Annotated in this window: 61 protein-coding genes (2 of these 61 only partly in view); 31 read left to right on the top strand and 30 right to left on the bottom strand. The window is 40.4% G+C overall.

All coding sequences use genetic code 11. From position 1 onward, the window contains the following. Nucleotides 1-782, top strand: the 3' portion of a protein-coding gene (locus J4526_07855; protein WFO74976.1) for a methyltransferase domain-containing protein. Its footprint begins 157 nt before the window's first position; only the last 782 of its 939 coding nucleotides appear in the window; its start codon lies beyond the left edge, outside the window; the stop codon is at nt 780-782. Nucleotides 783-871: 89 nt separating this feature from the next. Here the strand turns inward: J4526_07855 and J4526_07850 are convergent, their stop codons facing one another. From J4526_07850 to J4526_07835, 4 genes are all read right to left on the bottom strand, one after another. Beyond that, nucleotides 872-1,216, bottom strand: coding sequence for a hypothetical protein (locus J4526_07850; GenBank protein ID WFO74975.1), 345 nt, complete (start codon nt 1,214-1,216; stop codon nt 872-874). A gap of 2 nt (nt 1,217-1,218) precedes the next feature. Continuing rightward, complete coding sequence (locus tag J4526_07845; GenBank protein ID WFO74974.1) at nt 1,219-2,616, bottom strand: AAA family ATPase; 1,398 nt, start codon at nt 2,614-2,616, stop codon at nt 1,219-1,221. Nucleotides 2,617-2,786: 170 nt separating this feature from the next. Continuing rightward, nucleotides 2,787-4,022: a DUF401 family protein gene (locus J4526_07840; protein ID WFO74973.1), complete on the bottom strand. Its 1,236-nt coding sequence runs from the start codon at nt 4,020-4,022 to the stop codon at nt 2,787-2,789. A gap of 109 nt (nt 4,023-4,131) precedes the next feature. Then, a complete protein-coding gene (locus J4526_07835) occupies nt 4,132-4,665 on the bottom strand; it encodes a nitroreductase family protein (protein ID WFO74972.1) in 534 nt (177 codons plus the stop codon). Nucleotides 4,666-5,033: 368 nt separating this feature from the next. On the opposite strand from J4526_07835, the gene J4526_07830 reads away from it, so the two are divergent. From J4526_07830 to J4526_07815, 4 genes are all read left to right on the top strand, one after another. Beyond that, a complete protein-coding gene (locus J4526_07830; GenBank protein ID WFO74971.1) occupies nt 5,034-6,320 on the top strand; it encodes a hypothetical protein in 1,287 nt (428 codons plus the stop codon). A gap of 220 nt (nt 6,321-6,540) precedes the next feature. After that, entirely contained in the window at nt 6,541-8,256 is a 1,716-nt protein-coding gene (locus J4526_07825; protein ID WFO74970.1) for a Na+/H+ antiporter NhaC family protein, read from the top strand. Nucleotides 8,257-8,606: 350 nt separating this feature from the next. After that, the gene (locus tag J4526_07820) at nt 8,607-9,401 is read left to right on the top strand and encodes a hypothetical protein (GenBank protein ID WFO74969.1); all 795 of its coding nucleotides are present in this window, start codon (nt 8,607-8,609) and stop codon (nt 9,399-9,401) included. A 139-nt stretch (nt 9,402-9,540) separates the two neighbouring features. After that, nucleotides 9,541-10,320: a hypothetical protein gene (locus J4526_07815; GenBank protein ID WFO74968.1), complete on the top strand. Its 780-nt coding sequence runs from the start codon at nt 9,541-9,543 to the stop codon at nt 10,318-10,320. Between the two features lie 27 nt (nt 10,321-10,347). Here the strand turns inward: J4526_07815 and J4526_07810 are convergent, their stop codons facing one another. After that, a complete protein-coding gene (locus tag J4526_07810) occupies nt 10,348-11,004 on the bottom strand; it encodes a biotin transporter BioY (GenBank protein WFO74967.1) in 657 nt (218 codons plus the stop codon). Nucleotides 11,005-11,179: 175 nt separating this feature from the next. On the opposite strand from J4526_07810, the gene J4526_07805 reads away from it, so the two are divergent. Both J4526_07805 and J4526_07800 read left to right on the top strand, forming a co-directional pair. Next, nucleotides 11,180-11,959 (top strand): hypothetical protein, encoded by a 780-nt coding sequence (locus J4526_07805; GenBank protein WFO74966.1) that lies wholly within the window; start codon nt 11,180-11,182, stop codon nt 11,957-11,959. 149 nt (nt 11,960-12,108) lie between these two features. Further along, complete coding sequence (locus J4526_07800) at nt 12,109-12,444, top strand: hypothetical protein (protein ID WFO74965.1); 336 nt, start codon at nt 12,109-12,111, stop codon at nt 12,442-12,444. A 108-nt stretch (nt 12,445-12,552) separates the two neighbouring features. On the opposite strand, the gene J4526_07795 is transcribed toward J4526_07800, so the two are convergent. From J4526_07795 to J4526_07780, 4 genes are all read right to left on the bottom strand, one after another. Next, nucleotides 12,553-13,911 (bottom strand): hypothetical protein, encoded by a 1,359-nt coding sequence (locus tag J4526_07795; protein ID WFO74964.1) that lies wholly within the window; start codon nt 13,909-13,911, stop codon nt 12,553-12,555. Between the two features lie 146 nt (nt 13,912-14,057). Next, nucleotides 14,058-15,278 (bottom strand): hypothetical protein, encoded by a 1,221-nt coding sequence (locus tag J4526_07790; protein WFO74963.1) that lies wholly within the window; start codon nt 15,276-15,278, stop codon nt 14,058-14,060. A gap of 263 nt (nt 15,279-15,541) precedes the next feature. Next, nucleotides 15,542-15,982 (bottom strand): PIN domain-containing protein, encoded by a 441-nt coding sequence (locus J4526_07785; GenBank protein ID WFO74962.1) that lies wholly within the window; start codon nt 15,980-15,982, stop codon nt 15,542-15,544. Beyond that, nucleotides 15,975-16,220: an AbrB/MazE/SpoVT family DNA-binding domain-containing protein gene (locus tag J4526_07780; GenBank protein ID WFO74961.1), complete on the bottom strand. Its 246-nt coding sequence runs from the start codon at nt 16,218-16,220 to the stop codon at nt 15,975-15,977. The genes J4526_07785 and J4526_07780 overlap by 8 nt, the downstream gene beginning before the upstream one ends. Before the next feature lie 175 nt (nt 16,221-16,395). Here J4526_07780 and J4526_07775 point away from each other — a divergent pair, with 175 nt between their 5' ends. The 7 genes from J4526_07775 to J4526_07745 all read left to right on the top strand — a co-directional run bounded on the left by J4526_07775 (nt 16,396) and on the right by J4526_07745 (nt 22,973). Beyond that, on the top strand, nt 16,396-16,638 hold the full coding sequence (locus J4526_07775) for a ferrous iron transport protein A (GenBank protein ID WFO74960.1): 243 nt from the start codon (nt 16,396-16,398) through the stop codon (nt 16,636-16,638). Beyond that, a complete protein-coding gene (locus tag J4526_07770) occupies nt 16,638-16,940 on the top strand; it encodes a FeoA domain-containing protein (GenBank protein WFO74959.1) in 303 nt (100 codons plus the stop codon). Before J4526_07775 ends, J4526_07770 begins: the two co-directional genes overlap by 1 nt. Then, a complete protein-coding gene (gene feoB / locus J4526_07765) occupies nt 16,930-18,987 on the top strand; it encodes a ferrous iron transport protein B (protein WFO74958.1) in 2,058 nt (685 codons plus the stop codon). Before J4526_07770 ends, feoB begins: the two co-directional genes overlap by 11 nt. A gap of 12 nt (nt 18,988-18,999) precedes the next feature. Then, nucleotides 19,000-19,476 (top strand): hypothetical protein, encoded by a 477-nt coding sequence (locus J4526_07760; protein WFO74957.1) that lies wholly within the window; start codon nt 19,000-19,002, stop codon nt 19,474-19,476. Nucleotides 19,477-19,832: 356 nt separating this feature from the next. Further along, nucleotides 19,833-20,540 carry a peroxiredoxin gene (locus J4526_07755; GenBank protein ID WFO74956.1) on the top strand — a complete coding sequence of 236 codons (708 nt, stop codon included), beginning with the start codon at nt 19,833-19,835 and terminating at the stop codon, nt 20,538-20,540. 94 nt (nt 20,541-20,634) lie between these two features. After that, on the top strand, nt 20,635-21,846 hold the full coding sequence (locus J4526_07750; GenBank protein WFO74955.1) for an FprA family A-type flavoprotein: 1,212 nt from the start codon (nt 20,635-20,637) through the stop codon (nt 21,844-21,846). A gap of 11 nt (nt 21,847-21,857) precedes the next feature. Then, nucleotides 21,858-22,973, top strand: a complete 1,116-nt coding sequence (locus tag J4526_07745) for a VIT1/CCC1 transporter family protein (protein WFO74954.1) — start codon at nt 21,858-21,860, stop codon at nt 22,971-22,973. 44 nt (nt 22,974-23,017) lie between these two features. On the opposite strand, the gene J4526_07740 is transcribed toward J4526_07745, so the two are convergent. Together J4526_07740 and J4526_07735 are read right to left on the bottom strand one after the other, a co-directional pair. Beyond that, nucleotides 23,018-23,452, bottom strand: a complete 435-nt coding sequence (locus tag J4526_07740; GenBank protein WFO74953.1) for an Lrp/AsnC family transcriptional regulator — start codon at nt 23,450-23,452, stop codon at nt 23,018-23,020. Next, nucleotides 23,436-23,783, bottom strand: coding sequence for a hypothetical protein (locus J4526_07735; protein WFO76380.1), 348 nt, complete (start codon nt 23,781-23,783; stop codon nt 23,436-23,438). Before J4526_07735 ends, J4526_07740 begins: the two co-directional genes overlap by 17 nt. Nucleotides 23,784-24,165: 382 nt before the next feature. Between J4526_07735 and J4526_07730 the strand changes: the two genes are divergently transcribed. After that, a complete protein-coding gene (locus tag J4526_07730; protein ID WFO74952.1) occupies nt 24,166-25,038 on the top strand; it encodes a methyltransferase domain-containing protein in 873 nt (290 codons plus the stop codon). Between the two features lie 241 nt (nt 25,039-25,279). Here the strand turns inward: J4526_07730 and J4526_07725 are convergent, their stop codons facing one another. Beyond that, nucleotides 25,280-26,188 (bottom strand): hypothetical protein, encoded by a 909-nt coding sequence (locus J4526_07725; protein WFO74951.1) that lies wholly within the window; start codon nt 26,186-26,188, stop codon nt 25,280-25,282. Between the two features lie 274 nt (nt 26,189-26,462). Between J4526_07725 and J4526_07720 the strand changes: the two genes are divergently transcribed. Further along, complete coding sequence (locus J4526_07720) at nt 26,463-27,161, top strand: hypothetical protein (GenBank protein ID WFO74950.1); 699 nt, start codon at nt 26,463-26,465, stop codon at nt 27,159-27,161. A gap of 351 nt (nt 27,162-27,512) precedes the next feature. On the opposite strand, the gene J4526_07715 is transcribed toward J4526_07720, so the two are convergent. Next, the gene (locus tag J4526_07715) at nt 27,513-28,241 is read right to left on the bottom strand and encodes a hypothetical protein (protein ID WFO74949.1); all 729 of its coding nucleotides are present in this window, start codon (nt 28,239-28,241) and stop codon (nt 27,513-27,515) included. Between the two features lie 260 nt (nt 28,242-28,501). On the opposite strand from J4526_07715, the gene J4526_07710 reads away from it, so the two are divergent. Both J4526_07710 and speD read left to right on the top strand, forming a co-directional pair. After that, nucleotides 28,502-29,497 (top strand): deoxyhypusine synthase, encoded by a 996-nt coding sequence (locus J4526_07710; protein ID WFO76379.1) that lies wholly within the window; start codon nt 28,502-28,504, stop codon nt 29,495-29,497. A 27-nt stretch (nt 29,498-29,524) separates the two neighbouring features. Continuing rightward, a complete protein-coding gene (gene speD, locus J4526_07705) occupies nt 29,525-29,932 on the top strand; it encodes an adenosylmethionine decarboxylase (protein ID WFO74948.1) in 408 nt (135 codons plus the stop codon). Between the two features lie 137 nt (nt 29,933-30,069). Here speD and J4526_07700 read toward each other — a convergent pair whose 3' ends face one another. Together J4526_07700 and J4526_07695 are read right to left on the bottom strand one after the other, a co-directional pair. Continuing rightward, nucleotides 30,070-30,324 (bottom strand): PIN domain-containing protein, encoded by a 255-nt coding sequence (locus tag J4526_07700; protein ID WFO74947.1) that lies wholly within the window; start codon nt 30,322-30,324, stop codon nt 30,070-30,072. 128 nt (nt 30,325-30,452) lie between these two features. Beyond that, the gene (locus J4526_07695) at nt 30,453-30,674 is read right to left on the bottom strand and encodes an AbrB/MazE/SpoVT family DNA-binding domain-containing protein (GenBank protein ID WFO74946.1); all 222 of its coding nucleotides are present in this window, start codon (nt 30,672-30,674) and stop codon (nt 30,453-30,455) included. A 509-nt stretch (nt 30,675-31,183) separates the two neighbouring features. Here J4526_07695 and J4526_07690 point away from each other — a divergent pair. After that, nucleotides 31,184-31,780: a hypothetical protein gene (locus J4526_07690; protein ID WFO74945.1), complete on the top strand. Its 597-nt coding sequence runs from the start codon at nt 31,184-31,186 to the stop codon at nt 31,778-31,780. A gap of 41 nt (nt 31,781-31,821) precedes the next feature. Here J4526_07690 and J4526_07685 read toward each other — a convergent pair whose 3' ends face one another. The 3 genes from J4526_07685 to J4526_07675 form a co-directional block, all read right to left on the bottom strand. Further along, nucleotides 31,822-32,610 (bottom strand): ZIP family metal transporter, encoded by a 789-nt coding sequence (locus tag J4526_07685; GenBank protein WFO76378.1) that lies wholly within the window; start codon nt 32,608-32,610, stop codon nt 31,822-31,824. 286 nt (nt 32,611-32,896) lie between these two features. Next, nucleotides 32,897-33,331 (bottom strand): winged helix-turn-helix transcriptional regulator, encoded by a 435-nt coding sequence (locus tag J4526_07680; GenBank protein WFO74944.1) that lies wholly within the window; start codon nt 33,329-33,331, stop codon nt 32,897-32,899. Between the two features lie 539 nt (nt 33,332-33,870). Then, nucleotides 33,871-35,361, bottom strand: a complete 1,491-nt coding sequence (locus J4526_07675) for a hypothetical protein (protein ID WFO74943.1) — start codon at nt 35,359-35,361, stop codon at nt 33,871-33,873. Nucleotides 35,362-35,745: 384 nt separating this feature from the next. Here J4526_07675 and J4526_07670 point away from each other — a divergent pair, with 384 nt between their 5' ends. The 3 genes from J4526_07670 (at nt 35,746) to J4526_07660 (ending at nt 37,753) form a co-directional block, all read left to right on the top strand. Continuing rightward, nucleotides 35,746-36,138: a hypothetical protein gene (locus J4526_07670; protein WFO74942.1), complete on the top strand. Its 393-nt coding sequence runs from the start codon at nt 35,746-35,748 to the stop codon at nt 36,136-36,138. A gap of 383 nt (nt 36,139-36,521) precedes the next feature. Then, complete coding sequence (locus J4526_07665; protein WFO74941.1) at nt 36,522-36,839, top strand: hypothetical protein; 318 nt, start codon at nt 36,522-36,524, stop codon at nt 36,837-36,839. 5 nt (nt 36,840-36,844) lie between these two features. Then, the gene (locus J4526_07660; protein WFO74940.1) at nt 36,845-37,753 is read left to right on the top strand and encodes a site-specific DNA-methyltransferase; all 909 of its coding nucleotides are present in this window, start codon (nt 36,845-36,847) and stop codon (nt 37,751-37,753) included. Nucleotide 37,754: 1 nt separating this feature from the next. Here the strand turns inward: J4526_07660 and J4526_07655 are convergent, their stop codons facing one another. The 5 genes from J4526_07655 to J4526_07635 all read right to left on the bottom strand — a co-directional run bounded on the left by J4526_07655 (nt 37,755) and on the right by J4526_07635 (nt 41,664). Next, nucleotides 37,755-38,771, bottom strand: a complete 1,017-nt coding sequence (locus tag J4526_07655) for a PhoI (GenBank protein ID WFO74939.1) — start codon at nt 38,769-38,771, stop codon at nt 37,755-37,757. A gap of 357 nt (nt 38,772-39,128) precedes the next feature. Next, nucleotides 39,129-39,311 (bottom strand): hypothetical protein, encoded by a 183-nt coding sequence (locus tag J4526_07650; protein WFO74938.1) that lies wholly within the window; start codon nt 39,309-39,311, stop codon nt 39,129-39,131. A 14-nt stretch (nt 39,312-39,325) separates the two neighbouring features. Then, nucleotides 39,326-39,559, bottom strand: a complete 234-nt coding sequence (locus tag J4526_07645) for a hypothetical protein (protein ID WFO74937.1) — start codon at nt 39,557-39,559, stop codon at nt 39,326-39,328. Between the two features lie 263 nt (nt 39,560-39,822). Next, on the bottom strand, nt 39,823-40,140 hold the full coding sequence (locus tag J4526_07640; protein WFO74936.1) for a hypothetical protein: 318 nt from the start codon (nt 40,138-40,140) through the stop codon (nt 39,823-39,825). A 6-nt stretch (nt 40,141-40,146) separates the two neighbouring features. Then, nucleotides 40,147-41,664: a type IV toxin-antitoxin system AbiEi family antitoxin domain-containing protein gene (locus J4526_07635; GenBank protein ID WFO74935.1), complete on the bottom strand. Its 1,518-nt coding sequence runs from the start codon at nt 41,662-41,664 to the stop codon at nt 40,147-40,149. A gap of 257 nt (nt 41,665-41,921) precedes the next feature. Between J4526_07635 and J4526_07630 the strand changes: the two genes are divergently transcribed. Continuing rightward, nucleotides 41,922-42,089, top strand: a complete 168-nt coding sequence (locus J4526_07630; protein WFO74934.1) for a helix-turn-helix domain-containing protein — start codon at nt 41,922-41,924, stop codon at nt 42,087-42,089. A 153-nt stretch (nt 42,090-42,242) separates the two neighbouring features. Beyond that, nucleotides 42,243-43,232, top strand: a complete 990-nt coding sequence (locus J4526_07625; protein ID WFO74933.1) for a hypothetical protein — start codon at nt 42,243-42,245, stop codon at nt 43,230-43,232. A 105-nt stretch (nt 43,233-43,337) separates the two neighbouring features. Here the strand turns inward: J4526_07625 and J4526_07620 are convergent, their stop codons facing one another. Both J4526_07620 and J4526_07615 read right to left on the bottom strand, forming a co-directional pair. Further along, complete coding sequence (locus J4526_07620; GenBank protein ID WFO74932.1) at nt 43,338-44,222, bottom strand: hypothetical protein; 885 nt, start codon at nt 44,220-44,222, stop codon at nt 43,338-43,340. Between the two features lie 21 nt (nt 44,223-44,243). Next, entirely contained in the window at nt 44,244-44,831 is a 588-nt protein-coding gene (locus J4526_07615) for a recombinase family protein (GenBank protein WFO74931.1), read from the bottom strand. Between the two features lie 545 nt (nt 44,832-45,376). Here J4526_07615 and J4526_07610 point away from each other — a divergent pair. Then, nucleotides 45,377-46,477: a hypothetical protein gene (locus J4526_07610; GenBank protein WFO74930.1), complete on the top strand. Its 1,101-nt coding sequence runs from the start codon at nt 45,377-45,379 to the stop codon at nt 46,475-46,477. A 609-nt stretch (nt 46,478-47,086) separates the two neighbouring features. Continuing rightward, nucleotides 47,087-48,634, top strand: coding sequence for an HD domain-containing protein (locus tag J4526_07605; GenBank protein WFO74929.1), 1,548 nt, complete (start codon nt 47,087-47,089; stop codon nt 48,632-48,634). Here J4526_07605 and J4526_07600 read toward each other — a convergent pair. Next, nucleotides 48,631-49,044, bottom strand: coding sequence for a hypothetical protein (locus J4526_07600; GenBank protein ID WFO74928.1), 414 nt, complete (start codon nt 49,042-49,044; stop codon nt 48,631-48,633). The genes J4526_07605 and J4526_07600 overlap by 4 nt on opposite strands. Nucleotides 49,045-49,309: 265 nt before the next feature. Here J4526_07600 and J4526_07595 point away from each other — a divergent pair, with 265 nt between their 5' ends. After that, on the top strand, nt 49,310-50,335 hold the full coding sequence (locus J4526_07595; GenBank protein WFO74927.1) for a hypothetical protein: 1,026 nt from the start codon (nt 49,310-49,312) through the stop codon (nt 50,333-50,335). 87 nt (nt 50,336-50,422) lie between these two features. On the opposite strand, the gene J4526_07590 is transcribed toward J4526_07595, so the two are convergent. From J4526_07590 to J4526_07580, 3 genes are all read right to left on the bottom strand, one after another. Then, nucleotides 50,423-51,121: a DUF1016 family protein gene (locus J4526_07590; protein ID WFO74926.1), complete on the bottom strand. Its 699-nt coding sequence runs from the start codon at nt 51,119-51,121 to the stop codon at nt 50,423-50,425. 328 nt (nt 51,122-51,449) lie between these two features. Further along, nucleotides 51,450-52,688 (bottom strand): hypothetical protein, encoded by a 1,239-nt coding sequence (locus J4526_07585; protein ID WFO74925.1) that lies wholly within the window; start codon nt 52,686-52,688, stop codon nt 51,450-51,452. A 416-nt stretch (nt 52,689-53,104) separates the two neighbouring features. Beyond that, nucleotides 53,105-53,785, bottom strand: a complete 681-nt coding sequence (locus tag J4526_07580) for a hypothetical protein (GenBank protein ID WFO74924.1) — start codon at nt 53,783-53,785, stop codon at nt 53,105-53,107. 119 nt (nt 53,786-53,904) lie between these two features. On the opposite strand from J4526_07580, the gene J4526_07575 reads away from it, so the two are divergent. Next, nucleotides 53,905-54,477, top strand: coding sequence for a hypothetical protein (locus tag J4526_07575; protein ID WFO74923.1), 573 nt, complete (start codon nt 53,905-53,907; stop codon nt 54,475-54,477). 101 nt (nt 54,478-54,578) lie between these two features. Here the strand turns inward: J4526_07575 and J4526_07570 are convergent, their stop codons facing one another. Next, on the bottom strand, nt 54,579-55,313 hold the full coding sequence (locus J4526_07570; GenBank protein ID WFO74922.1) for a hypothetical protein: 735 nt from the start codon (nt 55,311-55,313) through the stop codon (nt 54,579-54,581). Nucleotides 55,314-55,392: 79 nt separating this feature from the next. Here J4526_07570 and J4526_07565 point away from each other — a divergent pair, with 79 nt between their 5' ends. The 3 genes in view from J4526_07565 to J4526_07555 are tightly spaced (at most 16 nt apart) and all read left to right on the top strand, a layout consistent with a single transcriptional unit that may run on beyond the window. After that, nucleotides 55,393-55,734: an NERD domain-containing protein gene (locus J4526_07565; GenBank protein ID WFO74921.1), complete on the top strand. Its 342-nt coding sequence runs from the start codon at nt 55,393-55,395 to the stop codon at nt 55,732-55,734. Between the two features lie 16 nt (nt 55,735-55,750). Further along, the gene (locus J4526_07560; protein ID WFO74920.1) at nt 55,751-57,319 is read left to right on the top strand and encodes a hypothetical protein; all 1,569 of its coding nucleotides are present in this window, start codon (nt 55,751-55,753) and stop codon (nt 57,317-57,319) included. Between the two features lie 10 nt (nt 57,320-57,329). Beyond that, nucleotides 57,330-57,671, top strand: the 5' portion of a protein-coding gene (locus tag J4526_07555; GenBank protein ID WFO74919.1) for a hypothetical protein. The gene runs 894 nt beyond the window's last position; 342 of the gene's 1,236 nt are visible here — the first part of the coding sequence; the start codon lies at nt 57,330-57,332; the stop codon falls past the right edge of the window.

Genomic DNA, 57,671 nt, shown 5'->3' with positions numbered 1-57,671 from the left:
TCCCTAAGAGGGGCTCTTGGGCTACACACAAAGGAGACTATAGAGGCAACTGGGCTCCACAAATACCACGTGCACTAATACAAATGTATAGTAATCCCGGTGAAGTAGTTCTAGACCAGATGGTTGGAAGCGGGACAACATGTATTGAAGCACGTCTCCTCGGGCGAAACTGTATTGGCATCGATATAAACTATGCCGCCATAATGCTCTCTCACCATAGACTCTACTACCTCGAGGAATACGCCAAGAACAATCCCGACAACGAGTGGTCTAGAAACGTGTTGTCAACCTGGACGAAACTATATCACGGTGATGCACGTAACCTTGAAGAAATAGAGGATGAGTCAATAGATCTCATAGCAACCCACCCTCCTTATTTCAATATTATAAGGTATACTAAGAAAGTTGAAGGAGATCTCTCGAAGACCAGGAAACTAGAAGAATACCTATCGTGGATGAGTGATGTAGCAAGAGAAGCATACCGTGTTTTGAAGCCAGGAAGATACTGTGCCGTACTTATAGGTGATACGAGGATTCGCAGACACTATGTCCCAATATCCCATTATGTTCTAAGAGTGTTCTTGAAACAAGGCTTCATACTAAAAGAAGAGATCATAAAGATACAGCATAAAATGAAGACAACCAGGGAAGTTTGGAGGAAGCTTAAGAAAAGAGATTTCCTCCTGATCTACCATGAGAAGCTATATGTGTTCAAAAAACCTGGCAGCGAAGAAGACTTGAAGACACATAAGTACAGTGGGTTTCTTGAAGATATAAGCTAGGGAGAAAAAATATCTACGAGAAAACTACGTCTACAACACTTAATGTTTAATACTTCTAGTATTCAAGACATCTCATGTGATTACACGATCTAGTCTTTTATCTCAACCCCCAGAGACTTAAGCATCTCCTTGAACTTATTATCATCCTCGGTCGCGGCCTTGAGGAGAGCATCCTCAAGCTCCAGTTTCCCAAGCTTCAATACAAGCGGTCTTATAAACAAGTTAGCCATTGCGAATAAAGCAGCTTCAGGGCTCATATAGTGTTCTGAAAGTATCTTATATAGTGTCGTTGGACTTGAAAGAAATAATTCTAAAGCATTCTTTCCTGTCTTCGCTCTCGTTATGGTGTTTAGCATCTCAAGTAAACCAGGTGCTTTCATTGCTATGTATTCCTTCATGTAAATAATTAAATCTAATTGCTTTATTTTAACCAAGATCACCCACCCCATAGGGTGTTTAAACATTCTTTCATACAATTCCTGACCTCATCTGGCCCAAGGATTATTGGATCGTATCCTATTTTCCATAGGTAAAGCCATGGCTCAAGTCTTCCGTTTCTCTCGCGATACTCGAAACGTAATACTACATCGGCGATACTGCTCTCTCTCCTATAGATCTCTTCGTTTATTAGAGCTGAGATCCTGATGGTGAGTATCCCTAGATCCCTGAATCTCAATAGCTGGTTTCTCAAGTACATGAAGTACTTGTCTGGTTCCCTGAACCCGTGGATGAGACATGGTATTTCTGCTCCATCAAAGATCACTACTTCGGGTTGATACTTATCAATGAGTTGTAGTTCAAGTGAATTCAGTTCTTCAATGCTACAGCTTGCAGGGTTTATTGATTCAACAATGATCTTGTCTTCGCCAAACAGCTTCTTTATTTGTTCCTCGCGTATCTCCTTCTCATAAGTTGATATCGAGGTGAATACTGCAAAGGCTTCTCTGGGGGATCTTACGTAGCTTATCACTAGAGTCTTTAGGTTATTCATAGTTATTGTTGCGAGGAGTAGGGGCATTATGTAGGGGTTGTAGGCATCAGCCTGATACGCTACGTAAATGTATTGTCCAGGATGTAAGTGTTTGAGTTCGCGTGCAAGCTGTTTACACGGGATCTTTATTTCAACATCATATTTCGGGGGGACAATTCTACTAAGTATCGGAGGAGTCATTACTTGGAGTCCAACACCATCTATTATAGCGAAGGGTACCTCAGCTATTTTTACTGGTGCTCCACGCACTTTCCTGATCTCCATGAGTCTTACGAGGAGCCCTTTCTCAATCTTATGCTTAAGTATGATCGCTATGTCGCTTGTGAACTCTATGTCTCCTAGGGCAATAACCTCCTTGCCCAATGGTACCTCGGCTATCAATACAACGAGCCCGCCGATAATGTTCGCGAGGTTGTAGAAGTAGTTCTGTAGGAGAGCACGTGCTTCAATGTCTCGTTCAAAGATTTTCCCAAGCGGAGTTATACTGTCTATCACGATCACGCCGGGTCCTTTCTTCACGATCTCGTTTATTTCTTCTAGGAGGTCGCCGATCAAGTCAGGCGACGTCACTAACGGGAATCTATAGAAGCGGAATAGGCCTTTCTTCTCCAACTCTTCAAAATCCATATTGAAGCTTTTCATCTGGCTTATGAATCTGCTTTTGTTTTCATGAAATGTTATGTAGGCACAGGGAATACCTCTTAATGCGTTATTATAGCATATTGTGGCTGCAAGTGTAGTCTTCCCGGTACCAGGATTACCGGCAATGAGGATAGTAGCTCCTTTCATTAGTGCACGACCGATCGCTTCGTCAAGCTCCTTAACGCCTATAACAAACTGCATATGTAATCGTCACCAAAATGGCAATCTTATAGTCCTTACTGGTGGTTACATGAGACGAGTACTTGGAAGTAGATATAAAACTTATTGTATACAATGTCTGGTACAGGTAATACTATCTATTAGACAGTTTATTCTTAACAGTGTTATACTTTAATATAACACTCGGTTAACTATGGGTAGAAGGCGTTTAAGAAGAATGTAAATAACAGGGTTATCATGCAGGCTGGTGCCATGTATTTGTAGGTCTTCATTAACGGTGTGTTTAGATATTGTGCTGTGTATATATAGCATAAGTGTAGTGGTGAGCCGAGATATCCTATGAAGGCTGAGACATAGATCATTGATGCTATCCCTGGGGTGATACTGCATACTTCCTGTATAATTGGTATAGATAGTACTATACCGCTTGTCGGGACACCTGCTACTAGGGAGAAGAATAGTGGTAGCATTAGTGCCACAGCCAATGGGTTAATGTAGCCTGGTATATAGCTTGCCAAGTCCTCGACACTTATCGACAGGAAGACTCCGCGGAGAAGCATACTACCATAACCAACTAGTACCAGCTCTATTGTGCTCTTGGAGTAGAAGGTTCTCATGAATTTATGTCTAGGTATTCTCGACAACAAGTACAATAGTATTATCCCCATGCTAACGCCGAGAACCATGGAGACTCTGTTTATAGGTAACGGTAGTTTGTAGTCGAGGAACCTGGATGTGGAGACAGCTATGGTTATAGCCACTATTATCGGGGAGAATACTTTCAATAAAATCTTCTTGTTAGCACTGCCAACACTATAGCTTGTCCTGGTCTTACTCTTAGATCTCAGCATAGGGAAGCCTATAATGAAGCCTATGACGAACATAAATAATGCTATAGGTGCCTGTCTTGTTATGAGCACCCATATGCTTGTATTGGTGAGTGTCGCTGTTAGTATCAATAATGTACTCAACGGGTAGATCATGAATATTATGTGTCTATACCAGACATTCACAAACACTTTCCTCACATTGTCAAGCTCCATGTAGTCGCCAACCTTGTCGACAATAGGGGCAGACATCAATGCACCGCCGGGCACGGGGAGTAGACCAAGTATTGCTGGCACCAGTGTTGCCGACAAAACAGGTTTCTTGAAGAACGCTACTAGTTCCTCGCCGAGCTTGTCGATGAAACCAGTCTCCCTATAGTTCCCAACTAGCACTGCTATCAAGAACATTATTGTGACAAGATCTATTGTAGTCGGGTCTGTTGTGGTTGTCCAAATTATATTGGCGAGAAGACTTGGTCCACCAGCGATGAGAGCTGTAGTGAACGCTGTCACGAAGAATACTATCCATAGTGGAATACGTAGAACAAGCATCACGATAAGCATGGTTATGGCTAGTAGCAGGACAGCAACACTATCCATAGCACATGCCACCGCTACAGCATAGTTTCCCCGAGAAGTAGTTAATAGACTTGGGCTCGGATAAGAGGGGAAAAATGGTGTCTTAATGCATCTACTCTTGTTTAATAACCTATTGTTTTGATAACCTGTTTCCATACTTATTGATGTGGACTAGTTCCTCCAGAGGCTTTCTTGGCCTAGGACCTGGTTTCTCGGCTGGCCACCCGATAGCTATTATTGCCACGGGCACTTTGTTCTCGGGGAGTCCGAGTATCTTCTGGATCTCGCTGATGTTGCGTAGTGTTTGTATCCATACCGTCCCTAGGCCGTAGGCGTGGGCTGCAAGCAGTATATACATGGTTGCATTGGCTCCATCAACTAGGTAGGATACTGGCGACAACTCTTTATCGGCTACAACAACTATGGCGGCAGGGGCATTCTCTAGAGGCCTAGCGCCGACATGTATCCCAGAGAGCTTCTTCTTGACCTCGGGGTCATCGACTATAATGAATTCCCATGGCTGCAAGTTTTTCGCGCTAGGAGCATACCTTGCTACATCAATAACTTTAAGCAAGAGATCCCGTGGAACAGGCTTGTCTTCAAACCTCCTTATACTCCTACGTGTCAACAAGAACTCTATGTGCTGCCTAGAACCCGTATCCATGCAAGCCCACCTATCCCAGAGCTATGGTGGAACAGGAGTAGAGCAATTGTTTATCTCATAATGATTCAGCCAAGGCTGATCTAATCATCACTTCATCTCCGCCTGAGCTCATCATCTACAAGATAGGTTACTAGGAATACAATATTATTAATGTTAAGCCACACGAGAATCAGATGCTAGGAGAAACAATGTTGCTTACGTTTATAACCTCCATAGAATACAGTATTCTATCCTGGAGTGATGAAGCCCCTACTCGGGGAGGCCCGGTTGATCGGGCTCGTGAACGGGGTGGTCGGCCTCTTCTGACACTCTATGCTACGTGGTAACCCGTTTTACTCAGCAGTACAGTGGTCTATTCTAGTGGTAGTATGCTTCGTGTAGAGAAGAATATGGGATTGCTTCTCATCCTGGTCCTTGCTAGCTCTCTAGTAGTCATGTGTATTCCTATAAAGAGCTCGATTGGTGTGCCTACGACTACTGTTTATTGGGAGCTGCTTGCTGAACCTTATTTCGACTACTATAGGGACTTCATTATACGTGTTGGTTTCCTTGATTTAAGTGTTGACGTTGATAAGGATTTTATGCCTATAGACCCTGTTACATTGTATGAACATGGATGGAGAGTTTTAGTCAGCTACATCGATGACGGCAAGACAATGTATGGTGTTCCAGGGAGGGACTATAGGGTCTATGTTAGCAGGAGTAGTATCGAGGTACGGGACGGTGTTCCATGGACTAGATTTATCAGACTAGAAACCACTAGGAGCGGAGATAGGGCTAGAGCAGAATTCTATGTACATATAGGTGACGGTTTTATCACTAGGATTATTAGCCGTAGCAACTACACGATAGCTTTTGCATTAAGAGTAAACACTAGGGACCCGGTTAATGCATCTCTGAGTGTTGAAGTGAACGATTGTACTGTTGCAACGAGAGACTACGTAGTGAACCCGGGGAACTGGACTATACTGTTCATCAATGTACCTGGGAGGTCTAAGCAAACTAGAAACAGTACCATAGATGTTAAAGTAGTTGTTGACAGCAGGAAAGATGTAGTTGTTGATATTGGTTTCTACGACATCTATACAACATTTAGCATAGCTGTAGTGCCCCCGTTATCCGGAGACACAGGCAAGAATATGGCTAGTATAGACTACATGTTTACTCCACTCTACATAGTTAGAGTCAATAAGACACCATTTTTCGCAACAAAAATGGTTATAAGAATTGAAAACATGGACAAGTCTTGCTTGTGTAGAAGAATAAGTGGTGAAGTGCTGGTAGAACTTTCTCCGCTTAGAGAGGGCTGTTGCGTGGTGTCTAGAGTATTTGCGGGGGAGTATAATGAGCCGTTATTCATTGGTACAGGTAATTGTTCAACAACAGTATCCACTGCTGATAACATGTTAACGTATTCTTTTGAGACTAGTAGTGAGTGTATTTACACTGTATCATTATTGTTCCCTATAGCCTCGAACATGTCTCTTGTCGATATTTTTATGAAACTGGATATCGAGGAGCCTGCTGATTGTAGTAGTTGTAATGTTTTTATACTTGCTAGTAGTATTGAGTATCTTGCCAAAGTAGTGCTTGTCTGTAGGGAAAGCGTTCCGGCATGGTTTGCCGAATACCTTCATGAAATGTATGGTGGTTAGTATATCCTATTAGTAATAGTCATAAATTAGCTGTTTATTACTTGATTCTTTGAAACCAATGATCATTATATTATGTATTTATATTGTTTAAGTAGAATTTGGTTTATCTACTATCAAATTGTTTCGTTATCTCCAATGATAGGTTCGGAGTAATGTTTATATTTCGTAGTTATTGCTAATGTTTTGTGTATTGTGAAAAACTTAATTAGGTGTTATTCTCATGGGAGCCGCTGGTGGTGGGAGAGCATATAGAATAGTATCCAGCATCATTGTGCTAGCTATAGTACTTTACATTGGCTATAGAGCTCCTCCATTGCTCCCGCCATTGCTAGCTATTGCATTAGCCTTCATTACAAGACAAGTATTGGTAGCATTGTTCGCCGGTATATTCGTTGGCGGCCTCATGATTAACGACTGGAATGTATTCCTTGGCGCTAGGCAGAGCTTGTCATGGGTTATCGAGAATGTCACTGACTCCTGGAACGCCACGATCCTGATCTTCGACTTCATTATCGGTGCATTTGTTGGAGTGCTCTATGTCTCTGGTTCAATGCATGATGTTGCCGCGAAGCTACTGAGTAAGGTAAAGTCTTCTCGCGGAGCAAGCTTCCTCGCCTCAGTCCTTGGTGTACTGATATTCTTCGACGACTATTCAAACACTGTTATTGTAGGTAACACCACTAGGCCTGTAACAGACAAGCTTAGGGTGAGTCGTGAGCTACTGAGCTACATAGTCGACTCAACGGCTGCACCAGTTGCTGGACTAGCATTGATATCAACTTGGATAGGCTATGAGGTAGGCTTGATCAAGGAGTCATTCGAGAGCCTTGCTGAGAAGGCTGCTGCTGGAGAAATAGCGATGGCCCCTGAGATCGAGGCTATGGCAGCATGGATTCACAGCGTGCCCTTCAGATTCTACAGTATCTTCGCAATAATACTAGTATTCCTAGTGGTATTGTCTAGAAGACACTTCGGCCCAATGCTCAAGGCAGAACACCGTGTCGTCAAGGAGGGTAAGGTGCTTAGAGACGGTGCTGTACCACTAATGCCTACTGAGACGGTGCTAGGTGAGCCCAAGGCTAGGGGTCCATGGTGGAACTTCGTTGTCTCAGTAATAGTACTAGTAGTAGTAACGATCATAGGAATGTGGGTTACTGGTGCCGAGGTAGTAGGCTATGAGAAGTATTGGTGGGAAGTACCATTCACTGAAGCCTTGATGGATGCTGACGCGGCTACTGCACTACTATGGGGTAGCTTCGCAGGCTACGTAACAGCAGCATTCTTTGCCTTGGTAACCAGGAGCCTGGACTTCGAGAAACTCATGGACGCCACGATCAGGGGCATGTACCTCATGGTACTCGCCAACGCTATCCTAGTACTAGCATGGACAATCAAGTCAGCTGCAGACGCCGTAGGCACAGCACCATACGTGATCGACCTAGCCACCAAGGCCGGCGTACCAGCAATTCTCGTACCAGCTCTAATCTTCCTAGCAGCAGCCTTCATATCATTCACAACAGGTACAAGCTGGGGTACCTTCGCCCTCGTAATGCCCATAGCCATACCACTATCCTGGACACTAGCACTCCAGCAAGGCGTAGACCCATACCTACCACTATACGCTTCCATTGCCAGCGTCTTCGCCGGAGGTATCTTCGGAGACCACTGTAGCCCAATAAGCGATACAACCATCATGTCCTCAATGTTCAGCGGTGCAGACCACATCGACCACGTCTCAACACAGATACCCTACGCACTACTAGCCATGGCTATCTCGGCAGTACTATTCTTCCTAATGTACATCGGTATAACCCACCCAGCAATACTCCTACCAGTAGGACTAGTACTCCTCGTGATACTACACAGAGTACTCAACATAGCCTACGCGAAAGCAGTAAACTTACCACCAGTAGTACCAAACTACACAGCCGAGTAAACACATTCCAAATAAAACCAGCCCTTAACAAAATATTTTTTAACTAAACACTCTTCTACAGGAAAACACATAACTAGTCGAAGAATAAGAATGTATTCTCGTCTTATTTTGGAGAATAATCAGACACCGTGAGGTTCTACATCTCTATTATTCAGTAGAGAGGAGGTTTCATCACCATTACTACAATTATAAATGGAAGCAGCTTGATATACTTTACTTAATGGGTTAGGGCAAGGATATTGAGTTCGTTGATCGTTGTGTTCAAGGCTTCTTTAATACGTGGTTTCAGTGGATAACTGATACTATTTATTCCTCCACCATACAAATAGTGGATCTAGTAGGTGGTTTCTATGGATTTAAAGAAATTACTTGATAAAGAGTTTAGTCTTGGTGTCGAGATACTATGTATTGTTGCCGGCGGTGTTGTTGCTAGTATTGCTGGGCTTATTGTAGGCGGGCTTATACTGCCATTGATGCAGTTGTTTGTGATAGTTTATCTCTTTCTTGTCGAGGTCTACAAGAGGAGGTTATGGCGTGCAGCTGGCTTAGTGCTTCTCTGGAGTCTTGTCGTAACAATTGTTGTTGCAGCATACGCCTTCTATGCGGGATGTAGTGCTGGTGCTGTCGACAAGATCATTAAGGGGAGGAGTTACCTTGAGGAGATGATAGAGTGGCTTGAGACAGGTAAGGGGCCGGAGGGTGACCCGAGTCTCTTCCTTAAACCCAAGATAATAGAGATAGTGTTGTTCACGATAGTATCGTTTCTAACCATGGGTATCGGCGGCTTGTTCATGGGGGCCATACTTCTTAACTACATGAACTTCTACTACGGTACACTGATATGGATGGCTAATGGGAGTATCGTCGCCGTAGTCATGGGCTGGCCTATCTACGCCATAATACGTGTTATAGGCTATGTGTTCCTAGGCACTATACTAACGAGACTCATGATGAGTATCGTCGAGGAGAAAACACTTAGGATAAAAGTAGACTCCACAGTAAAGAAAATGTTGTTGATAGCGATAATCCTCATCATACTAGACTTCATACTAAAAGCAACAATAGCCAACACAATATACTACCCGGTACTCCATGACACATTGAACACGACTAGAGTAGAATCATGCAAAACAATACTAGGATAATAAGATAAAAAGTATTCAAGAGACAATAATAATCAATTATTTTTAGTGTTTTATCTAGTTTGCTGTCAAGTAAGTTAAGTAAGTAATGATAAACATTTATGTAATCCATGGTCAATAGTATCTTATTAGGAGAGTCACTATGTATAAAACAATGGTTATTATTGTTTCGATAATAATACTTTTAGCTATAATATTTGCCTTCACTGCAAACGTAGAAAATGAATGTTTATACTATAAACTTAACCCTGGTGGTATGGATATTATTTATAGCTGTGAAGTAGGCCTCTTGGTTAACGGCAATATTAGTTACAGTGAGTTCCTAGCCAAATACTATAATACTACAGTACGCCCAATATGGGCTAAAATACATGTACTTGGAGTATATAAGTGTGGTGAAGTTTTTGTTATAAATGGGCGGAATTGTGTTTTTGAAACCGATACTAGTAAGGCTGTTTTCCGTGTTATTGTAGAAGAAGTCATTGAAGGCAATACTAGTCTTGAAGGTAAACAGATTATTGTCTATGTAGATTTTGAGAGGATTACGGGAAATACCATAGCTTTTCCTGATTTCCTGAGGCCAGTGCTTCCCTGTAGAACATATATAGCTATGTTGCTTCCAGCAAAAATATGGGTCTCAGGACGCTTTAGGTGTAGTAATAAAGAAGTTATTTATGGTGGGCTTAATATCAAGGTCTATAAAGTTGTAGGATATACTGTGTTCCTTTATAAAGATGGTATGGTATATCACCTTAATTTTGCGAGAAACCTAGGTGAAGTTGATAATGTGTATTCTGGTCTTGATGGCGAAGAGTATAGAGGGAATGAACGTATATTATCGACACCACTACCTTACGATGAGTTCGTGGAGGAACTAAAAATCGTGATAGAGGAAGCCAAAGAGTTTTCCAGACAGCCATAATATTGTGTTAAAAACAAATAGTTCTCATTAAGTGTTTCCTAGTACGCTGAGGTATCTTGATATTATTGTTTTTGTCTTGTGTGTTCCTACTAGTAGCCCTACGGCCATTAGTGCTTTGAGTATATCCCATGCTATGAATGGGGCCACGCCTATGATGAAAGCTGTTGCTAGAGCAGTGTGTACTGGTATTAGTCTCGTCAGTGTAAGCCATCCGGCTAGCCATAGGAATCCCATGGTATAGACTATTCCTTGTATCAATGTGGCTGCTATGACTAGTTTCCTAGGGTAGAGCAGTGGTGGGTTCCCGATGTAGTACCCGGCTATGATTGCTGCGGCGAGGAAGCCTATTATGTAGCCGAACGTGGGGGATAACACGTAGTATAGTCCACCACCGTAAGCGAATACTGGTAACCCCATTAAGCCCATTGCTATGTATGTTGCTACAGGTCTCCACGAGCGATTACCCAGTAGTAGTATGAGGTATGTTAGGAATAGTGTTTGTAGCGTAAACGGGATCATGGTGAAGGGTAGTATGAACATTGTCTTGGCCCCGAGAGCGAGAAGCCCGGCGCCACCAACGGTCTCCACAGCACCCTTAGCGATCTCTTTTACATCTAGTCTTTGGGTAGTCTTGGTTTCCTGGACGAGTACTTCTCTAGCCAACACTGCTTGTTTCTGATCCACTTGCAGACCACCCATTGATACTAATCAGCATTATCAACAAGTAGTCTTAGATAATTAATGTTACTGTTTTTATTAAGAAGAAAACGTTGATACAGTGGTTTAACTTTATATAAGGAGTACATTTATTTTAAGTAGAAAACCACTAACTCGCCATGGACGGAGGGTTGGCGGCTCCTTGGAGATCCATGGTGTCACCAGTGTTGAAGGCCATGTAGCTGCTGCTCTCTATGACTTGGTTCACGTGCCACAGTGTCCTGTCCACAGGTACCCGTACGTATTCTATATTGGTGATTACTCTAGAGTACTCTATGCTGGATTTATTGCTGAGGAGAAGAAGTGTTGGGACAAGTTGTTCAAGTGCATTGTCTTCAAGGAAGACTGTAATGCAGATTGTGTATCCGAGGCGCTAGAAGCCATCAAGAGTATTAGTGTCTATAAATGGGATACCATAAAGGAGACTCTAGACAAGCTATCTTCCTCTGTAGAGAAACTCCATAGGAAGATAAGAGAGAAGTACATAGAGTACATGGACAGGATATTTGGGTTCAAGAAGTACTTCAAGGAAGTCCACGTGATCTATGGGTTCAACCCGCTCGGTGGGCTCATGGGCTCGATGCTTTACTGGGATGAAGAGAGAGTGGTTGTATCGAGTTTCACTAAACCAAGCATGGAGGCAGAACAGGTACTAGACCTTGTTTACCATGAAGTACTCCATGGTCTCTTCAGGCTCAACAAGATAAACGTGCCAAGCGATGTAGAAGAAACAATAATTGATACATTGATGCCCGAGGGCTTTTTATCGAAAATACTTGGTCTAGCTAAAGACGTTAAGAAGCCAAGTAAAGACAACATCACAGCAATGGTTAGAGCATACTTTGAGGAGAAACTATATGAGAAAAACATAAGGCTCATAGAATACTTGAACACGAGATCTAGAGTGAGCTATAGGTTTTAAGACTACTTATGGAAACCGGCCGGTTTCTACTGTTTCCCCTTCTACAGAGCAGTCTCTAAGACACTACATAAAACTCTTGGCTGGGTGATGCACAGTAAATATTATCTCGGTGGGCTAGATACTTCACAGCCTAGGGTGTTGTTTATACATTGGATGTGGATTTATGGCGTATTATCAATGCTAGTATTCGTGAATGCCTAGAAGAATACGATCCATCACATACTCTTGAGTGTCTTCATGGTCTACTCGAGAAGTATGGCGACGACGGTATGATACATTATGCTCTAGGACTAGAGTATGAAGCCAGGTTTGATTTTGAAAGAGCATTATATCACTATAACAGAGCCTATGAGTTATTCCCATTGAGGTTATGGAAGGAACGTGCTTTAGAAGCTATAAGAAGAGTTCAGTCAAAGATTATGGAAAGAAGTAGGATAGAGTTATCTGAAACACAAGCACTGGAGCATAGGAATACTAAACAGTAAACTAAATAATTATGTATCCCCCAGCTTTCTAGGAAACTAAGGTTTTAGTGATTAGTTAAGCTTTTTACTGCTTTCTCAATGTTTTATTGCGGCATAAGTTAATGGTATCTAGAGCATTGGGCATTCCTTGAATTCTCTGTCAAGTATTTCTGTACCGTGTGTTGCCTCTAGGTTCTTCAGCACCTTGATGGCTACTTCGCCATCCTCTTTAACATACATAGTGAGCACTATGTCGTGGAACTCGATAAGGTATCCTGGGATCTCGCTGTCATCTCTAACCATCATGTATCTTAGTGCTGAAACACCCATTTGTTTGAGCATCTGGATTATGTTTATTGTCATGTTCATTAATTCATCGGCACCATAGATGTAGAATAGTCTCTCAAGCCCTAGGGTTATGAGGATGTCTATGTTGGTAGCTATTTCCTCAGGCCTACTCTCGCTTACTATGTGATGTGGCGCCATAACGCATGGGTCTATTTCGCGTATTTTTAGTTTCCCTTCTACAGGTCCTTTCGCCTCAACTAAACTCTTTATTTCAGAGATAAGTATCTTTAGTAGCTCGGGGCTGAAGCTTGTTACATGAATGTTATAGCCTTCTTTCCGGAGCATATAGATCTTCTGAACAAGATACCTTAGTAGAGACGAGCCCCTAAGCCATCCCCTCTTGTCTACAAGTAGTATTTGTGTACCAGGCTCTATGATGTCTGTGCTTAATAGTTTTTGTAAAGGAGGACATGTTATTTTGACTGGTTTCTTCATTGGCCTTATTTTCTCTATGATGTCTTTACTAATGTAGTTAAATACTATGATGCCCATCTTGCTTGTTATAACAAATGGTATTGATGCTGTTTTTATTGGTTTTCCACGGTATTTTCTTACCTCAATAGCTCTCTCAATGAAGCCATTTCGGCGGAATTCAAAGCTCATCCGTAGAACTAGGTCTGCTACAAACTCAAGCATTCTCAAGTCAGTATCAGGATCGGTCATTATATCGGCTACGAGTACTAGTAATCCACTATTTAGTTTGCTTATGAAGTCGTAGAGGTTCTGTATCCATGCTCTTTTCGCCTTATAGGTATGGAGTATTTTGAGTATGGGTGTAACGCTATCTATAACAATTATATCATATTCTTTTGACTCCTCTGAGAGTACCTTTGTTATGTACTCCACAAGCATCGTATCAGCAATTATCGGTATTTTGACGAATTTGAGGAGTTCTTTCTTTGCAAGTTCTCTTATTTTCTCAAGCCCTAGTCTCTCACTGAAAGTCATTAGTTTCTCTGGTGTTTCACCAAAAACCATGTAGAGTACTTTACTGCCCTTATGTATTATGTTACGGTACGCTAGTGATAACGTGAATGTTGTTTTCCCTGCTCCCGGGAGCCCTTCAACAAGGATAACTGTGCCCGGCTCTACCTCTTCAAGAAGCTCATCTAGCTCCTTATTACCAAGAGAGTAACCCATGTATGCGCATTCACCTACGTGTATATATGGTTAGTTTGACCATTGTTTAAAAGTGTTTAGCCGCGGGATACAAGCTGTTTCACGAGAGTTTTTTACAGGATGCTCTATGACTGGCTCAGCAGCTGGATTTCCGGCTGATACCAGGTTCATCTTATTGGGAGTAGACCCAGTGTTTTCAGTATAAACGAGATGATATAGGCTGCTGGACCAGCTAGGCTTGCCAGCCTGACTCTTGGTATGGTGGTTTCTACCTCGTTTTCTATCTCTTTGAGCTCTGTTTCTAGTGCTTGGAGGTATGTTGTAGTCGTGTTCAACAGCATTATAATGGTTATTATATCGAGTTTATCTTCACTACATGTCTTGCATAGTAGTCTCTCTGTCACAAACTGGTTCACTTGTCCCCGCACATCTTCTTTCATATCGTGTATGAATCTAGTGAACGTATCTTTGATCAAGTGTGTCAGGAACGCAGGATACCTTACTAGTGTCAGCATGCTCGCTGTTGTTATCACGAAGACCACTATAGTCCATACCAGTGTCTGGTATGGTTGTACTAGACCCCCTGTGCCGATAGGTGTTGTCAGCCCGGATATCATCATGAATAGTAGTAGCGATAGTGCTACGCCTCCGAGTAATAGTGCCCTAGGCAGTGATCTAGATAGTATGCTTCTTACCTCATGGAGTCCACTATGGTGTACTGAGTAGAAGTCCTCGTAGAGGCCTTGGGCTAGTAGGAAGCCGACGTGAATACCATCAATACTCTTGTCCTGCATATATTGTGTTATAGCTATTTTTGCGCGGGACGCTATGAGCTCTATGAACTCTTCTATAAGTCTGAGAAACTCGTAGGCAACACTCTTGTAGGCAACATAATACACGGCAATCACATAGACCGCGATGATGTACACTATTAGTACGATATAGAGCACCATACTAGTACCAGCGAGTACTCCACGGGCAATACTCAATACAGGGGCAAGAGTTTGCGGGATAATGTTCTGAATAGGAGTCAACAAGATATACAGCAGAGTGTGTAGTAGAGCGAGAACTATTAGCACCATGAATGATACCCGGAAGACATACCCAATTCTACGAACGAGACCAGGGCGGAAAGCATATTTTCTCTCAAGACCACGGATCCCAGCCAGGTAATCCTCAATCTTCCTAATAACCGGGTGACCTGCGGCAGAGAAATCTTTCGTAAGGCTTTGCAGAGCACTTCTCCTAGATTCAATGATGTCTAGGGCGCGGATAACAGAATTCCTGAGACCACGGACAACATTAAACATTAGCTGCACAAGCCCATAGACAACAATGAGAGCAACAATAAGCACGAGGCTATTGATAAGCCAGCTGGGTAGCAGCATGACAACACCACGCGGCTATACAGCCCTAGAAACAATTAGGTTATCAATCACATAAATACGCTAATTTCTTTACGGCAATAGGCCGTGGCATTAGCTAGTTTGAAGCAGATATCTCTTATGGAAACTGGTGGACAGTGTAAGGATCTAGTTGTTAATGAGTATGTTTGTGTCTATCTCTTTTATGTATCATAGACAAATGCTATGGGACAGCTGTAACTCTTTTTTGCTACTATTACTTGGGTATTCTCCATTGAATAACATGGTTAAAACAAGTCTTTGAGGTTGCTTGGTGTGACTATGTTTTCTATAGGTTTACTCTTCTTCCTAAGGAAGTTTATGAACTCCTTATCTATCGTTAGTAGCTTAAGACCCAGTCTACGTGATGTAGCATAGAGGAGGTTGTCTATGTAGTCGTTATGTCCTTCCCAGTAGAGCCTACATGCGTCCATGTATGCTTCAGGTGGCGGTATTGCTTGCTTGTACGTCATTCTTATTGCTTTCAGTCCTTCAAGTACATTGTCTAGGTCTTCTTCCTTGACGTGCTTGAGTATACTCCACATCGCCTCAAGAATAGATTCCTCGAGATAGTAGACTTCCATTAAGTAGAAGTACTTTATTGCAGTATAGACTTCTTCTTCAACATCTATACCTAATGCAGGTAAAAGGAAACTGGTATCAACAAGTACTTTCACTTGTTTAGCCAACGTATTTCGCCTGCCTACGAGTACTCTCTTTCTCAAGCTCTTCAAGAGTGATCTTAGCAACCTTCTTCCCATACAGGGAAAGCCATACTGCATCACGAATAGGCTCGATAATTATACGATTGTCTTCAACACGAATCCTAATCCTAGACCCCTCACTTAGACCCACAGCCTCTGCAGCCGCCTTAGGTAGAACAATTATCCTCTTCTTTCCAACTCTTGATTCAAAAACTAAGCTCATATATAACACCTAAGCTCTTATATAATGGCTAGGACTATATTAGATTTTTGTTATGAATTCAACTAGTTTGTTTCTCAAAGTGTACGCCGTGTTGTTTGTGTGTTATTGCACATAATTATCTTTATATTGTTAGGATTCCCTAATTTTCTTAGGGTACCCTAACAGGTGATATTCTATGGGCTCAAGAGTACTTAAGCTCTCGGAGGCTAGGGAGGGAGGTGTCTACAGGGTAGCAAGAGTTGAGGGAACTGGTCTTGTTAAGAGGAGAATACTTGATCTAGGGATAATCCCCGGCTCTATTGTCAGAGTTGTTCGTAGGGCTCCTCTCGGTGACCCCATCGAGGTTGTTGTCAGAGGGTATCCTGTTAGTGTGAGGTCTTCTGAAGCAGAGCATGTTATTGTCGAGGAGGTTAAGTGATGATGCCTCTTGCTTATGCACGTAGTGGCTCCCTGGTTAGAGTAGTGTCTATCAGGGCTGGTGTTGGGCTTGCGAGGAGGCTACGCGAGTTAGGGATTATTGAGGGTAGTATCCTGAGGGTTGTGAGATCAAGCGGTCCAGGACCAGTGATCGTAGAGGTTATTGATGGTGTTCCAAAGGAGAGATGTCCATGGGGTGTTGGGGGCTGGTGTTCTTTCTGCTATAGGAGGCCGAGGCTCGTGCTTGGGGCGGGTATGGCTATGAAGGTTTTTGTTGAGGAGGTGAATGGTAGTGGACGGTGATAAGCCTCGTTATGTAGTGGCTCTTGCTGGCACACCTAATGTTGGTAAGTCTCTTGTTTTCAACAAGCTTACCGGAGGTAGGGCATGGGTTGGTAACTGGCCTGGTGTTACTGTTGAGAAGAAGATTGGTAGGATGAAGATTGATGGTATTGAAGTAGAGGTTGTTGATCTTCCTGGGATATATAGTTTGACTGCTTATAGTGTCGACGAGGTTATTGCGAGGAATTTTATTGTTGAAGAAAAACCTGATGTCGTGGTCTGTATTGTTAGTGCATTGAATCTTGAGAGAGGACTTTACCTAGTATTGTCGTTGATGGAGCTTGGAGCTAATGTTATAGTGGACCTTAATATGATTGATTTAGCGTTGAAGGAAGGCTATGAAGTAGACCACAGGAAGCTAAGTAGGCTACTCGGAGTACCAGTTGTCCCCACTATTGCGACCACGGGCTATGGTATCGAGGATCTCAAGAAAGCCTTGAGAGAAGCTCTTAGGAAGAAACATACAATGACCAATATTGTTGATTACGGAAAGGATGTAGAGGAGAAGATCAAGCTACTTGAGAAAGTTGTTGCAGAGAAAACACCTGGCATCGCGGAAAAGTATCCTGCTAGATGGGTCGTGTTAAAGCTTCTCGAGAATGACCCCGATGTAGTAGAGAAGGTGAGAAGACAACCCGGTGGCAGTGAAGTCCTGGTTTATGCAAGAAGGGCTAGACGGGAGCTTGAGGAGAAAATAGGTGATCTGGAAGCCTATATTGTCGAGCGTAGGTATAGTCGTGCTGTTGAGATAAGCAGGGCTGTCATCAAGGAGAAGAGAGTCGTTAGGACTAGTGTTACGGATGTTCTTGATTTTGTTTTAACTCATAGAGTCTTTGGTATACCTTTCGCTCTAGCTATAATGTACTTATTGTTCCGCTTCGCCTTCGATGTCTCTGCCCCGCTTGTGGATCTAATCGATATATACGTTAATGGGTATCTCCATGATTTTGTCGCTGGGCTAGGTTTCCTGCCTAGTTGGCTTGCGTCACTATTAGCCGATGGTGTTATTGCTGGTGTCGGTACTGTCTTGACGTTCCTCCCTGTGATCGCGTTCTTCTTCCTTGGTTTTGCTTTCCTTGAGGATACCGGGTATATGGCGAGAATAGCTTATCTCGTGGACAAGATATTCCATAAATTCAATCTACCCGGTAAAACAGTTGTCCCATTGATAATAGGTTTTGGATGCAATGTACCGGCTGTGATGGCTACTAGGACTATTGAGGATGAGAATGATAGGAAGGCGGCGGCACTAATAGCCCCCCTAGCCTCATGCAGTGCGAGGCTGCCAGTATACCTTGTTATCGCGGGGGCCGTAATGGGTGCATCGGCTGGCTTCGCTGTTCTCAGCATGTATGTGTTGAGTATAGTACTGGCGTTGACTGTTGGTCTTGTGTTGAGGAAGATTGTGTTTAGAGGTGTTAGTAGCGGGTTTATCATGGAGCTACCTCCCTACATGGCCCCTAGGCTGGGAAGTATTCTATTGAAGACATGGGAGAGGACAAAGAAGTTCCTCTTGAAGGCAGGCACGGTCATACTCTTTGGAGTAATAGTGGTATGGTTATTGAGTGTCACGGGGCCCCAGGGCTATCTTGGCCCAGAGGCTCTCGAAGACCCGGAAGTAGTCGAGAAGAGCTGGTCTGGAGTCCTGGGCCATTGGCTTGCTGAAACAGTGTTCAAACCATTAGGCTGGGACTGGAGAGCTGCTGTAGCACTATTGTTTGGCTTCATAGCTAAGGAGGTTGTAGTTGGATCGCTTGGAGTCCTCTATGGTGTTGGCGAAGAGAATGTAGTGGATGCACTAGCCGAACATCATGTCTTCACGCCGCTGACAGCCTATGCATACATGGTTTTCGTGCTAGTCTATGTGCCATGTATAGCAACCCTGGCTGCCATAAGAGGGGAGCTTGGAGCAAAGTATGTCTTGCTCGCACTAGTCTATGAGATCCTTCTAGCCTACATCCTCGCCTTATCCATTACCGTGATCGGCCATGTAATCGGTCTAACCTAGAGGTGAGCCGTGATGCCGGGTGGAAGAGTCTTGTTCAAAACAACAATACCTCTACTCACAGTCATTGGAGTAGCTTACCTTGCAGTAGGATTCATAGCATTGTATAACTGGGCGATCGGGCTAACGGGTAACAATAAGCTAATGCTATGGCCTCAGTACATCCCCGGCGATTTAGGGGTGATGCTTGTCTCCCTGGCATCCGGTTTGGCTCTATCCGCCGTACCATACTACTACAGGCAGGGAAGGATAATCGAGGTGTACGCAACAGCTCTATGTGGTTTAGGATTAGCCGTAGCGGCCACGGCTATACAGGTATTAGCAACAATAGCCACGCTACTCGACACAATCATCATCGGCGAAGAAATAAGTAGTCAAGACCTTGTACTACAACTATCAAAAATAGATACTGTATTAGGCTATGTATCAGCAATACTCTTAATAACATACATTACAGCCTATAAGCAAAGACAATTAAGCTATAAGGAATAAACTAAGTTGCGTATTTCAGCTTAATCTAAAGAAAGATAAGTAGTCATAACAGTGTAAAAACAGTGCATAGTGTTGATGGCTACGGTGCTGCTCTGCAAATATTTCAAAACTCAATAGTTTTCCTTTCATATTGACAGCTTGTACACATTTTTACTTTGATATTCTCCTCTAGTGACTACTGACCATGCCCTAACGTAAGAAGAATTTATCAGTCATTTGTATCATAGACTATTTTAGCGTTCCATCTTCTTTGGTTAGAATTCCTAACCTATTCTATATTATTTATTGAAGAAAAAGACTTAAATATTCTAACTATACTATTGGTACATTGAAAACAAGATAGATAGGTGTCTTGAATGCCTGGTGAAATACCTCTAATCGGGGAGAAGTTTCCTGAACTAGAAGTAATGACTACTCATGGGCCGAAGAAGCTTCCCGATGACTATAAGGGTAAATGGTTTGTATTGTTTAGCCACCCTGCTGATTTCACTCCAGTGTGTACGACGGAGTTTGTAGCGTTTGCCAAGAGGTATAGTGATTTCAAGAAGCTTAACACCGAGCTTATTGGCTTAAGTGTTGATAGTACTTTCAGTCATATCAAGTGGATTGAGTGGATTAAGGAGAAGTTTGGTGTCGAGATACCGTTCCCGATAATAGCTGATCCCCAGGGTGTTGTTGCTAGGAAACTAGGTATGCTGCATGCCGAGTCAGCGACCCATACTGTTAGAGCAGTCTTTGTCGTGGATGACAAGGGTGTTATCAGGACTATTCTCTACTACCCATTGAACATGGGTAGGCTTATAGACGAGATACTGAGGATAGTGAAGGGCCTCCAGATAGTCGATAAGTATGGCCGTGCACTGCCGGCTAACTGGCCTAACAATGAGCTTATAGGTGATGGGGTCATAGTGCCTCCGGCGGCCACGATACAAGAAGCTGAGGAGAGGCTGAAGGAGTACAAGTGTTTCGACTGGTGGTTCTGCTACGAAGAGAAGAAAGTACCCGAGGAAGACGTTAAGCAGGTAAGAGAGTTCCTCAAGAGAGCGGCGGAAGGAGCCAAGTAGACTTAGTGGCTGGACCTCTTTTTACCCCTAAAAATATTTTTACTATCAACTCATATCTCTCTAACTTGCACTGAGTCTTTTTGGGTGATTTAGTTTGGCTAAAACACACGTGGTCAATATAGCTCAAAACATTTATCTCTTGAGGATAGACGATGATCGTGTAAGATACTTTGAGGCTCTTTGGGAGATACCTGAGGGTATAACCTATAACGCCTACTTTATTGATACTGGTGAGAAGAAGATACTGATCGATACGTGGAAACATGTGTACTCAAGAGAGTTCATTGAGGTTCTCCGCGGGATTGTTGACCTGAAGGATATTGACTATATTATCGTTAACCACATGGAGCCAGACCATAGCGGCTCCCTGCCTATCGTGCTCGAGGAGAACAACTATAGGGCAACCGTCTTGGGCCACCCAATGGCGCTAAGCATGATCAATTCTTTCTACGGCGTGAAACCCAAGACTAGGCCCGTCAAAGACGGTGAAACCCTGGCTATAGGCGATGCCACGCTGACATTCGTGTATACTCCGTGGCTACACTGGCCCGAGACAATAATGACTTACTACCACAACGAACATATCCTCTTCAGTGGAGATGCCTTCGGCTCTTTTGGTATACCCGGGAAAATATTCGATGAAGAAGACGAGGCCGCCAAGATCACTCCTTTCGTCAGGAAGTATTTCACAACGATCATAGGGTTCTATAGGGGATGGGTTGTCAAAGCCATAGACAAGCTCGCTGGGCAAAACCTGAAGATAGACATGATAGCACCAGCCCACGGGCTTGTCTGGAAGCATAACCCAATGTTCATAGTCGACTATTACCGTAGACTAGCGTTGATGGAGCCCGTGGGGAGGAAAGTCGTCGTAATATATTCTTCGATGTATGGCTTCATCGATAAAGCTGTCGGGAAATGTGTTGAAGAGCTGAAGAGGAATGGAGTAGAAGTTGTTGTCTTCAAGTTCACCGATACAGTACATGATAGGCTTAGTGACTTGCTCAGCGAGATAAACGATGCAAGCGGCCTCGTTGTTGCAACGGCGACTTATGAAGCGGGCGTGTTCCCATTGATCAAGTATATCGTGGAGCTTATCGCGAGGAAGGTGAAAGCAAGGAAGCCAGCTCTCGTCCTAGCAGCCTATGGGTGGGGTGGTGTCGCCGGCAAGAAGATCGGGGAGATGCTCGGGAAAGCAGGGTATGACGTGGTTGGCGTAGTAGAGTTCAAGAGCGGGCTGACAGGGGATACAGAGAAACTTATTGTACAACACGTCAAGACTCTTGTCGAGAAGATAAGCGGCTAGGGAAGAACACGTTGTCATCCACCGTAATAGAGTATGCTAGGAAAGCCTATAGAGACGAGGTTTACTCCGAGACAGTGTACTCCAAGCTGGCAAGGATATTCCACGGTAAACCCATAGCAAGGAAGCTCAAGGCAATAGCCGAGATGGAGGCACGCCACGCCAGCTTCTGGAGAGAGTTCCTAAGGCGACGTGGAGTAGACGTGGGCACCATAGGGGTCAGCAAGCTGAGGATATGGTTGTTCAGCTTATTGGCGCGGCTGCTGGGTCTCGGGATTACGATTAAGATACTTGAGATGAGTGAAGAAGACGCTATCGAGACCTACTCTAGGATCCTTGGAGACAAATCTATTGATGAGAGTGAGCGAAGAGAGATACTACGTATTCTCGAGGACGAGCTCGTCCATGAACACGAGTTTGCCGAGGAAGAAGAGAGGTACAAGGACTTCATAAGCCATGTACGCGACGTCGTCCTCGGTATGAGTGATGGGCTCGTAGAGATACTATCCGTGTCAACAGGACTGGCCGGAGCCTACGGTAACCCCTTCGCGGTGGCTCTAGGGGGCTCTATAGTCGGTATAGCTGGGGCATTGTCTATGGGCATAGGATCGTTCACGAGCGTCAGGGCACAGAAGCAGGTCAGGACAAGTATTTTCTCCAGGCTAGCCCTCGCTGCCAAGTATGTTCCACACGTGTTCGCTAGGAGACTCCATGAGCTGATGAGGAGGAAAGGGTTTAGCGACGAGGTAGCCGACGCTATGTCACGTGAAGCATTGGGTAACACGGAGTTGCTAAGCAAGATAATAGCTGAGGAGGAATACGGGGTCTCCGAGGCAGGTATCGAGAACCCGGTGCGATCAGGTCTCTACACAGGGCTATCATACATTCTTGGAGCCTTCATACCGCTCATACCATACTTCATGGGCTTCCCAGTAATCATAGCCATACCCTTGTCGCTGGTATTCGCATCAATAATGCTGGCCATGACTGGTTTCTTCATAGCAGTCACAGCCAACCTGAGTATTAGAAGCAAGGTCTTCGAACTAGTTGTAGCAGGACTTGGCTCAGCATTGCTGACATACATTATCGGGAGAATAGCGTCTATAATCCTCGGCATAGAAGTCGAGTAAAATAGGTAACAATACCCCTATAAAACACCTGGTTGTTTTTCTCTTTACTCTTTTACAACGTCTAGTATGACTGCGGGACAGACCCTTTTGACGCCTGGCATCTTGCTGATTTCGTCGAGTATTTGTGCTAGCTCGTCTCTTGTCTTGGCCCATATGGTGGCGATTATCTGGTGGTCTCCAGAGGTTAGCGCTAGGTATTTCACGTAGTCTTTTTCTTTTAGTATGGAGACTGTTTTGAAGAGGTACTCTGGGTTAACGTCTACCCCGGTTATCGATACTGCTTCGTATCCTAGCTTCTTTGGGTCTACTAGGATAGTGTACTTCTTGATGATGCCTTGCTGCTCTAGTTTCCTAACCCTCTTTATGATCGCTACATCACTTACGCCGAGCACCTTGGCTATCTCGCTATAGGATGACCTAGCGTTGCTCATCAGTATCTCGATTATCTTCATGTCTTTTTCATCAAGTTGGACGGGCATCCTGATTATCCCCACTATGGTTTTCCTGTCCTTTGATCCTTATTTTAAACACGCCTATACGGTAGTTATCTCCGTGCTCTGGCTCGATATACTTTACTAGCTCCGCATGATACCCCAGTTCCTCAAGGGTATACGCGTAGTCTTCAACCCAGTCCCTTACGCCGCAAGTGCTGCAGAACGAGCCCGAAAACCTCACCGCTACTACAGCTTCTTCGCCATTCTCCTTGAAGTCCACGAGCTCTGCTATAGCCTCTGGCGACCTATAGCGATTATAAATCTCAATAGCTTTCTCTGCAACTCTACGTACATGTTCCACAGGCTTCTTATCCATATTTTGCTCTAAATACATTGTATCGTTAGCACCTTCAATAGCTATAGTTAGCTTTCTTCCTTATTAAACTTTAACATTATATTAGTAGTATGTTAGTTTTTCTAACCAATTTGTTTTCTCTGTCAGAATTCTTAAATCATTAGCTATAGATTAGTTATAGAATGCTTCGTTTATAGTAAGTGTTTCCATTTATTCTATGAAATCATGTTATCAAGATTACTTGTTTAACTCAAGATAACTGAAGGTAAAATAAATATGTAGCGTATATTGGTACTACTGTTAATTTTTAATTTACTTAAGTATTGGTACTATATCTTGTTTGAGAACACTAAGCAATACTTTTATTGCTCAAAGTAGCTAAGTTTAGCATGGGTCCTTGGGGTTGAAGAGTGTTTATTGGCACTTGTTTAAGGAACCTGTTGATGGTAGTGATCTTGTTTTTGAAGATGAAGTTGTTGGTGATGAGTGGGTTAATGGTGTTTTGAAGAGTTCTAGTGGTGCCGAGTATCCTGTGATCGACGATGTTGTTGTATTTGTTAAATCTATTGATACTGGTTGGAGTGATGAATTGATCGAAAGGATTGCAGAGGAGAAATGGATTGAACGTAATTGGAGAAATCACTTAGAGAAAGCAAGTAGGGGTGGTCTTTGGACTAGTTTCTGTCGAGAAATAGCTAGTTTAAATGGGGTTATACTAGATGTTGCTTCGGGCCCTGGAGGCGGGTTTATGCCTTGCGTACTATATTTTAACGATAAGGCTAAAATCCTGGTTAACGATCTGGAGTACAGGATCCTGCTTTTATGGAGAAAATTCTTGAAGAATATTGGCAGAGGAGAGTATGTTGGATATGCTGCTTTTGATGCCACTAATATGCCGATAAAAGATGGTTCTATCGATGTAGTCGTTAGTGCTGGTGGTTTCTCAAACATACCTGGCCATGAGAAAGCTCTGCGTGAAGCCTATCGTGTGCTAAAACCAGGTGGTCTACTATACATGGCTGAGGGAGGGATTTTACCAGATGATTTCATGAAACTCCCAGCTGATGTTAGGGAGAAATGGTTGAAATTATTTCCTGCACTACTCGGTAATTGGGCATCTCTGGTCGAGAAAACTGGTTTCAAGATCTTGTTCGGCGGGAGGATAGGTATAAGAGAACTTGACCCTGAAGAAGGCGATCTACCTAAACAAGCAGCACAGTATGGTGTAAAACTTAGAATGGCTGGTTTCTACATTAAGGCCGTAAAACCCCGGTAACTACCAGTTATGGTATGTACATCAACAACAGATTTAATGTCAATAAAACATTGGGCTAATAACTACTACAATAGCTGTATTTCAACTATATTGGTACTACTCTATTCATGCATTCTACAGAAGAATAATATTATTCAAAATACGTGTGATAACCAGTCTCTCATAAACAGATAAGAGAATGTTTCTATACGCTTGTTATCTTGGGTGGGCAAAGTAGGTTCTAGATAAGAAAACCATAAGATTATGAAATGCTACTGGACTTATCTCTTTCTTCCTGGCTTGAAGATTTCTCTACTTCCTGTCTAAGCTCATCAACTATATTATTGAGTCGTGCTATAATTCTTGCAGTTTCACGTCTTAGATCACCTACCATAACATAGAGGAATACAAGGTATATGATAGTTATTATGAAACCGAATATCTTGACAATATTGCCTATCACCGGCAAAATACCTAGTAGGCTAAGAATAGCAGATACGACGAAGAGATTAGCAACAGTCCCAGCTCTTTCAACATTGTAATAGTATTTTAGTGAATTAAAGAATCTATAAACCATGAATAATATTGCTAGATTAATTACGAATGATATAAACGTTAATATGCAGCCTACGGCTAAATCTGTTTCAACACCTAATAGTACTCCCCTGAAGAGGAAATGTATTCCGAGAATAGATAATGGGACATTTAGTAAGACGAGTACAAGTATTCTTCCTGGGTAGCTTGTTATCATAGTGAGAGGATAAATATACTCTACATCACGCATTAGCAGTCCATTCTTACCTATTTCTCTGAGTTTTTTATCTATGTCTAAGAGGATACGTGACCCATTTATGGAAGTTCTCATAAACTTTATTAGAATATAGTATAACACCAGCCCTATTATTGAGGTAATTATTATGAAGATCGTGAATACGTTTACTAATTCTGGTGCGGAAGCCTTCAAGACTTCTTCAGGGAATTGGTAGGGTTTCGCATGCTTAGCTATTATGGATGCCGTTGCTAGACCGAGTGCTATCCCTAGGACAATGGATATGATGATTACAAGAAGTGTTACATAGAAGAATAGTGATGCAAAACTACACACATTATCTAATTCATCATAAAGTCTTCTCCTAAGAGAATCTATTTCATCCAAAACCTTGTAATCCAAGCACTTAATCACCAGCTACTATATTCATGACCTAGTTAAATATAAATGCCACTGTTTGACTACCAACACGAAAACAATATATAGAACAAAACTCAGTGCCCCGAATACATCAGTTGATAGTGGGCTCTTCCTCAAACCCTATCCCCTGTAGTTCTATGCGGTACAAGAACAAACCTCCCCTTAGATCCGGTCTCTCCAAAGAGTGATGTAACCAATATTATCTCCTGCCGGGCAGTAGTAGGTGCAGGACTCCATGTGGTAAGCGTGAAACTGTATGGTGAGAAAGAATATTCGTTCATATGTTCTACGTGTACTCGATGCCCTTAATTGCTTCTATAGCTTGAGGGATCTTGAGAAGCTTCTTGAAGTCCCCTTCCAGAATCTATGGAAGTATGTCAACTTGCTGACTGTTCCTGAGGAGAAGACTGCCGAGAAGATCCTTAGGAGAATCCAGGAGCTCCGCTTGATCGAGAAGGCAGTGGATGGTTTGTTCGAGGAAAACAGTGATGATATATGGGGTGTTGCCCGGAACCCAGGGTTTCTGAGACTTTTCTCGCTAGTCATAGAGGATTTTGTCCAGGGCATGGGGGTGAACACTATAGTACCTATGTCTGAGTACGCTATACCGCTAGCCTCTATAGTAGCGATGGAGCTAGACATGGAGATATGCCCTGCCCTACAACACAGTATTAAATACGAGAAAGAAGGATTCCATGTAACACATTATGTTTCACGGAAAACTGGTGAATACTGTATTTTGGCGATGCCCAGGAAGTGTCTACACAAAGGCGTGAAGGCCCTACTGCTTGATATCGCTGTAGAAGAACTGGATCGTGTAGCAGCTATAGCGAGCACTATAAGGAGAGCTAGAGCTGAGCCCTACTGCCTGATCTCAATACAGTCGACTAGAGAAGTCTATGACCAGCTGAAAGAACTCGGTATACAGAGGATCAAGGTCTTCCGTATCATATGACTGTTTACATGATGTGCTTGTTCCCATCAATACCATAGTTTATGTGTATTCAAAAAATACGTGTCTACTATCAATGACCCTCTATACTATCGCTGCGTCGTCGTTACTCGTATTCCTTCTTTTCTTCTCCCTTCTTCTTTTTCTTCTCTTTCTTCTTCTTTTCAGCCATTTCGGGTCCCCGGCACCCCAGGCAAAGGGGTGCCGTTGTCTATCTCTGGAATGTTAAGTTAAGAGAGTTTGTACGATGGAGTGTATACACAACTGGCTGGGGGCTGGGGAATAACTGTAAATTCTGTGGTGCATACTGTGGTTGATCGAGTTTTTGGTGTGCTCTATTTGTTCTAGCGTGGTTTAGTGTTGTTTTTGTGCTAGTGATTTGTTGATCTCATGTTTCAGTATCTTTATTGTAATCGGTGTTCTAGGTTTGAGGGCTTCGGGGTCTATTGTGCTGTCTATTGCGAGTAGGCCTATGGTTTTCGCTGGGATTTTCCCGATGAGGTTTAGTAGGGCTTTTACCTCGTTGGCGTCGCTGATCATGTTTGTTACGGCAAGTACCCGGCTGTTCTTGTTTATACAGTTTCTTGGTAGGTATAGTAGCCGGGGCTCGTGGTTGCTTGTGATGTATGTTTCTATAATGTATTTGCTGCTTCTGTAGACCTGGTGGCTGCAGGCGATGCATAGTTTTTTACGCATCCACTTGGCTATGGCTAGCCCGAGTGTTATTGATTTCTCGGGGAATCCTACTACGGTGTCTATGGATGTTTTGTCGAAGTATTTCAGGGACATGAATCCCACTAGGTCTAGGAGCCCTGGGTTCCATAGGTATAGCCACTCGTTGTCTTCTCCAGCGATCTCGAGTTGCTCGATGATTATCTTCTCGACTATTCTTGATGACGTGATTTTCTCGTATATCCTCCTGGCTGTCTGCTCCTCCGGGATCATGTTTAGGCTAGTGTATTTCCATAGATTATACTGTGATACACCGAGTAGTTGCTCTAGGTCTTTGAATGTATAGAAGTTCTTTAGCGAGATGAGTAGTTGTACTAGAAGAGACCTAATGCTCTTCTCCCGCGAGTCCATTGTTCATCACGTAGAAGCCAGTATCTCGCTGTGCAATAGAGGCTTATCTATGGTAACAGGTTTTTGGTTATTAAGTAGTTTCTGGTACACTGTCTTGTCATTGTGGGATGACTTTTCTTGTAGAGAGTGTGTAAAACGTTTTTTCATCATATGGTAGTAACTAGGGCTATAAACAGATCAGAAGCTAGCTTTCCAGCAGTATAGACTTGAGGTCTAATGAAGTGGAGTATAACCCGTATCTAGTCGAGAAACTCAAGACAATGGATGTAACCGAGAAGAGTATTAGCGAATTGCTAAGAGCTATGGCTGACACGGCTTACCAGGGCCGTGCCCTTGGGGAGGCCTTTAGGATTCTCGTTGAAATGATCAGGGATCCCGACACAGTTATTTTCCTTGGGCTAGCCGGCTCCATGAGCACTGCGGGTATGTGGAAGATAATCAAGTGGCTTGTAGAGAAGAGATACGTTGACGTGATCGTGTCTACTGGAGCAAACATCTCCGAGGACATATATGAGGCGATGGGTTTCAGCTACTACAAGGGGAGCCCCTTCGTTGATGATAGCGAGCTCCTGAAGCATAAGATCGATAGGTTCTATGATGTTTATGCTAGTGAGCTCGACTACAGGAAGATGGAGAGCCTCATCAAGGAGTTCATCCTGTCTCTCCCAGAGAACACTGTCTATTCCTCGGCCGAGTTCCTACACTTGTTCGGGAAGTACCTTGACGAGAAGGGTATCGACTGTATTGTATCAGCAGCCTACCGTAGTGGTGTACCAGTGTTCTCGCCCGCGCTTGTAGATAGTGGTTATGGTATAGCGGCTGTTCTCGCTCTCAGGGAAGGACACCCGGTTATCATCGATATGGTTAGGGATTTCGACCAGATAATAGAGATCGGGCTTAGGGCCAAGAAGATGTCGGCGATATACATAGGTGGTGGTGTGCCCAAGGACTATGTTAACCTCGTGGCTGTTGCACAGACTCTCCTCGCGGAGAAGAAGGGTATAAAGGACTACTATAAGCCGTTGGAGTACGTTGTACAGATAACCACCGATGCACCCCAATGGGGAGGCTTGTCTGGTGCCACGCTCGAGGAAGCTGTTAGCTGGGGCAAGGTCTCCCCCAAGGCTAAGAAACGGGTCGTCTACGTCGACGCAACGATAGCTCTCCCACTGCTTGCTCACGGGTTACTCGAGGAGAAGGTGGTTCGCTCTAATCCACCTGATTTAACCTGGCTTTTTAGAGATCTAGACTCATAACCCGTCCTGGAAAGAGGTGGTGTATCCATGCTCCCTACTCAAACCCTCCGTACAAAACCCTCGCTCCTAGAAGATAGTGTTGTGGGAAAACACGTCTACGGAGACCTCTATGGAGTCAACCCCGAGGTCGCCGACAACGAGGAGTTGCTACGAGAGGCAGTAGTCAAGGCGGCTGAGCTAGCCCACATGCATCTAGTCGAGGTCAAGAGCTGGCGTTTTGGAGGAAGGAAAGGCGGTGTATCAGTCCTAGCGCTGGTCATAGAGAGCCACATAGCCATTCACACATGGCCAGAGTACCGCTACGCAACAATAGACGTCTACACATGCGGCGGACAAAGCGACCCATGGAAAGCATTCTACTACCTCATCGAAATACTACAACCAGAAGAATACACGGCAAACTACATAGACAGAAGCCTAGAGAAAAACCAGTAGATATGATACTGTAAAAACCTCGATCATAATTGTTTTTAACCTAATAAATTGCTCCAATGAAGGTATTTCATTATTGTGAGGAGCACTATCGTATCGAAATATAATGTATCAGATTAGAAGGCTGTATCTATGAAGAGCTACTTGTACCAGATTGTTCTTACGCCTAGTTCTCTAAAGTGGGGATCGTCTGTTACGATGGTGGCTCGTAGTCTTTTCGCGATGGAGGCTATTAGTGCGTCGGCTATGGGTATGTTTGTTTTTCTGCACAGTATCCTCCCGGCTTCTACGGCATCTGTATACGTGATAGTCTCTATACCAACACCTGCTTCCAGAAACAATCGCAGTTGTGTCTCAGCTTGTTGCAAACCCATTGTTTTCCCAGCTATTTTCAAGAACTCCGTGATAGTAATAGTTGTTATGAAGATGGTGTTCCTTCGTACTTTCCCCTAAAGAATTCCTTAGAGCATTTTTATTGTTGGGCATTGGAGGAAACGTGCTATCAAGAATAATGTATCATGAACTAGCGCCATCTGCTCCTCATCTCTTCCAGTTCTTTTATCAACTCTCTATACTTGTCTAAGCCTACAGGCTCACCTGGCTCAGGTAAACGGGGTTTCTCAATAATTATCCTGTTACCCTCGACTCTAACTACTACATAGTCACCCTCGTTTATCCCAAGAGCATTCCTAATATCCTTGGGTATTGTGATCTGGCCTTTCCTAGTAACCTTAACCAGAGACAAAAGTATTCACCAGTAGTACTACCAAGCAGTACTACCATATAGACATGTCCACTACTGCTTGTATGAAAGCTTGATTACCATGTTCTCTAGAATACTGCTAATACTAGACAGGTAAAACACTCAAGATCTTATCGTGGAGTTAAGTGTTTTCTGGTAAATAGTCTAACACGTTTAGTAGCAATCAACATTAGTATGAACATTATGGATATAATGATTATGGCTGTCGTTAAAACTGTTTTGGCGTTGGATTCGTATGTATTGATTAGCCAGGTATTATCGAATCGTACTGGTTTCTAGTGCTTTTTGTTTACTATAAACACTGGATTCCTTGTTCTATAGATACGTTACATGGAGATTATGTGTGAAAGTACTGTACGTAAATGCTTGTCGTGTCTTATAACGTGTGATTCACAAGATTATTGCCTGTATAGTATTCTTATGTGGAATAACTAAATCTTTTATTTCTAGAGTAACTGTTATTATTTAATGGTTGTATGCTGGTGGAGGGAATGTACTCCTCTGAGGACAGGTATCTCCCATTAATGGTTTTATCGCTGGTAATTGCCCTAGGTCTTCTCTCTTTCCTCGTCTATCTCGCTGGAAGGCCTTCGGAGCCAAGTGTCCCGCCATCCTTCGAGCCTCCTGGCTGGGAGCCTGGTCCTCCTGACTGTGGGAAAGCTGGTTATGTAGAGTTGGTGAACTCGACTAAGCGTATTAGGGTAAAGGAGGAGGGAAGTGAGCCTTTATGGCTTGTGAGGGTTAGGAGGAATGATAGCTTCGTAATATACTTTAGAGTAGTTGTTAACGAGAGTTTCGCGTTATGTTTCTTCAAGACAACAAACTATACTTTGAAGGTTTTCCTGAATAGTATAGGAGTTAATGGGACTAGAGAGATGATAAGTGGCTACTATGAGGGATATAAAACCAACTACTCTTTTAACGGCATACATATTGTTTTAAATAATGTTAGTGACCATATCTACGTTCTCAAGGTATACACCTACAATGCCGTTAAAGGAAGATATGTGGTAGAGGTACTAGCTGACATTTATTGGCAACGTGCTAGTGCTACTATTGGGTTTGAACTAGTAATGGAGGTTGTGTAGCCGGTTAAACAACAGCAAGCCTTGTTCCAGCGTGGGCCCGTCTAGCCTAGGATTGTTTCTAGGATGAGTGTTGTGATGAAGCCTATGATGAACCCTGCTGTTGATTGGTCATCGTGGCTGTGCCCGTAGATCTCTGGTGTTATCTCGTGCACCACCACGTAGACCATGGCACCGGCCGCTAGCGACATCAGGATCGGGAGAGCATAGTTTACTAGTGTGACCACTAGCAATGGTATCATTGCGGCAAGTAGCTCGAGAAACCCGCTCAAGACACCGAGAGCTACTGATTTTTTCTTGTCGTGAGTGGAGGCATAGAGAGGCATCGCTACCGCTAGCCCCTCTGGTATATCCTGTACCCCGATCGCTATGGCTAGGGATAGGCCTGCGTGGACACTGTAGATAGCGGCAGCCCCAACCGCCATTCCCTCCGGTATATTATGGATCATCATGGCGAAGACTAGTAGCCAAGCACGCCTAACAGCCCGCGGTGGCCTAGGACCCTCATATCCCTTGAAAACATGCATATGAGGAACAACAACATCAAGAAGCCTCACAACAACCACGCCAACAACAAACCCTACGACAACAACCCAGACACCAGCAACACCAACAGCAGGCAACAACAAGCTAGTAAAAGAGGCAACAAGCATGACACCAGCAGAAAAACCAAGCCCCAAGTCAAGCCACTTCTCCTCAACACTCCTCCCAAGGAAAACCACGGGAACAACACCCAGGCAAGTCAGCAGAAACGGGACCAAACCAAGAACAAACACCCTGGCAAGCAAGCTAACACTACTCAAATAACCCATGAGGTCCAAGTAGAACGTCATTTCCTTAACATGCCTCATCCAGCTAATCTACATACCATGGTTTAACTATAGTATAACCCTTAGCAGCAGTGATTACATAAACGTTTCTAGATGTAAAGCCGAGATACAAGTAGTCATAGAACAGAAGTAAAGTTACCAAAACATTTAGGAAATTCCATAGTTCCTAAGATACCTATCAATACCAAAATTAAGCGAATAGTCTAAGGACCCGGGCAATAGTTGGGGGCTGAAAAATACGTGTTTAAGTGCTTGTACTGTGTTGCTTGTCTCCAGTGCTTTCTGTGGTCTAGAGTGTTTTGAAGATTTTTCTTTTCACGATAGACCAGTAGCTATAGAATATGTACCATAGAGTGATCAGGGCTGCTGTAACTATGTATACTGGGTTAGAGGGGTTCGATACCATGTTCCATGTAGTGTAGAGTATGGCTATAGCATATGCTATTGTGGCTATGATGTATGTTCTCTTCTGCCACCCATACTTTCTAATAGTGTCAATGGCTTGGAGTGCAGCATAGCCCTCCTTGGTCAACACGTATTTCCCATTGTCATCTAGAGCCACCAGGCCATCGAGTTTCTTGATATGGAAATCTAGTTTACCACTACTCCTGATTCCAAGTTCTCTCTTCAATTCAGAAAAACTCATGGGTCTCCTAGCTAGTAGCATCAATATCTTTATCCTCAAAGGATGCGATACGGCTTCGAACACCTCATTAGACTCCATGTCCCGTCACCAAGCGGTATTAAGTCAAAGGATAGATATAATCCTAGGGTCATTGACTACATTGTCTAGAAAAATAGACAAATCACCTACTTAAGTACCCTAGGTCTTTAGTGCGGGTAACGGGTTTATCGTAGGTTACCAAGATGGAGCCGATGATTAGGGCTAATGCTGTGAAATAGGTGCTGAGCTTGAATGGACTCAGCAGCTTTCCCAAGCATTTATCAGAGACGATACTGGCTGTGGATACAAACTCTATGTCACCTAGCTCAACTGTTTCTTTGCCCATAGGTGCCCCGGCGATGGGTATCACAATACCATTAATCATGTCTGGTAGTTCAGCGAAAAGTTCTGTAAAATCGATCTAGCTTTTATATCACTGCATAGCCATTTCCTTCATAACTCATATTCAGCTAGGCAAAGCAGTTTTGTAGCCTTAGGTTTAAGAGTCTTCATTTTGGTATCGGGACTTGGTTTTCTATGGTTTTATGGATTAGTGTTTTGGCTTAATTATGTTTAGTGGTATGAAGATTATTGTATATTTATTTCCAGGGACACGGCTCTGTCAATGGTTCTGGCTCGCTAATGTATGCTTCGCCGTATGCTTCTCCGTGGAAGTTTTTGCTTGGGACTTCGTACTCTATACACCAGTATGGTAGGTATATTTTATCCATTGATTCGATTTTTATATCGCTTCTTTTGACTTTGTATGTTCTAATTAGGAATCCATGTTCCTCGTTTTCAATTTCGTTTATCGCTTCATCGAGGGTATCAACTTCTTTTTCCTTTAGTAGATCTTTTGGTGTGAGATAGTATTTTCCTCTTCCTAGTAGTCCTCTTTCCTCGAGGAAGTAGGTTCTTTCGAGCATAGTTATTAATTCGATTACTTTGTCTCTAAGTATTTTTTCATTAATTTGTGTAGCTACTTTGACTGGATGATGGACGGATACTTCATGTGCATGTTTTATCTTGTGGAGATCGGCAACTAATTCTTCAATGGATAAGCCAACTAGATTACCATTATTTGCGTTAACTACTATTTTTCCGCTAAATTGTTTCACGCCTCGTCCAACTTTCATTTTACCGCTATACTTTACTATAATATACGGAACATAAACAAGAACTGTCTTTAGCACTCTTATTACTGCAGGTGTCTTTCTTAGGAAACCGGTTCCATGGATCAGACTTAATTTAGTCTTTAAGTAGTCAAGACTTTCACTATGAGGTTCATAAGCAAGATTCATTCCTAGAAGATGTTGTAGAGATTCTTTCTTTTCTGTTGGACGGATTTTTTCTTCTATCATTCTTTGTGCTTTATGAAGTTTTTCTTCTATTCCTCTGAGTATTGATGCAAACAATACTGTTTTTAGATAGGAAATCCTATCTTTTACGCTCTTTCTTGCTAGTAAATTATGTTCCAGATCATCAATTCTTACTATTTGTATACCCCAGTAGTTGGCTCTCTCCACACAACCCTTGGCTAACTTTGTATCCTTGCCTATCACTAATATTGCATGCTTAAAACCGAAACCTATAGCATTAGCGTATAAGTCATTGACATGTTTAATAGTTAGTGTTGATACATTTTTGCATGAGACTAAGGCCTTTGAGTTTGATTCTTTATCTATAACAATAAAGTCGCCTATTTCGCCTCCAGCACCACTAGTCCATCTTTTTATATCAAATTCTAAAAGACCCACAAGATATTTGAATTTCTCCTCCAACGACATTCCTTTCTCATAAACAAAAGTTCCACTAAACTTTCTTTCTCTTCTTCTCCTAACTCTTTCACGCTCAATGATACGCTCACGTTCAACAACCACTTCATCTCTAATTTTAATTTCATATCTTGCAAGGAATCTCTCTAAGTCTTTTTTGGTTACCTTTCTTGTTCCTAAAACAATGTCTATTATATCATCCCAAGTCATATTATATGAAACATCAATACCCTTTCTTCGAAGGTATTGTACAAACGGCTTCTTTGTTCCACGTATACTCGAGATCTTCTCTAAAATATCTTGTTTAGAAGGCAACTAGCGTTACACCAATATTAATATTGCAACACTGAAATAAAAATATTTACAAGAAAGAGTTTATACAATTAAGAATTCATGTAGATCATCAACATGATATTATATAAAGTGAAACAATTATGTGAAAACCATAATATTTTTGTCTGACACAGGACAAGTCAAAAGGAAACGACAACATAGAGGTTTAGAAAATCACTAAATACTTTAACATGTTAACGCAAGATAGAATTCAGGTTCTGATCAACTAAAATGCCTTACAGGAGTGTTTATATGAAGAGTACTTTTTACATAATATCAAGCTTAAGATCATTTCCATAATAAACAGGTAAGTTTAAAAGTTACTTATTCATGTTTATCTTTAGCAGTTCTGTTTGTGTGATAGGCTTGACTAAACACTTTTATGTGTCTAGGCTTCCAAGTAGGATGGTTGTTGTTTATAGGATCAGAATTCAGCGGGATGGGGTTTATGTAGAGCTTGTGCCCAATATTCCCATCGCACTTAATAAGAGGGAGATGACACTGCTTGAGGACTTTCTCTATGGGTATGGTTCTGTCACGCATTTTGGACGTATTGTTGTATACATTACTGTTTATTTTCGCAAAGAAGACATCGAGTCCATGGGTTTCACAACGATTGAAGAACTTAAGTTCCATACAATAAGTTTCATCGAAGGAATACTAAGGAAAGTGATGGCTAGACCTGACTTAAGGCAACGTGATATTAAGTGGTTCATGAAAAAGAGGAGAAAACTTAAAATATGTTGGGATCTCAAATGAACATTCTTTCATGTTTTGTTCTGACGGTAATTGGAAAGCTTCTGCTATGCGGATCTTGCAAAAGGTTGACTAATGCATTTTGTGTTGAGTTTCTTATCGACGCTCCAGATACGCATACAGTGGTTTGTACCCTAGCAATATCAATAGAGAGGCTTACGAAAGTTATTAAAAGGTTTCTTGAAGTTTCAGGTACCAAATAGCTTTGTTCAAATTACTGATGTCAGAAAACTCTATATTGTATTTTATTACTATAGTTTCTTTTCCTTATTAGCTGTATCTTTTAAAACTTTTTTGTGGCAATGTTTTTATAAATGTCATTAGGACGAAGCTTTATATCCCTGATATTATTAGTATATAGCGGATAGGGGTATGGGGTTGTAGGTATGGATTTGCCGGTACCTCCTGAACCTAAAGATATAAAGATCTTTATTAAAGAGCAGAGGAAAAGACTAGGTTCAGCACCTGATATTGATTATGACTCTTTAGCAGTATGGTATCTCAATAAATTACCTTCATATCTATGGAGACACTGGAAACAAGTCTTAGAGAGCAAAGGGTATACGTGGCAGAAATTCATTAAGGTCTTAAAATATTCTACCAATGATGTTATTGAATGGGCTTTGTACGATAAACTAGAGTGGAACGAGCTTGTTAATAGATTATCCAATATTCTTAACAGATATGCTACAATTAAGGGGTGAACCATTTGGTATATATTAAGGTGATCTTCGGCGATTCAAGAAATATAAAGGAACTACCTAATGAATCAGTACACTTAGTCGTAACCTCGCCTCCATATTATAACGCACCATTTGATTTCCCAGGGCTCTTCAAGAGCTATGATGAATTTCTTGATATGCTTAAACAAGTAGGAAAAGAATTATATAGAGTTCTAAAGGAAGGAAGAATTGCATGTTTTGTTACACAGGATGTTAGGATCGAAGGAAAGCTATATCCCATAGTTGCAGATCTAATTAGGGTTATGGTTTACGAGGTAGGGTTTACATATAGAGATAAGATTATTTGGAGAAAACCCGAGGGGTATATCAGGATTTCGCGAAGAAGTGGAGTTATTATACAGCATCCCTACCCCATGTACTATTATCCTGACAATATATACGAAGAAATAGTGATTTTCCAAAAAGGCAGGTTTAAATACAATGATGTGCCCAAAGAGGTTAAAGAGAAATCAAGAATAGATATCGCGAGATTCCAGTCAGAGAAGTGGTATCTTAGTGTATGGGATATAAAGAATGTATTGCCATCGGAAAAATGGAGTAAATACACTGCAGCTTACCCAGAAGAACTCGTGGAGAGATTAATTCGTCTCTACAGCTATGTAGGAGAAACAGTATTGGACCCATTCTTGGGAACGGGTACAACTTGTGTTGTTGCGCGAAAACTAGGGAGAAACTGTATTGGATACGAAATAGACTTAGAACTCAGAGAAGCAATAGAAGAAAGACTTGGCTTGGGAACAAAAACCTTAACAGAATACATAGGAGCAGGAGAACGAGACAAAATAGAGATCATTGTTAGAGACGATGCAAAAAGACTTAGATCAAAGCTAAGGAACGTAATAGAGAAAAAATTAAGGAGCAAAAATGGAAGATAACCTACTCATCCTTGGGCAACTTATCCACATAATTTCTTGTAGCAATTAATGCTTTATAGAAACTCTCCAAATTAAGAACTATATATTGTCTCTTAACCTTATGGTCGCAGTAAACAAGCTCTCCTCGAGCCTTTCCTTCGATTCTATCTTTAAGAACTCCACGAATTACTCTCTTCGGGTTCGTGGAAGCTAGCTTAATCATTATTTGTGGATGTTTACCAATTATCTTAGCTATACCTACTTTAGCAAATGTGTCAACATTTGGGCTATACTTTATCCTTAACTTTAACTTATTAATCACAGCATTGGGATCCCTACATACTATTGAATTGGGATCAATCTTGCAATGTTCTTTGGCTTTCACATACAAATATCGATGTGTTAGATCAAAACATCCTAGGCAAAAACTGAAGTCTTTTACTGGGACTTTGACATAGTATGTTACCTCTTTACCACCTTGTTGAACTTCCTTCACAGGTTTGGGTATTCCTCCTGGTATTAATGTATCACAAAAAGATTGTGTTGATTTAGGTAAGTGATTCCTTAGAGCATCAATTAGTTCATCAAGATACTCTAAGCTAATATAAAACATAGCCCAATTAGTCCATTTCTCAGGATTAATGCCTCTAATAGATGTTCTTTCAAGATGATATTTTCTAATGTCAAGATCGAAAATGACATTATTATCAAGAATACCTATATTAACATACACCTCCTCCTTCGGAAGAATATACGCTTCCTTCCCATCCCTAGTAGTCTTCGCCCAACCTAGCTCCTGAGGAGTTAAACCAAGCCAGCTAGGAAGAATTAATCTCTCAACAGTTATAGGTTCAACAGGCTTTAACCAACCACGAAAATTACAATAAACCAACGGAATAGGCATAGAAATTTTCCTATCAGGACTTTTAGGCACATAGAACCCGTAATTAATGAACTCCTCCTGAAGCTCAAGAGATGCAGCAAAATATATCTGTAATGAATCAACAGGAAAAGTTTTAGACCAAGTAAACTGTGACATTACTTACACCTGCACAGAAATGTTTCTATACGTATACTATTTATAACCACTGCTATACTTTTGTACTACATTAGTACATAGCAAGATTACACTATTAATTTTCTCTTGGTTAACTTGGATAATTAGTATTGTACACTATAGAAGAGCGTTTTCCAATATAATCCTTAAGTATTAATTAATATGGCTTCGATAACATGAGATAATGAAGACTTGATGACAAACGAATGAATAACCTCAGTGGTAACCAGACGGTTTCCATTGGCATAACTATTAGTATTCTTTGGTTTTTAAAGGAGTATAGCATGTTTAATAGACAGCATCCGTCAGGGAAGGTTCTTTTTTTAGAGACTTTCTCTTTTAGGAGGGGCTCGAGTTTTGTTTGTAGAAGTCTTTTAGCTCGTATACCTTGATCCCGTATTTGCTGAGCCCTTCTTTTATATAATTAAGGGTTTTCTTTGAAGTGAATACGATTGCTATTTTCTCATAGTTTATTCTACTGTAATGTCTACTGATCTTGTTTAAAAACACAGTCTTTAACATAACTTACACTATCGTCAGAAAAACTTGTTTTTAATCTTGTTCAATATGCTTTGGGGTCTCTCGTATATTGATGAGATCTCGACATGAACTATCTTAAGAACATCGTTACTGATCTTAAAGCCTGCCACGTCAGCTTCCTTCCTACTACCTCTCCTACCCGAACCCAAAGGAACTCCTATTTCAACAGCATAACCTTGAACGGAAAGCCGCTCAGCAACAAGTTCTTCACTCCAAGTATGAGCGAACATAACTAACATTCATTCTTATTTTCTTATACATGCTGTTATTCAAACTATCTTCTGAGAAACCTGTTTCGCGATATCCTGATAAATATTCCTGAGAGGTCTATAGAAACAATTGCTGGGCAATTCTCTTTGTATGTCTTATAAGGATGCAAAGATGGTATTTATTTTAGTGACAGAGTCATTACAAAGGTGGCGACCCTTATGTGGATAAAGCTCGTAGCTGCAACAATAACTGTGTATGTCGCTGAGTAGTGTTTAGTGGTTTCTTACAGTTCTTTGAACATTCTTCCAGCCACAATACACATAGCAAATAGTATCACTATGACTATGGATACATCAATACCAAAAATATAAGCTACCATAAAATATCCTGTTATGAATCCAAGGATATAAGCTGTACTCCAATACTTCATCCTTGACATTAGATCAAGTACTGAAGCAAGTCCTAATAAGATAATTAATGCTGTAACCAAATGCTCGTCAATAAGTCCAACATTGGAGAACAACTTTAAAGCAATCCCAACAACTAGTCCTGAAAAGAATCCCTGTACAGCCCTATTTAGTCCATGTTCAAATCCAGGCAAAAGATGTCACCCATTTACTGTTTTCTCTAAACGGCGGAGTATTTTCTCAGAATCTTTCTTTAGCAGCTCATCAAGTTCTATTACTAAGTTATAACCCTCTTCCACTAATGAGTCAAAGTTCCGTGGAATCTTTATATCTAATACTCTAAGCGTTTCTCTTATAGACTCTTTAACAAAGCTGACTATGTCGTCCGAGTCTGGGTAATGGAAATGCATGAATCTAGGTGTTATGTTTGATGACCAATCGCTTAGCCATATACCCTTTATCATGTTTTCTAACGTATATCCATGTCTTCTAGCTTCATCTATTTGTTTTCTAAGCTCTGATAGAACCTCTTCTTCAGTCTTATCAGCAAACTCATTGACTTCTGTATATTTACCAAACTCGTCCTCATATACCAGGTATTTTGGTTTTCCTTTCTTCTCCTTAAATGAGAGATGCGCCGCTACTATACTGTCAAGAATCATACCAGCTCTTGCCAACTTGTATAACTCCATAAGTCTATTAGCTCTTTTCTTACCAAGGATAGGTTCTAAATAGTTAATGATTTTTCTGACTATGTTTTCATCGTAGATTCTCATGTATGCTAAGAGAGTAGCATCACTATCTCCCTCTTTAATTGAATTTTTAAGCAATTCGTATAGTTCTCTTTCATCCTCGTTTTCATCTAAGATATGTCTTGGTGGATATGCCACCAATATAATCTTCTTTAACTCTCTAATTTTACGCCAAACATCTTCGCTTTCACCGCTCTCAAGAAGTGCTATATCAATTAGTCCGGATACATCTATTGTACTTTTGAGTAGTTTCTCGCCTATTCCAACATATTGTTTTATCACGTCTATTAGGATTGGTTGTCCATCTACTTCCTTCGGCATATTCTTAACCAATACTTTATACAATTCTATTAATTCATATGCTGGGAGACCGTCCCCATCAATGCCAGATCGTTCTCCCACAATATGTGGTAGACTATTGAGTATAAACTCTCTTAATGCAATATATGGTACGGGAGCATCTTTTACATTACCAACTAGCTTAGCTGTTATTCCTAGCTCAACAATCGCATTAAATATACTGGCTAATCTTATTAATAGAACTCCTAATATAGCCTTGTATGCTGGGTTTTCCTCTATATTAGATGGTAATCCAAATATAATTCCTTCAACAAGCGTCCAGAGATTACCGCCAACACGCCACTCATATATCATTTTATCTCTGTATTTTTCTTGAATCTCATTAATGAAGTCTGTGACCTGAAATGGTTTAGGAGAAACCTTTAGCCGGTATTTCCCTCTACCTACTTGCTCTAGATAACCCTTCTCAATAAGGCGTCTCAGTATTCTTCGAGTATTTCCTCGGTATTTAATGTTAGAGATTATTCCCATTTTAACGAACTCCTTATGTATTTCATTAAAAGTTAATACATCACCTTTCTCATGCCAAAGACTCAATATCCGGCTAAGCACAATCTGTTCTTCAAGAAAACTAGGTCTACCCTTTTTACATCTACTATTTGCCAAGGATATCTCCCTATGTCAATAATACACCTTTTAAACTTATAATGTTATCAAAAATGATAACAGTTATCATAATTCATCTATCCATGATAATATGTTTAATCGTGAATGTAGTGATGCAACTCCTGAGCCAATGATTTAAAACAAAAGAACATACAATTAGTAAAATGAATTAATGCCGTCATGTTCTACAGCTAATTAGTCCAAGACTACGAAAGTGTTTGTAGTGTTAAGTAGACAGTAATAAGGTCATGAGACACGTGCTGAGTGAAACCGAGGCAAACATACTAAGATACATAAGGAGACAACCCCACAGCGTTAAGCTAAGAGAAATAGCGGACAACACAGGTATAAACATGGATGAAGCCTACAAGATTATTGAGAAACTCAAGATAAGGAAATACCTGAGACAACACTCAAGAGACTAAGTCCCGCCACACGACCTTGATGTAAGATTCTATACTGACCCCACTAGAAGAGAAATAATAGATATGCTAATACGCCATAAAAATGTATGATATTGCTTGCGTAATACTTAAAAACAAGATAAAGATATATTTGTTTTTAACAAAAAATAAACCATGTACAGGTTTCTACCTCAATACTACTCACTCCTGTACATTACATTTACAAAATGGGGTAGAAGTTTAGGAAAAGGACTTACAACAATTATTAGCCAGGAACCTCTCCAGGACTACTTTGCCAAAATATTTAATGGCGACGAACTAGATAACGTCATAAAGTTGACCAGAGAGTTTCTTGAAAAACATGTTGAACAATTAAGAGAACATAATACAAGAATATATATGCTTACTGCTTACGAGGATAATAACAAGGATAATATCAAAAAAGAAATGCTGGAGCTAGTCAAGAATATTATTAAAAATAAAAAAGCAGAGGAAACAAGTTATCTAATAGACATTATTCTTAAAATTAAGAGTATTAAACAAGGGATCGATCTAGATATAGTGAAAACTATTTCTTGTAATAGACTGGTAAAACCTTTAAGTAATAAAGTAAAGGAATTACTTGACGTTATGTCATCATACGGACTAGTTCTTCATCTCCCTAAGGATGAATGGTATCTACTAGAAGAGCTTAGATACAATGAACACTATGTTATACTCTGTATATTATTTGATGAAACATTTATCCGTGATCTAGAAAAATTAGCAAAGTCTAATCACAAAGTGTTGCAAGGAATTTTAGTAAGAATAGGTAAAACCTTAGGATACGATGCACGCCATGAATACTATTTACTTAAATCCCCCGTAGGCCCTAGGGTAGACGCGGCATGGTGTAAAGATGAAAAACCCGTGGCTGTATTTGAAATCGAACTAAGCGATAAAAGAACGGGTTTAGTAAAGGCATTACATAATCTTAGTATGGCCAAGAAGGAAGGTATTATACCATGCATCATTGTACGTAATGATAATAGAGTTTATGAGGCTATGAGCATTATCCGTGATGAGTTAAAAGAATCCATTGACGAATATATAGTACTCACTGTAGAAGAACTAATCAAGATTTATAGATTAATATTTATGTTACAAAATAAGGGTGAAACTTAAGATCACTAAATTCTTTAAGTATTTATGCTAACATGCAAAATCTGCAAGAGAACAAGAATTTAAGGAATAACATTGTTATACGTAAATAGAGAATTTTTCATGTAGCTAAGAGCTGGAACTATACAAGATGATATAGGCTTCAAGCTCGTTTAGGATTGGCTCGATCTCATTCCACCATGGAGCGAGTATGTCTCTAGCCCTACTAGGGTTCCTAGCAACTTTCTTGAGTATCCTGGTCATTTCTGTGAAGTCTTTGTCAACACCTTCAAGGACAGGTTCCCGGGAAGTAATGCCCTCGGATTCAATAGTCTTTACTTCCTTACACGTTTTTTCTAAACCATAGTCTACCGGGTTTATACCAAGTAAGGTGAATCCTGTAGATAAAGCAGTTCTCTCTCGTAGGCTTGGGTTAGTGTTTAACCATAGTTTAACAAGCCTGTAGAGATTGTTGAGTGATTTCTTGACAACATAGTCGTAGTCATAATCGTTCAATCTCTTAGCCAATATCCTGGGTACAACGACATGTAGCAGCTGATCGGATTCTCCTGGGGGAGTAATGCATTGGGATAGAAGCTCCACGGATTCTCTGATACCCTTCTCGTATAGTCCGAGGAAACCTGATTTAAATGATGCCAGATAGGCTAGAGTTTCATCAATTATTATGTCTGCGAGCGTGTCACGCCTAATATTCAGTGCTTTATGTATGGTCTCATGTACTATGAAAGATGCTGTCCAGCGTGGATCCACGGAGTTATAGTAGACAATTATCCGGGAGTCTTCTGTTTTCCCGGTAGCTTGGTAGATTGCTAGGAGCCACCCATATCTCGTGAAAGGCTGGGCAAGTATGATCTCTTCTACAGTCTCCAAGCCCTTAACAACATACCACTCTACATCACTAGCAATACTCCGTAAGATAATATAGATGATCCTTTGTACGTGTTCACTAGAGCCCTTGATTTTACTGGGAAGGATGATTTCTAGACTTTGCATGGTGTCATGAGGTCTCTCTTTTTAGCTAGATACGTGGAGTCTCTTGAACCCTATGTAATATGGGTTGTTTACATACCGTAGAAGCTGCTGGTACTCTATAGCATAGTTGTCTGGCCTTGTCATCTCCACTATGTTCTTCCCGTACACGGGCGCCTCCTTGTATTCCTCAAGACCAAGACCAAGGCTGCCTATTGTTTCCGGTTTTATCCCCGATAGATCTCTTGATAGCACGGACATAAGCAGGAGGCTAATCTTCGACTTACCCATGGTATACTCGAGGTAAGCTTTCATATTGGATCTAGTGAATATTACCGTGAATCCTTCTTCAAGCAATTGCTTCAAATAATCAACAGTTTCTCTAAGACCCTTGCCAAGACGACTAAAATCATATACTAGGATTGTCTTCACACTATTGTTTCTACAGAACCCTAGCATATCCTTGAATACCTTACGCTTCAGAAGACTACTAGCATCAACTTCATCTTCATCCCTAAACACCCTTACAATATTATAGCCATTCCTCCTAGCCCAGTCTAGAATACTCTTAACCTGGTTATCAATATCTTCATCGCTAGAAAAAATTCTAGCATAAACAACAGCCTTAACCAAACAAGAACACCTCCTACAATAAAATATTTGGCATTTTCCGCTCTAAACCGTATATGAAGCTAAGATCTTGTGAACTGTATTAATAGAGAAGTAAAGTAAAAATATTGATACACTTCTTGTCGAGAAGACGGTAGACTCATTAGGAGTCCTTATGATGTAGCGTAAGAACGCTTCTTTTCTTAATGTAATGTTATGTTATTGGAAAGTTTTTGTAAAAATATTACAGGTTTTTCTAATAAAAAGTAATTAAAATATTCTCGCTTTCTAGTTTTATACTATAATTTCGGCCACAAACACACTACGAGATATTAACTGTAAAATCATCTCGACGATAACAAAGATTAAGTATGATTGTGAGCTCCTCGTATAGGGAGAAGTAATGGATATGTCTATAGAGCAGTTTATCAAAAATAGATCTGGCTCTGTATGACTTGGTTATGCTTTACGAGAAATATAGTCATTGACGTAAAGATCTGATAAGCGATTTCTCTATTAAAACTAATTAATTGTTTGATAGATAATTTTATTGCGGCAAGGGAGCTAATATGCATGTTTCCGACTATATAGCGGGATTTATTAGGAAGGGTTTTCTATGGGGTATGAAAAGGAATGGTTATAGATCATTTATAATAACCGATCCGTTTATGAAGGTCATATTCTACAGTTACTTAGCATTTATGGATAGTATCCCAGACTTCTTTCCTAATGCAAAACATAAACCAGACATATGGATGAATATGCCACAGGCTAATCTTTATGGTATACAAGAATTCCCTCTGCCCCATCTCTTATACCGTGATCTAAATATCCCACCCTTTACCGACGAGCCATTGCTTCTTCTCATAGGTGATTTCAATTATGCTTCAAGATCCTATGCTAGGGACGTTATATTACGTGAACTAGAGAATGTTAGGGATCTTATTAGAAGGGATTATCTAAATGTAATACTGGTCAATATAAGGCATGAAGAAGAGGTTGAAGAAACTATTGGTTGTATTCTTGGAGGCTCCGTTCTAAGAGCAATGGGATTTCTTGTTGACGTAGCTGGATATGCTGGTCATGGGCTGTATCTTGAAAAGCCATTCGTTAAAGGACACTTTATCATGAAATTCCCAGATATAATTGCTTGGAGAACAGAGATAAACAATGAGCTTGTGGATAAAGGGATTATACATACTGGTGCTTTTTTACCTGAAATAACAATTTACAGTCTCTATGGGCCTGCTCCTCGGATTGAACCTGATGTAAAACTGCCATTAATTAGTTCAGATAACATCATTACTATAGGGGAGGTAGAGCCATCATATAGGAGGGCTCATTCTGGATACAAACAAGCTCTAGAATATGATAGTCTAGGTCAAGCAGATTTAGTATTTTTAATAGCTCCAGATGTTCCAAGATGTAACGAGATAAGCTGTTTAACCTTGAATCCATTTTCTATGAGGATAAACATTAAGAAAAGCACCAAAGTAAGACCTGAAAAGAAAAATTCACTAAAATACATATTAGAGACGTTCACAAAATCAGCATTACTACTCAATGTAGCTCCAGAAAAGATACTAATAGAATACAGGATCACATCGTGGCATGACCTAGTTACACTTCCTGTAACAATAAATACCAAGGATATAATTGATAAACTTTAGAATAAACAATTACTCCTATTTTTGTTTACTGTCCAATACTATTAATGCAATAGAACTCCACTTTTAGTTAAGGACATTAAGCGATTTCATCACGATGTTAATATCAAGATGTTTATGCAAATATTCTTCAAGACAGAGGCTCCAGAAAAGTAACAAAAAGAAATGCCTAACAGACTCTTCATCAGCCTAGGTCTTACTCGCCAAGATTAAAGATAGAATCAATTTAAGTTAAAATTTAGGCATCTCACGTGGTTGTATCATGCGAGTTGGGTTCTCACCTAGGTCTTTGGTTGAAATATTTTATAAAGATCACTAATAGCATGAATATCTAATTTAACTGGTATTGATGTGTATAATCAAAAAGATGATATAGGGAGTCTTGTAGGTTGCATTACAGATTCTAGTCTTTTGTCAAAATAATAGTGAATTATATACTGAATCAATGTGTCCAGCTTTGACTCTTTATTGATTGTTGTTAGATTTTATATGCTTTAGGTTTCTATATATTTAATTGTGAGTAAGACATTCTATATTGAGCATTAAGTTACTAGTAAGAGTAAACGATATAAAAGCTGTAGTAATACTTATTTGTGGAGGATTGATGTTATCATGTCTTCTTATGAAGCTATAGAATACAGTACAAATGCTGGTGTTGTCAACGATCCTATATACGGGCATGTATACTTTCACAGACAATATGAGGAACCTTTAATAAATGATATAGTCCTGCAAAGACTGAGATACATTAGGCAACTGCAGTTATCATACCTTGTTTACCCGGGTGCTGACCACACGAGGTTTCAGCATAGCATAGGTGTTATGCATCTTTCTGGTAAGTATTTTGAACATATAGTGAAGAAGATGGGTGGTCGAGTCTTTAATGAGATATGTGGGTGTGATGAGAATAAAGCAAGGTATAATGAAAAAGAAGTATATTATGCTGTCAGGATTGTTGGTCTACTACATGATATTGGCCATGGTCCTTATGGTCATTCTTTTGACAGATATATTCTAGAAAAATACGGCCTAAATCATGAAATTATAACGTATAAGCTTTACAGTCATAGGATAAGGCAAATTATAGAAAATGCGGCAGGAAATGGTGTGGATCCCAATAATATTGCGTTACTAGTAGATCAGATGCTTGCCCCTCATACTAATATAGATCCTTGTTCTAGATTCTTTAGACAAATAGTAAGAGACTGGCTTATGCCAGCTGATGTTCTTGACTTTCTCCTACGCGACTCATTCTATACAGGTACCAGAGAGTATGGCTGGATAAACTATAGAAGACTCATAGAGGCGCTTGAAGTAATAAACATGGATGGAATATACATCTTAGCGTTTCCTGAGAAGATCATAGGTGAGTTCATAAAATATGTCATAGCAAGACAGTTTATGTATGAAAATGTATATTATCATCCTGCCATAATAGCTTTTGATTACTATTTTAAGCAATTATCCAATGATCAAGATCTTCTAGATTTGCTTGAGATAAGTAAGACCATAGAGAATCTAAAGCAGGGATTCATAGAGGGTTACTTATTCTTGAACGAATACAGTTTTCTTGGACAAATGCTTGCACTCTATAGACACATTAACTTAGGAGCACATTCAACAACATATCTTAGCAAGGAATCGAGAAACATGGTGAAAGAATTTGTTGAACATATTTATCTAAGAAGAAAAAGTAGATGGAAATTAATCTACAATAGACGTAGAGTTGTTACAAATGCTAAGAGACTTAGAGATGATGAAGAAGTAGCTGCCATTAAAAATCAGTTCAAAGCACTGGGCAAAGCTAAAAAAGAGGGGATCATAGACAAGTTTAAATCAAAGGGCATCACAGAAGATGATATTATTGTTGATGTAAGAGAAATATCGATATTTCCGAGAACAGCATTTAACCTCTACCCCGGAGATTCCCAGCCACGAGTAATACCTATAGTGAAGAAAATTGGTTCAGCACAAAAGTACATAATGATACCTCTAGTAGAGTTTATGGCAGAAAATGGTGTCTTTCCAATAGTGCTATTAAGAATATATATTAACAGAGAAAAGTTATCAAGAGATATGGAAGAGAAGCTCTTAGCTATACTATACGAATCGCCGCAAAAACAAAGTGGCTTAAAGAAATGGATGGAAACGACCTTTTAGTAGAGAAGCTCTTTTGTTCCAAGGATCTCATTATACACCTTAAATACTGAGTAAACTATATCTCTAATACGCATCTTTGCAAGCTGATATGGTATCCGTATATTACTATGATACTTGTTGTCTAAATAGTTACTTCTTGAGAATACTCTTAGTTCACCATTTTCTAGGCGGTAAATTTTCTTTTCATCAATAAGCCTTCTTGTATCAGAGTATAGATCTTCACACCATACGCCGTAAGGCTGGTAAACCCAGTTGCATCCACTGTAACCGGTATCTACACCGTAATAAAACTCCAGCAAGAACACCACATTGTGTATAACCCAGTCGAACACAGGAATACTAGTATTCTGCAAGTATTGAATAATTCTCATGATCGTATGTTCTCTTGCACTTCTATCCATAGAAACCATTATTTTCCGGCCCCATAAGTATATGGAAACATATTTATAGAGAACGGTTAGGACACTATGTATATCGGGGTATTACCTCATTTCATAACGTCTCTATACTTTAACGCAATAGATAAACTAAGTGTTTTATTCTTTAGTACATAGCTAAGTAATAATAAGTTTTGGTGATAGATTATTTATTGGGTGGTGTGGTATTATTGGTAGGCTTTATTGGGCTGCTCGTGTTTATTTTTCTAGTTATGGTGTTGCCTGGTTTGATGTTGGTTTGTTTGAGAGGATTCTAGGGTTTGTTCATAATAGGGGTTTTGTTTCTGTCAGGGAGCTCGACGGGTTTATTGCTGGGTCTGGTGGCCTGCGGTTTGCTGGGACGGGTCGTGAGGGAAGTTATTTTGCTAGGTTATTGTGGCATCTTGGGCTACTTGTTCATACTAGGATTGAGGGTAGGTTGTTCTTTGGGTTGAGTAGCCTTGGGCTAAGGGTTGCCCGCGAGCTCTCTGGTGGTGATCGTGAGGCTAGGCTCGGTGTTCTGCGTAGTGTTTTCCTTAGATGGATCCCGCTTGTGGTGTTTCTCAGCTATGTTGGGACGAGAGGGAGGGTTAGTGTTGATGATGTCGTCAGGGATCTTGGCGGGGCTATGAAGAGGTGGACGAGGATACTCTATGACTTAGGGATTGCCCGCGGGATCATGAGGAGACCGGGTGTGGCCAAGCCCTATAATAGCTTTGTTACAAGAAACCTCTTCGTCCCGTTGGCTAGGCAGCTAGGGCTGATCCATGTTGACAATGGATTAATCTACATCACGGAGGAAGCCAAGGAGATACTCAAGGGGCATGGTGAGGGCCTGTATGGCGGGGTTGATATTATTCGTACAATGCCCGGCGACTACACGATCTACTCTGGTATAGCAGACGTACTCTACGACTCAAGGCACCCGATAATAATATCGCCATGGATCAACGGGTCACTAGTATCACTACTAAAACACATAACAAAATACAACAAGGATCTAAAGGAGATAAGCATAGTCGTGAGAAACACCAGTAGGAACAACAAGTACCTCCAAGAACTAAAGAAAACCCTGAGCACAACACTAAACACCTACCATTACAACCGCTTACATGCAAAAATAGTACTAAACCCCAGGGGACCAGCAATAACATCATCAGCAAACCTCCTAGAAACAAGCCTCAAGAAAAACTACGAGATCGGAGCATACTACCGGAAAACACCAGAAACACTACTCCTAGCAGCAGAAGAACTCATAAGTATATCAAGCAAAGTGTCATTGTGATTTTATTTACATGCATATGGGATTCTCGGCCTTGTGTTAGTGTAGAGGTCTTGTGAGTCTGTAGTTGGAGATAGTTTGGTGTGCCGTTTACTGTAGGTATTCTATTTTGAATTCGACGTGGTATTTGGCTAGTTTTATGTTTTTATTTGCTTTTGCGGCATATACTGCTTTGGGCGTGTATGTTGATGCGACTAGTATTCCTCTCACATTACTGTATCCTTGTTCTTTCAAGTACTCCATGTATGCTTGTAGCTGCCCGACTGCTTTCTCGTCGGCTTGTCCTGCCTTGAGCTCTATGACAATGAGATTCCCTTCCTTGTCTCTAGCTAGTATGTCTAATCTGCCAACGCCTGTGAGCTCTTTTTGTCTCTCAACAAGAGATAGGCCTTCCTCAAGTACATCGAGTTTTCTGGCTAGATAATCTTCTAGGTCGCGTTCGAGCGAGAGACTATAACCTACATTATAATCTACCGGTTCATCCTCATAATCACTAATGTCTTCATCAACTAATGTATCATCGGCTAGCCTAAACTTACTGCTGCTTACTTGTATTAAGAATGCCTTCTTGTATAGGTTGGGCCAACGCTTAGGTGCATGTTTGTTATTCTTGGATAAGCCTAGTAGGTGCATTCTAAACGAGTTATCGCTATAGGGGCAGTCAGGGTACTTGCTACGTATATACTTGATCACATCAATATCACTAAACACACTACCATTCCTACCAAGAATGAGAGCTGCTTCATGAACAAGCTCATAAACACTCTTATGATAACGTCTACCCGGCATAAAGAACACCAACTTATGTACATCCTAATTATTATTGTCGGCAAAATATAAACTATGCTTCTACGTAACTAGAAATGAAAAAAGGAAATGATGAATCTTTTCAAACAAAAACGTAGAAAGCCTCGTCAACTTAATGTTGTACTATATGTTATACTATTCATTCTGTCCTCTGTTGGTGCTAAGGACTTCTCATACTTTTCCTAATAACCACACAGGGTTTATTGGAAATTTGCGGATAAACAAGGGATTCTAAAGTTATTCCTGATAAAATGCTTTATAGGCTATGAAAAAAGGTAGGGTGATAACTCAGCTTTATGGTAAAAAGTAATTACCTAATGGCTACATTTTTTCTTAATAGGTTTCTATTGTAGCTTATGGAGATAGTGTTGTCATTAACATCTATATCGATGATTTTTGTAAATAATAGGGGAAATATGTCGTTTAGGAAGCTTGCGAGATCTATTTTGAGGGGATGAGATGGGCTACTATATTTCTTGACATCAACTTTTATTCTATGTGTGACAGCTGTTACTTCTTTTGATTTAACAATGTATTCGAAGCTGTAACATTGCATATAGTCTCTGTTTTCTTTGTCGCATAACCGGCACTTCTCTTCCACATAAATATCATCATAAGTCTTCTCAATAACTACGTATTGTGGTAGAAAGCGTGTTTTGTAATGACCTATTATATCGAGAGCTTTTCTTACATACTCTCTCCCAGGATCGATAGGATTCTCGACAACTTGTTCCCATACTTCTTTATGTACATAGAATTCTTTCATAATCAACTCATTTATCCTATATATCTTTCCGCCTAGATAATCTTCCGAATAAACCCATATTGTATAAGCTTCTCTAAAATCAGGGTCATCTACATTTGGCTCAAATATTTTTTCCATGCCCAGGAATCCTCTAAATTTATCGAACATGGTTCTAAGCTTAGGGTAAGCAATCTCCATTAATTGACGAGGTAGTTTATTCGTGCTAAATATGAAGAACGTATAATCATTATTTACTGCACATACGTTTATACATGCATTGTATAACTCTTTAAGAACATGTAACAGCTTATTGCGATCTTTAATGAATTCTTTGACATCAGGTTTATCCGTTTTAATCTCTTTGTCTATACCAAGGATTTTAATAATATCTAAGCACAACGCATTTAGTTTTTCTACAAAAGACATAAACTGCGACTTCACTATTTCTATACCTATCTTCTTTGAGGCATTCTTTTCACCCTCTTCTCTCTTTAATCTACTCCATTTCTCTGGATCAACGTATACTCCAAAAACTCTACTATAGAGTCCTGCAAAGCTCTTATCACTATATTTTCCCTCATCGGTAATGCCATCAAGTAATATCTCATAAAGTTTCTTATTCTTCTTCCTCAAATCATAAAGCTTAATACTCTCGCCGCCAATAAGCGTTTTCAAGTACTCGTATATCATTAGAAGCTTTTGCGTAGACACATAAAGCGGTATAACATACTCTCTAGCATAACTCAGCCATGAACCAATATTCCAGTACTCATTCTTAAAGGTATACTCGTAGAAACTCCGCACAAGAATCTACCTAATAGAAATGTAATTAGAACAGGAAATAATGCTTGCTTTACCAACAAGCGTAAATACACTTAACCTCAGGATTTCATTGACAATTTTATTATTGTGATATTAATTAGATTAATGATCGTATGCTGGTAAAATATGTAATCGGTGTATGTCTGTGTCAGTATGTTTGGGAATTTTTGCCGGTAAATGGTAATACTATCGATACCGATAGTATATGAATAAAAACCGAAATTTTACTTCTTAACGTAATTAGGGGTCTACCAATATAGTTAACTAAAATCTTTTACCTCAGCAACGCCCACATTATGTAAACCTGTCTATATGTATCTAGTGTTTTTTACTTAAAATATGGTTACTCATCATATTGTTAATACTAGATTAATGAATATAATTAATTAGGAAAAAGGCTAGGGTTTGGGTATGATATTTGTTTCGACTAGTTCTATTGATAGAAATGCTCCTTGTTCTACCACTAGTGTTCTTAGGAGTATGCCTGTTTCCTTGTCCATGTATACTATGGTTGTCTTATTGTCCTGTCTGTAATGGTATACTATCGTGTGTCGTAGTCCATACTTTGTTGCTATGATTTCTTCCTCTGTTTTCTCTAGGGTCATATTTTTGGTCTCGTTTAGTGGTCCCAAAGTCTTCCAGTCCCATTGGTCTAAGGGTATTATGGTATCGTTGAAGAAACCAAACATAACAGTATGTACATAAACGTTTTTGCCGTCAGTCATAACAAGGATTTCGCCCGAGAAGCTTATGAATAAAGCAAAAGCTGAAACACTGTATAAGGCATAGCTACCATTCTGACCCCATGGTATTGTTTTTAATTGCTTTGTAACCGTTATTGTTGCCGTCTCAGATACTGTCTCTGTCACGGTTTTTGTGACAGTATTTATCTCCGTAATAGTTGTTGTCATAACTATTGTCGTGTTGTTTACTATGGTGTTCGTAATTGTGCCATAGACTGTCTTCGTGGAAGTCTTGGGGTAATAGTTGCTACCTGCAAACAACCCAGCCATAAGCCCTAGTAGAAGAGCCATGACGAGGACTCCTATACCTGAGAACTTAGCAATATCAAAGCTCAACTCTATCACAAGAGAAAATATTGCTTGTGCTGGGCTAAACTAGTTTTCCTAGATTCAACCGAGGTATGCTACAAAAACTATTTATATTAAATCAAAGATCGTTTTATTAGTTGAGAAAAATGTCTTTAGATAGTGATGAGATACTTGATCTCTTAAAAAAGGTTTTTGGAAAGGACTTGGTGAAGAAAGAATGGAATATTGCTGTTGAAGCAGAAGATCTCTGGAAAAGACTTAGAAATAAAACTTATGTTCCTAGAATAGACTATGTTGTGGGGCCATTTAATATCACATCTTCTCGTGATAATCTTAGAGAAATAAATGAAGCATATAATAATTATCGTGGGCTTATACAAGACTTCATCAAAAACGGTTTTACCAATAACTTTAATGGGAAATGGAATGAGAATCCTCGTTGTTTTATAGCTATAGAGGTTGAGAATAAGACCAGTATAAAACATAGACTTGGGAGCATGCTTAATGCATCTTTCATGGGAAAGATAGGGTTGATTGTAGCACAAAATGAAAGAACATTCAAATCCTTCCAGAAACTTCTGACATACCTGAATACTGTTACGGAACTCAGGAAAACACCAATCAGGGCACCAGAAAACATTATAGTAATTAGAGAACAAAACTTCAAGGAAATACTCAAGAGATACATCAAGAACAAGCTTATCCCTCGTAGCCAATAAGTTAGGCAGTACTGTAGTTCTATGGAGTAGATGAAACCCTGTCTTATACAGGAGCTTTAAGCTACATTGTTTCTAGAGAATAAAGATATTTGTCATGATGTCTATGGTTTTCTAAAGAGTTTCTTGCGTTCTTTGTCTATGAATTTTCTGATGTTTTCAGCGCTGGCCCGGTATTGTTTTGCTTCTTCTTCAAGTCTTTTACTCTCTGCTTCTTTCATGTTGGCGATGTATTCTAGTATTTGTAGTATATATGGTTTTAGATCTCTTGAAGCTTTCTTGTATGCTTCAAACAGGTCTTTAAGTAACTCGCGGGATAGCCCAAATTCCTCCCAATGTGAGTGATAAACGAGTGGGTCGATGAGTGTATCCTCTAGTACATCATCCCAAGTTGTTGTCTCAAGCTCATCTAGGTGTTCAAGTAGTTCAGCTGCGGCTTCCTCGGGTTCCTTTTCTTCACGTGTTCTTCCAAAAACTTCTTTATAGATAAACTCTATTGCTCTAGCCAAGGGTCTCTTAAGTTCGTTAACGTGCTTGACAGTGATCCCAGCTACTTCACTATAGTCTAGTATTCCAGAAAACAACGCTGCATCGCAACCTTTAGGAGTTATATCAACATACTTTGTCCCGCGAGGACCAACTTTATCTAGCTCAACAATAGCCCCCTTCTCAATAAGTAGAGGTAGCAAACGTCCAATAGCTGATCTAGCTGTCCTATAATGCATTCCGAGTTCCTCCGAAAACCTCCTAGTTAAATCACTAACACTTAGAGGACCTTCTAGAGCAACTATACGAATTATCTCGATTAGTTTCTTTTGCTCACTAACACGTTTAGACATAGAGACACCAATATTACTATACAGTAATTTGGAATAAAAATATATATCTCTTATACAGAATATCTCTATGAGTGGGAGGATGATCAGCCGTAGGCGTAAGGAGAGGAAAGGTAGTTGGCTGGAAAACCATGTTGCAAATAGATACAGAAAAGCAGGATACAATGTTAGAAAACATGTTATAATAAGCAAGGGCGAAATAGATATACTAGCTATTAAGAGAAAAGAAAGATTAACAATTGAAGTAAAAAGTGGATCACAAACTATTACATCAAGTACCATGATCAAACTCTATAGAAAAGCAAGAAGAATTAATGCCAAGCCAGTACTATTTATTGGACCAAATGTAAACGTAACCATTTCTGCCAAAGAACTAGCCAAGAAGCTTGGAATACGGATAAAGAAATGGAAACCAAGGAGCTGAAGCAAGGTGATAGATTTTGTCGAGTTTGGAGAGTAAGCTTGTTGAGGCAATAAGTCAAATAAATAGGTTTATTGAAGATGCTAGGATCATTAACTATAGGAACTATACGAAAAAATTCGGCATCGATCGTGTAAAGGATTTTAGACGAAACTATTTGTTTAAAGAGGAGCTCAGCCGTATTGAAGAACTATTAAAATCGTATACAGACAAAATAGACAATATACTAAAGTTGATTAATGAGGGTCTTGTTGAGTTAAAAAAAGATGGGAAGTATGTAGCTTATAATACGTTCTTAAAAGAATTCAGGCGAAAAGTAGAAGAAGTCAATAAAAATTCTCCAATACACCTATATAGAACTATAATTAGAGAGACAATTAAGTTATTTGATGCTAAAATACCAATAGTAATGAGTGCTGTCCGACATGACATTGAACCTAAGACTATATTCTGGCTTTACTTAACTTCTTTTGCAATTAATGTTCTTATTAAGACTCTAGATGAAAACCTAGACATAGATACGGTATTAAATGATGTTGTATCTGAGTTTAGAATTGATTTTATTTATGGTTTTTCCTATGTTGAAACACATGCACATACGGTAATAGTATTTGGTAATAGGTTAAAAGATGTTATTACAAGAATTGATGAATTGGTATCTAATAGGGAAAAACTTGATTCTGTTTATAATAAAATGAAAGTTTATTTATCTAATAAAAGATTTCCATATGATATCCGGCATCCAGTTGTTCGTAGAAGGAGCATTTTTGATAAAAACTGGGATTCATTAATAGTAATTGGATATCCTGAGGCTTCTAGGGGTTATGAACGCGTACTTACAAGGAGTGGTGTTTCAACGCAATATAGACGACTTGCATCAGTTTTATACATTGAGTTCATGGTATCTAAAGACCGGGGCTCAATGTTATTAGCGTTAAATGTACCGTTTTCTAAACTCAAGAAGAGAAGTAGAGTATGGAATATTATTAATGATATAGTTAGGCAAATGATAGGAGTATCATTTGAACAATTACTACGCTACGAACGAGAAGTTTATAGTATACCTGCTGAGAAGCTCGTTGAGGAAATCAAGAAGACATTAGAAGGTAGACTAGAGCGAGAACTTAATGAAGCACTTGATGAGTTTAAGAATAAACTTGTTGAGAAAGCTACTAGGGTAATAGACTCTGAGTCTTTACAGTACAAAGATAAACTACGTAAATTTGTTTCGTCCTTAACAATATCTAAACTCTATCTGAGGGTGATGCTGGAAAACAAAACTCTAATGCGGCTTGAGATCGAGTTATCTGACCCTGGAGTAAAAGGTTTGCTCCCACACACTAATATTAAAGTCTTTTCAGAAGAGATAAAAAACCTCTCAAGTAAAGCAAAAAAAGAGTTTATGCATCCGAAAACAAGATTTGTTGTAGGTGTCAGTCTTCAAGGAAGAGTCGAAGACTATGGGCACCCTTCCATAATAGAGTTTACGAGTGAGGACGATGTATTCTTTCATAACATGAACCGTGAGTACGTTACCGAGCTATCCTATATTCTATGGAAGGCTTCAGAAGAACTAACAAAGGAATAAGGTTAGTGCTATGTTTGAAGAACGACTCCTAAAACTTAATGAGTACTTAAACAACAATCCAACTCTCTATATTCCTCAAGAAATGGCTTCAAAATTTAGTCAACTCATAGATAAAAGAGTACTTGAAAAGAGTGTAGGTGGAGTTTATAGAGTTAATTGGGAAAAATTGGCAAAATATTTGGCGAGAAATATAGGCATGAAGGGTAAACCAAAAACTTGTAGTTTTAATACAGTATTCATAGAAGAAAAGTATGAAAATAATATTTCGTTGATATTCTATCTAGTATACTCTATTGCCGACGACTTTGTAAGATGTATAACTGATGTAGGCATTAACGAGTTCATAGTACCA

It is taken from the genome of Desulfurococcaceae archaeon MEX13E-LK6-19 (genome assembly GCA_029637525.1).
Taxonomy (GTDB): domain Archaea; phylum Thermoproteota; class Thermoprotei_A; order Sulfolobales; family Desulfurococcaceae; genus MEX13ELK6-19.
The sequence above is the reverse complement of the archived record's forward strand: the minus strand, read 5'-3'. Positions and strand labels throughout refer to the sequence as shown.

Bases quoted from the DNA above. Each gene is read 5' to 3' on its own strand.
- J4526_07845 (WFO74974.1), bottom strand. From the start codon at position 2,616: ATGCAGTTTGTTATAGGCGTTAAGGAGCTTGACGAAGCGATCGGTCGT.
- J4526_07840 (WFO74973.1), bottom strand. From the start codon at position 4,022: ATGGATAGTGTTGCTGTCCTGCTACTAGCCATAACCATGCTTATCGTG.
- J4526_07835 (WFO74972.1), bottom strand. From the start codon at position 4,665: ATGGATACGGGTTCTAGGCAGCACATAGAGTTCTTGTTGACACGTAGG.
- J4526_07830 (WFO74971.1), top strand. From the start codon at position 5,034: ATGCTTCGTGTAGAGAAGAATATGGGATTGCTTCTCATCCTGGTCCTT.
- J4526_07825 (WFO74970.1), top strand. From the start codon at position 6,541: ATGGGAGCCGCTGGTGGTGGGAGAGCATATAGAATAGTATCCAGCATC.
- J4526_07820 (WFO74969.1), top strand. From the start codon at position 8,607: ATGGATTTAAAGAAATTACTTGATAAAGAGTTTAGTCTTGGTGTCGAG.
- J4526_07815 (WFO74968.1), top strand. From the start codon at position 9,541: ATGTATAAAACAATGGTTATTATTGTTTCGATAATAATACTTTTAGCT.
- J4526_07795 (WFO74964.1), bottom strand. From the start codon at position 13,911: ATGGGTTACTCTCTTGGTAATAAGGAGCTAGATGAGCTTCTTGAAGAG.
- J4526_07790 (WFO74963.1), bottom strand. From the start codon at position 15,278: ATGCTGCTACCCAGCTGGCTTATCAATAGCCTCGTGCTTATTGTTGCT.
- J4526_07780 (WFO74961.1), bottom strand. From the start codon at position 16,220: ATGAGCTTAGTTTTTGAATCAAGAGTTGGAAAGAAGAGGATAATTGTT.
- J4526_07775 (WFO74960.1), top strand. From the start codon at position 16,396: ATGGGCTCAAGAGTACTTAAGCTCTCGGAGGCTAGGGAGGGAGGTGTC.
- J4526_07770 (WFO74959.1), top strand. From the start codon at position 16,638: ATGATGCCTCTTGCTTATGCACGTAGTGGCTCCCTGGTTAGAGTAGTG.
- J4526_07760 (WFO74957.1), top strand. From the start codon at position 19,000: ATGCCGGGTGGAAGAGTCTTGTTCAAAACAACAATACCTCTACTCACA.
- J4526_07755 (WFO74956.1), top strand. From the start codon at position 19,833: ATGCCTGGTGAAATACCTCTAATCGGGGAGAAGTTTCCTGAACTAGAA.
- J4526_07740 (WFO74953.1), bottom strand. From the start codon at position 23,452: ATGCCCGTCCAACTTGATGAAAAAGACATGAAGATAATCGAGATACTG.
- J4526_07735 (WFO76380.1), bottom strand. From the start codon at position 23,783: ATGGATAAGAAGCCTGTGGAACATGTACGTAGAGTTGCAGAGAAAGCT.
- J4526_07720 (WFO74950.1), top strand. From the start codon at position 26,463: ATGGTGAGAAAGAATATTCGTTCATATGTTCTACGTGTACTCGATGCC.
- J4526_07715 (WFO74949.1), bottom strand. From the start codon at position 28,241: ATGGACTCGCGGGAGAAGAGCATTAGGTCTCTTCTAGTACAACTACTC.
- J4526_07710 (WFO76379.1), top strand. From the start codon at position 28,502: ATGGATGTAACCGAGAAGAGTATTAGCGAATTGCTAAGAGCTATGGCT.
- speD (WFO74948.1), top strand. From the start codon at position 29,525: ATGCTCCCTACTCAAACCCTCCGTACAAAACCCTCGCTCCTAGAAGAT.
- J4526_07690 (WFO74945.1), top strand. From the start codon at position 31,184: ATGTACTCCTCTGAGGACAGGTATCTCCCATTAATGGTTTTATCGCTG.
- J4526_07685 (WFO76378.1), bottom strand. From the start codon at position 32,610: ATGACGTTCTACTTGGACCTCATGGGTTATTTGAGTAGTGTTAGCTTG.
- J4526_07680 (WFO74944.1), bottom strand. From the start codon at position 33,331: ATGGAGTCTAATGAGGTGTTCGAAGCCGTATCGCATCCTTTGAGGATA.
- J4526_07665 (WFO74941.1), top strand. From the start codon at position 36,522: ATGGATTTGCCGGTACCTCCTGAACCTAAAGATATAAAGATCTTTATT.
- J4526_07655 (WFO74939.1), bottom strand. From the start codon at position 38,771: ATGTCACAGTTTACTTGGTCTAAAACTTTTCCTGTTGATTCATTACAG.
- J4526_07650 (WFO74938.1), bottom strand. From the start codon at position 39,311: ATGTTAAAGACTGTGTTTTTAAACAAGATCAGTAGACATTACAGTAGA.
- J4526_07645 (WFO74937.1), bottom strand. From the start codon at position 39,559: ATGTTCGCTCATACTTGGAGTGAAGAACTTGTTGCTGAGCGGCTTTCC.
- J4526_07625 (WFO74933.1), top strand. From the start codon at position 42,243: ATGTACAGGTTTCTACCTCAATACTACTCACTCCTGTACATTACATTT.
- J4526_07620 (WFO74932.1), bottom strand. From the start codon at position 44,222: ATGCAAAGTCTAGAAATCATCCTTCCCAGTAAAATCAAGGGCTCTAGT.
- J4526_07610 (WFO74930.1), top strand. From the start codon at position 45,377: ATGCATGTTTCCGACTATATAGCGGGATTTATTAGGAAGGGTTTTCTA.
- J4526_07605 (WFO74929.1), top strand. From the start codon at position 47,087: ATGTCTTCTTATGAAGCTATAGAATACAGTACAAATGCTGGTGTTGTC.
- J4526_07600 (WFO74928.1), bottom strand. From the start codon at position 49,044: ATGGTTTCTATGGATAGAAGTGCAAGAGAACATACGATCATGAGAATT.
- J4526_07590 (WFO74926.1), bottom strand. From the start codon at position 51,121: ATGCCGGGTAGACGTTATCATAAGAGTGTTTATGAGCTTGTTCATGAA.
- J4526_07575 (WFO74923.1), top strand. From the start codon at position 53,905: ATGTCTTTAGATAGTGATGAGATACTTGATCTCTTAAAAAAGGTTTTT.
- J4526_07570 (WFO74922.1), bottom strand. From the start codon at position 55,313: ATGTCTAAACGTGTTAGTGAGCAAAAGAAACTAATCGAGATAATTCGT.
- J4526_07565 (WFO74921.1), top strand. From the start codon at position 55,393: ATGATCAGCCGTAGGCGTAAGGAGAGGAAAGGTAGTTGGCTGGAAAAC.